Source organism: Streptomyces sp. NPDC026062 (assembly GCF_055568375.1).
Genome location: NZ_JBVHOQ010000015.1, coordinates 115343 through 173013 on the forward strand (window position 1 = coordinate 115343; position 57671 = coordinate 173013).

At 71.6% G+C, this 57671-nt stretch carries 42 protein-coding genes and 1 tRNA gene (2 of these 43 running past the window's edge); 29 read left to right on the plus strand and 14 right to left on the minus strand.

What is annotated here, in order from left to right:
* The 19 genes from ACZ4LX_RS16275 to ACZ4LX_RS16365 form a co-directional block, all read left to right on the plus strand.
* Positions 1-554: the 3' portion of a mechanosensitive ion channel family protein gene (locus tag ACZ4LX_RS16275; RefSeq protein WP_467644466.1), read on the plus strand. Its footprint begins 517 nt before the window's first position; only the last 554 of its 1071 coding nucleotides appear in the window; its start codon lies beyond the left edge, outside the window; the stop codon is at positions 552-554.
* Positions 555-869: 315 nt separating this feature from the next.
* On the plus strand, positions 870-2093 hold the full coding sequence (locus tag ACZ4LX_RS16280; protein ID WP_467644469.1) for an ROK family transcriptional regulator: 1224 nt from the start codon (positions 870-872) through the stop codon (positions 2091-2093).
* A 155-nt stretch (positions 2094-2248) separates the two neighbouring features.
* Positions 2249-3586 (plus strand): ABC transporter substrate-binding protein, encoded by a 1338-nt coding sequence (locus ACZ4LX_RS16285; RefSeq protein WP_467644472.1) that lies wholly within the window; start codon positions 2249-2251, stop codon positions 3584-3586.
* 10 nt (positions 3587-3596) lie between these two features.
* The gene (locus ACZ4LX_RS16290; protein ID WP_467644475.1) at positions 3597-4538 is read left to right on the plus strand and encodes a carbohydrate ABC transporter permease; all 942 of its coding nucleotides are present in this window, start codon (positions 3597-3599) and stop codon (positions 4536-4538) included.
* 1 nt (position 4539) lies between these two features.
* Positions 4540-5442, plus strand: coding sequence for a carbohydrate ABC transporter permease (locus ACZ4LX_RS16295; RefSeq protein WP_467644477.1), 903 nt, complete (start codon positions 4540-4542; stop codon positions 5440-5442).
* A 3-nt stretch (positions 5443-5445) separates the two neighbouring features.
* On the plus strand, positions 5446-6711 hold the full coding sequence (locus ACZ4LX_RS16300) for a 6-phospho-beta-glucosidase (RefSeq protein WP_467644479.1): 1266 nt from the start codon (positions 5446-5448) through the stop codon (positions 6709-6711).
* Positions 6702-7676, plus strand: a complete 975-nt coding sequence (locus ACZ4LX_RS16305; protein WP_467644482.1) for an N-acetylglucosamine kinase — start codon at positions 6702-6704, stop codon at positions 7674-7676. The genes ACZ4LX_RS16300 and ACZ4LX_RS16305 overlap by 10 nt, the downstream gene beginning before the upstream one ends.
* 374 nt (positions 7677-8050) lie before the next feature.
* Positions 8051-9451 (plus strand): hypothetical protein, encoded by a 1401-nt coding sequence (locus ACZ4LX_RS16310; RefSeq protein WP_467644485.1) that lies wholly within the window; start codon positions 8051-8053, stop codon positions 9449-9451.
* Positions 9452-9462: 11 nt separating this feature from the next.
* Positions 9463-10512: a glutamate ABC transporter substrate-binding protein gene (locus ACZ4LX_RS16315; RefSeq protein ID WP_467644488.1), complete on the plus strand. Its 1050-nt coding sequence runs from the start codon at positions 9463-9465 to the stop codon at positions 10510-10512.
* A 100-nt stretch (positions 10513-10612) separates the two neighbouring features.
* Positions 10613-11944, plus strand: coding sequence for a hypothetical protein (locus ACZ4LX_RS16320; RefSeq protein ID WP_467644491.1), 1332 nt, complete (start codon positions 10613-10615; stop codon positions 11942-11944).
* A gap of 94 nt (positions 11945-12038) precedes the next feature.
* Positions 12039-14816: a serine/threonine-protein kinase gene (locus tag ACZ4LX_RS16325; protein WP_467644493.1), complete on the plus strand. Its 2778-nt coding sequence runs from the start codon at positions 12039-12041 to the stop codon at positions 14814-14816.
* Complete coding sequence (locus ACZ4LX_RS16330; protein WP_467644496.1) at positions 14813-16156, plus strand: PP2C family protein-serine/threonine phosphatase; 1344 nt, start codon at positions 14813-14815, stop codon at positions 16154-16156. The genes ACZ4LX_RS16325 and ACZ4LX_RS16330 overlap by 4 nt, the downstream gene beginning before the upstream one ends.
* A gap of 89 nt (positions 16157-16245) precedes the next feature.
* Positions 16246-17598: a vWA domain-containing protein gene (locus ACZ4LX_RS16335; protein WP_467644501.1), complete on the plus strand. Its 1353-nt coding sequence runs from the start codon at positions 16246-16248 to the stop codon at positions 17596-17598.
* Between the two features lie 108 nt (positions 17599-17706).
* Positions 17707-19176, plus strand: coding sequence for an FHA domain-containing protein (locus tag ACZ4LX_RS16340; protein ID WP_467644504.1), 1470 nt, complete (start codon positions 17707-17709; stop codon positions 19174-19176).
* 213 nt (positions 19177-19389) lie between these two features.
* The gene (locus ACZ4LX_RS16345) at positions 19390-19794 is read left to right on the plus strand and encodes a globin (protein ID WP_467644507.1); all 405 of its coding nucleotides are present in this window, start codon (positions 19390-19392) and stop codon (positions 19792-19794) included.
* Positions 19795-19962: 168 nt separating this feature from the next.
* Positions 19963-23283: an FtsX-like permease family protein gene (locus ACZ4LX_RS16350; RefSeq protein ID WP_467644509.1), complete on the plus strand. Its 3321-nt coding sequence runs from the start codon at positions 19963-19965 to the stop codon at positions 23281-23283.
* A gap of 1 nt (position 23284) precedes the next feature.
* Positions 23285-26098, plus strand: a complete 2814-nt coding sequence (locus tag ACZ4LX_RS16355; RefSeq protein WP_467644513.1) for an ABC transporter permease — start codon at positions 23285-23287, stop codon at positions 26096-26098.
* Positions 26095-27063, plus strand: coding sequence for an ABC transporter ATP-binding protein (locus ACZ4LX_RS16360; protein WP_467644515.1), 969 nt, complete (start codon positions 26095-26097; stop codon positions 27061-27063). Before ACZ4LX_RS16355 ends, ACZ4LX_RS16360 begins: the two co-directional genes overlap by 4 nt.
* Before the next feature lie 98 nt (positions 27064-27161).
* Positions 27162-28211: a DUF2804 domain-containing protein gene (locus tag ACZ4LX_RS16365; RefSeq protein ID WP_467644517.1), complete on the plus strand. Its 1050-nt coding sequence runs from the start codon at positions 27162-27164 to the stop codon at positions 28209-28211.
* Between the two features lie 43 nt (positions 28212-28254).
* On the opposite strand, the gene ACZ4LX_RS16370 is transcribed toward ACZ4LX_RS16365, so the two are convergent.
* From ACZ4LX_RS16370 to ettA, 3 genes are read right to left on the minus strand one after another with little or no spacing between them, the layout of a single operon-like run.
* The gene (locus ACZ4LX_RS16370) at positions 28255-28938 is read right to left on the minus strand and encodes a DUF8010 domain-containing protein (protein ID WP_467644522.1); all 684 of its coding nucleotides are present in this window, start codon (positions 28936-28938) and stop codon (positions 28255-28257) included.
* Positions 28935-29357 carry an acyl-CoA thioesterase gene (locus tag ACZ4LX_RS16375; protein WP_207317066.1) on the minus strand — a complete coding sequence of 141 codons (423 nt, stop codon included), beginning with the start codon at positions 29355-29357 and terminating at the stop codon, positions 28935-28937. Before ACZ4LX_RS16375 ends, ACZ4LX_RS16370 begins: the two co-directional genes overlap by 4 nt.
* 5 nt (positions 29358-29362) lie before the next feature.
* A complete protein-coding gene (ettA, locus tag ACZ4LX_RS16380; RefSeq protein ID WP_467644528.1) occupies positions 29363-31027 on the minus strand; it encodes an energy-dependent translational throttle protein EttA in 1665 nt (554 codons plus the stop codon).
* A 224-nt stretch (positions 31028-31251) separates the two neighbouring features.
* On the opposite strand from ettA, the gene ACZ4LX_RS16385 reads away from it, so the two are divergent.
* A complete protein-coding gene (locus ACZ4LX_RS16385; RefSeq protein ID WP_467644530.1) occupies positions 31252-32088 on the plus strand; it encodes a hypothetical protein in 837 nt (278 codons plus the stop codon).
* Positions 32089-32341: 253 nt separating this feature from the next.
* Here ACZ4LX_RS16385 and ACZ4LX_RS16390 read toward each other — a convergent pair whose 3' ends face one another.
* The 4 genes from ACZ4LX_RS16390 to ACZ4LX_RS16405 form a co-directional block, all read right to left on the minus strand.
* Positions 32342-33793, minus strand: coding sequence for a Cys-Gln thioester bond-forming surface protein (locus ACZ4LX_RS16390; RefSeq protein ID WP_467644533.1), 1452 nt, complete (start codon positions 33791-33793; stop codon positions 32342-32344).
* A 234-nt stretch (positions 33794-34027) separates the two neighbouring features.
* Positions 34028-34606 (minus strand): single-stranded DNA-binding protein, encoded by a 579-nt coding sequence (locus tag ACZ4LX_RS16395; protein WP_467644535.1) that lies wholly within the window; start codon positions 34604-34606, stop codon positions 34028-34030.
* Positions 34607-34709: 103 nt separating this feature from the next.
* Entirely contained in the window at positions 34710-36881 is a 2172-nt protein-coding gene (locus tag ACZ4LX_RS16400) for a YfjP family GTPase (RefSeq protein ID WP_467644538.1), read from the minus strand.
* On the minus strand, positions 36878-38530 hold the full coding sequence (locus ACZ4LX_RS16405; RefSeq protein ID WP_467644615.1) for a dynamin family protein: 1653 nt from the start codon (positions 38528-38530) through the stop codon (positions 36878-36880). Before ACZ4LX_RS16405 ends, ACZ4LX_RS16400 begins: the two co-directional genes overlap by 4 nt.
* Positions 38531-38848: 318 nt before the next feature.
* On the opposite strand from ACZ4LX_RS16405, the gene ACZ4LX_RS16410 reads away from it, so the two are divergent.
* The 6 genes from ACZ4LX_RS16410 (at position 38849) to ACZ4LX_RS16435 (ending at position 46040) form a co-directional block, all read left to right on the plus strand.
* A tRNA-Arg gene (locus ACZ4LX_RS16410) sits at positions 38849-38924 on the plus strand.
* Between the two features lie 826 nt (positions 38925-39750).
* Positions 39751-40107, plus strand: a complete 357-nt coding sequence (locus tag ACZ4LX_RS16415; protein WP_467644540.1) for a hypothetical protein — start codon at positions 39751-39753, stop codon at positions 40105-40107.
* Positions 40108-40716: 609 nt separating this feature from the next.
* Complete coding sequence (locus ACZ4LX_RS16420) at positions 40717-43851, plus strand: AfsR/SARP family transcriptional regulator (RefSeq protein WP_467644544.1); 3135 nt, start codon at positions 40717-40719, stop codon at positions 43849-43851.
* A 430-nt stretch (positions 43852-44281) separates the two neighbouring features.
* The gene (locus ACZ4LX_RS16425; RefSeq protein ID WP_467644547.1) at positions 44282-44725 is read left to right on the plus strand and encodes a hypothetical protein; all 444 of its coding nucleotides are present in this window, start codon (positions 44282-44284) and stop codon (positions 44723-44725) included.
* A gap of 21 nt (positions 44726-44746) precedes the next feature.
* Entirely contained in the window at positions 44747-45169 is a 423-nt protein-coding gene (locus ACZ4LX_RS16430; RefSeq protein WP_467644550.1) for a hypothetical protein, read from the plus strand.
* 556 nt (positions 45170-45725) lie between these two features.
* Complete coding sequence (locus tag ACZ4LX_RS16435) at positions 45726-46040, plus strand: L-rhamnose mutarotase (protein ID WP_467644553.1); 315 nt, start codon at positions 45726-45728, stop codon at positions 46038-46040.
* Positions 46041-46101: 61 nt separating this feature from the next.
* Here the strand turns inward: ACZ4LX_RS16435 and ACZ4LX_RS16440 are convergent, their stop codons facing one another.
* From ACZ4LX_RS16440 to ACZ4LX_RS16460, 5 genes are all read right to left on the minus strand, one after another.
* A complete protein-coding gene (locus ACZ4LX_RS16440; protein WP_467644556.1) occupies positions 46102-46551 on the minus strand; it encodes an anthrone oxygenase family protein in 450 nt (149 codons plus the stop codon).
* A gap of 205 nt (positions 46552-46756) precedes the next feature.
* On the minus strand, positions 46757-48385 hold the full coding sequence (locus ACZ4LX_RS16445; protein WP_467644559.1) for a vWA domain-containing protein: 1629 nt from the start codon (positions 48383-48385) through the stop codon (positions 46757-46759).
* A gap of 141 nt (positions 48386-48526) precedes the next feature.
* Positions 48527-49405 carry an ABC transporter permease gene (locus tag ACZ4LX_RS16450; RefSeq protein ID WP_467644562.1) on the minus strand — a complete coding sequence of 293 codons (879 nt, stop codon included), beginning with the start codon at positions 49403-49405 and terminating at the stop codon, positions 48527-48529.
* Positions 49402-52062 (minus strand): alpha/beta fold hydrolase, encoded by a 2661-nt coding sequence (locus ACZ4LX_RS16455; RefSeq protein WP_467644565.1) that lies wholly within the window; start codon positions 52060-52062, stop codon positions 49402-49404. The genes ACZ4LX_RS16450 and ACZ4LX_RS16455 overlap by 4 nt, the downstream gene beginning before the upstream one ends.
* Positions 52063-52325: 263 nt before the next feature.
* Entirely contained in the window at positions 52326-53105 is a 780-nt protein-coding gene (locus ACZ4LX_RS16460; protein WP_467644568.1) for a hypothetical protein, read from the minus strand.
* 192 nt (positions 53106-53297) lie between these two features.
* Here ACZ4LX_RS16460 and ACZ4LX_RS16465 point away from each other — a divergent pair, with 192 nt between their 5' ends.
* Positions 53298-53930: a DUF2461 family protein gene (locus ACZ4LX_RS16465; RefSeq protein WP_467644571.1), complete on the plus strand. Its 633-nt coding sequence runs from the start codon at positions 53298-53300 to the stop codon at positions 53928-53930.
* A gap of 28 nt (positions 53931-53958) precedes the next feature.
* On the opposite strand, the gene ACZ4LX_RS16470 is transcribed toward ACZ4LX_RS16465, so the two are convergent.
* Positions 53959-55107, minus strand: coding sequence for a hypothetical protein (locus ACZ4LX_RS16470; protein ID WP_467644575.1), 1149 nt, complete (start codon positions 55105-55107; stop codon positions 53959-53961).
* 217 nt (positions 55108-55324) lie between these two features.
* On the opposite strand from ACZ4LX_RS16470, the gene ACZ4LX_RS16475 reads away from it, so the two are divergent.
* Positions 55325-55792 (plus strand): hypothetical protein, encoded by a 468-nt coding sequence (locus ACZ4LX_RS16475; RefSeq protein WP_467644579.1) that lies wholly within the window; start codon positions 55325-55327, stop codon positions 55790-55792.
* A gap of 19 nt (positions 55793-55811) precedes the next feature.
* Here ACZ4LX_RS16475 and ACZ4LX_RS16480 read toward each other — a convergent pair whose 3' ends face one another.
* Positions 55812-56444 carry a DUF4291 domain-containing protein gene (locus tag ACZ4LX_RS16480; protein WP_467644582.1) on the minus strand — a complete coding sequence of 211 codons (633 nt, stop codon included), beginning with the start codon at positions 56442-56444 and terminating at the stop codon, positions 55812-55814.
* A 652-nt stretch (positions 56445-57096) separates the two neighbouring features.
* Here ACZ4LX_RS16480 and ACZ4LX_RS16485 point away from each other — a divergent pair.
* On the plus strand, positions 57097-57671 hold the 5' portion of the coding sequence (locus tag ACZ4LX_RS16485; protein WP_467644584.1) for a sporulation protein. The gene runs 715 nt beyond the window's last position; 575 of the gene's 1290 nt are visible here — the first part of the coding sequence; the start codon lies at positions 57097-57099; the stop codon falls past the right edge of the window.

Consider the following 57671-nt stretch of genomic DNA (forward strand, 5'->3'; position numbering starts at 1 on the left):
ACGCGGGCGTCGCCTCGGGCGAGGTCATCGAGGTCGGCCTGCGGGTCACCAAGCTGCGCGGCGACAACGGCGAGATCTGGTACGTCCGCAACGGCGAGGTGAAGCGGATCGGCAACCTCAGCCAGGGCTGGTCCACCGCGGGCGTCGACGTACAGGTACGGCCCACGGAGGACCTCGGCCGGATCCGTACGGTCATCGACGGAGCCGCCCAGCTGATGGCCAAGGACGACCCCTGGACCGAGCGTCTGTGGGGCCCGGTGGAGATCCTGGGCCTGGACAGCGTGCTGCTGGACTCGATGACGATCCGGGTGACCGCGAAGACGATGCCGGGCAAGGCCCTGGGGGTGGAGCGCGAGCTGCGCTGGCGCATCAAGAACGCCCTGGACGAGGCGGGCATCCAGATGATCGGTGGCGTCCCGGCCCAGCCGGACGAGCCCTCGGCAGCCGACCCCACGGCCGCGATGGCCGCTCCCTCGGCCTACGCCTCGACCACCTCGCCCCAGTCCCTGGCGGCGACGCCGATACCTCCCGCGTCGCCGAACATCTCGAAGTAGCGGCCGTAGGGGTCACGACACGTGTGAGGGGCACCCCGTGAGGTCCGCGGGGTGCCCCTCACACGTGTCGTGCGCGTGTCCGGCCCGCGCCGGGTTCCGGACAACTCGGTCCACCGGAACTCCCCTTGGGCACGCACCGCCCCGTGGCGCCCGGGGGACGGCCCACCGGCCTCCGTGCCTCCGTGCCTCCGCCCGCCCGGCCAGGTAACACTTTGGTTGCCACCGCGGCGCAGACCATTGACGCCCTGGTGACACGCGCCCTAACGTCCTCTCACCGAATAGGAAACTTTCCTAACAGAGGCAGGTGCAGTGACCATGGCCGGAACCACGCCGGGTACCCCCCGCGTTCTGCGCGCCATGAACGACCGCGCCGCGCTCGATCTGCTGCTGGAGCACGGCCCCCTGTCGCGGACGCGGATCGGGAAGCTGACCGGGCTCTCCAAGCCCACCGCCTCCCAGCTGCTGGCCCGGCTGGAGGCCGCCGGGCTGGTCGTCGCCACCGGGACCGCGGCCGGACGGCCGGGACCCAACGCCCAGCTGTACGCCGTCAACGCCTCGGCCGCCCATGTCGCGGGGCTCGATGTGAACGCCCAGCGGATCGTCGCCGCCGTCGCCGATGTGACGGGCGAGACCGTCGGGGAGTTCGAGCTGCGGACCCCCGGACGGCGCGCCGACAGTGTGGTGCGCCAGGTGGCGGACGCGCTGGACGGGGCGGTCAAGGAGGCCGGGCTGACCCGGTCCCAGGTGCACCGCGTCGTCATCGGTACGCCGGGCGCGTTCGATCCGGGCACGGGCCGGCTGCGGTACGCCTCGCACCTGCCCGGCTGGCACTCCCCCACCCTGCTGGACGAACTGGCGGCCTTCCTGCCGATGCCGGTGGAGTACGAGAACGACGTGAACCTCGTCGCGGTGGCCGAACAGCGGCTCGGCGCGGCGCGGGGCCACGAGGACTTCATGCTGCTGTGGAACGAGGAGGGGCTCGGCGCCGCCCTCGTCATCAACGGCCGGCTCCACCGGGGCTTCACCGGCGGCGCCGGCGAGGTCGGCTTCCTGCCGGTGCCGGGCGCCCCGCTGGTCCGCCAGGTCACCAGGGCCAACGCGGGCGGCTTCCAGGAGCTGGCGGGCGCCCAGGTGCTCGCCCGGCTGGCCCGTGACCTCGGGATCGACGACGAGGCCCTGCGCGGCCCCGGCACCCATCACGAGATCGCGGCCGGGCTGGTGGGCCGGGCGGCCGCCGCCGAGGAGCGGGGCGAGGACGGACCGTACGGCCGGCTCCTCGACCTGTTCGCCACCGGCCTGGCCACCGGCCTCGCCTCCATGGTCGCCGTTCTGGACCCCGAGGTCATCGTGCTGTCCGGTGAGCTGATCTCGCGCGGCGGGGAACCGCTGCGCGGCCGGGTGGCGGCCGAACTCGCCGAGCTGGCGGCGTCCCGGCCGAGGCTGATCGCCGGTGAGGTCACCCGCCGGCCCGTACTGCGCGGCGCGCTGGAGAGCGCGCTCGCCACCACCCGCGACGAAGTGTTCGACACCTCCCGCTGAACCGCCTCTCCCCGACCCGCCGCCCCGCTTCCTCCTGACCCGTCTTCTTCCCGACGCGCCTCCTTCTGCCCCGTTCCTCCTGACCCGTTCTTCATCACCCCCGCTTCCCCGCGCCTCTCCTTCCCCGCCCCAACCCTTCATCGGGAGACACCACCATGTCCGGAAACCGCCGGAAGCCGGCCGTCGCGCTCGCCGCGACCGCCGCGATCGTCCTGTTCGCCTCCGCCTGTACCGGGCAGAGCAGTTCCGGTGCCAGTGATGACGCGTCCAAGGACACGACCCTCACCTTCTGGCACGGCTGGAGTGCCCCGGGCGAGGTCAAGGGCATCCAGGCCACCGTCGACGCCTTCGAGAAGGCGCACCCCAACATCCATGTGAAGGTCGTCGGCAACATGACCGACGACAAGATCAACCAGGCGCTGCGCGCGGGAGGTTCCAAGGCGCCGGACGTCGTCTCGTCGTTCACCACGAACAACGTCGGCAAGTTCTGCGCGTCGAAGGCCTTCGTCGACCTCAACCCGTTCCTGAAGAAGGACGGGATCGACGCGGACGCGACCTTCCCGAAGGCGATGAACGAGTACACGCAGTTCGACGGCGTGCGCTGCACCGTGCCGCTGCTGGGCGACGCGTACGGCCTCTACTACAACAAGGACGCGTTCAAGGCGGCCGGCATCACCGGCCCGCCGAAGACCTGGACCGAGTTCGCCGCCGACGCCAAGCTGCTGACGAAGACCAAGGGCGACTCGTACGAGCAGCTGGGCTTCATGCCGAACTACCACGGCTACGAGTCGACGACCGAGCACTACCTCGGCAGCTGGAACCCGACGTACTTCGACGCGGACGGCAAGTCGAACATCGCCAAGGACCCGGCGTTCGCCGCGATGCTCACCAGCCAGAAGAAGCTGGTCGACTCGCTCGGCGGGTACGAGAAACTGGAGAAGTTCCGCACCGGCTTCGGTGACGAGTGGGGGGCCAAGCACCCCTTCCACACCGGCCAGGTGGCCATGCAGATGGACGGCGAGTGGCGCCTGGGCATGGCCGAGGAGACCAAGCCGGGGTTCGAGATCGGCGTCGCCCCGATGCCCGTCGCGGACGACGAGGCGGACACCTACGGCAAGGGCTATCTGATCGGCACCATCGCCGGTATCGCCGCCACCTCCGAGAAGCAGAACGCCGCCTGGGAGCTGGTGAAGTTCATGACGACCGACACCGACGCGGTCGTGGACTTCGCCAACGCCATCCACAACGTGCCGTCCACGCTGGCCGCGCTCAAGTCGCCGAAGCTGAAGTACGACCCGCGCTTCAAGACCTTCCTGGACATCGCGGCGAACCCGCACTCCACCACCACTCCGCCGTCGGTGAACGGCGGCGCGTACCTGGTGTCGCTCCAGAACCTCGCCTTCGAGGTCGAGAAGGGCACCCAGAAGGACATCGGCGCGGGGCTGGAGAAGACCGCGAAGGAAATCGACGCGGCGATCGACCAGGCGAAGTAGAGCGGACGCGATGAGCACGTACACACTCCGTTCGAAGCGCCGCCGCTCGGCGCTTCGGACGGCGGCCTTCATGTCGCCGTGGCTGATCGGGTTCTGCGTCTTCTTCGCCTACCCGCTGATCTCCACGCTCTACTTCTCCTTCACCAGCTACGACGGTTTCACCGCACCCGAGTTCAGCGGGCTGAAGAACTGGTCGTACGTCTTCGACGACTACCCGCTGTTCTGGCCCGCCCTGCGCAACACGCTCTGGCTGGTCCTGGTCATGGTCACCTGCCGGGTGGTCTTCGGGCTCGGCGTCGGCCTGCTGATCACCAGGATCAAGACGGGTGCCGGAGTCTTCCGGACGCTGTTCTACCTGCCGTACCTGGCCCCGCCGGTCGCCGCCACGCTCGGCTTCGTCTTCCTGCTCAACCCGGGCACGGGGCCGGTCAACTCGATCCTCGGCGACCTCGGGATGGGCACACCCGGCTGGTTCACCGACGCCACCTGGTCCAAGCCCGCGCTGACCGCGCTCGCGGTGTGGGGGGTGGGCGACCTGATGGTGATCTTCATGGCCGCGCTCCTCGACGTACCGAAGGAGCAGTACGAGGCGGCGGAGCTGGACGGGGCGGGTCCCTGCCAGCGGTTCCGTTTCGTCACGCTGCCGAACATCTCGCCGATCATCATGTTCGCCGTGGTCACCGGCATCATCCAGACGATGCAGTACTACACCCAGCCCCTGGTGGCCGGGAAGGTCGCCTCGGGTGTCATGGGCGGCTCGGGGCAGCAGTTCGAGCCGGGATATCCCGACAAGTCGACACTCACGCTCCCGCAGCTGGTCTACAACCTCGGTTTCCAGCGCTTCGACTACGGCTCCGCCTGTGTGGTCGCGCTCGTCCTCTTCGTCCTCGCCATGGCGTTCACCGCACTGCTGATGCGGCGCCGCAGCGGACTGATCCAGGCAGGTGAGTGACGTGACGCAGGTTCTCGACACCCCGAAGGCCGCCGGTCCGGTGAGTGACCCCGTCACCCCGGCCGAGCGCGTGGCACGCCGCAAGGCGCTGCTGCACTGGATCGGGGTGCACTCGCTGGGCGTCGCGGCCGCGCTCTTCTTCGTGCTGCCGTTCGTCTTCCTCCTCCTCACCTCGCTGATGAGCGACCAGCAGGCGCTGACCCGTGATCTGTGGCCGCGCCCCTTCGCATGGGGCAACTACAAGGAGGTGTTCGACACCCCGGGCTTTCTGACCTGGTGGCGGAACACCCTGCTGTACGCGGGCCTGGGCACCGTCCTCACGGTGGTGTCCTCGCTGCCCGTGGCGTACGCGCTCGCCAAGTTCCGCTTCCGCGGCCGGCATCTGTCGCTGATGCTCGTCATCTCGATGATGATGCTGCCGCCGCAGGTCGTCGTCATCCCGATGTACCTGTTCTGGGCCAAGCAGCTGGACATGTCCGGCACACTCTGGCCGCTGATCATCCCGATGGCCTTCGGCGACGCGTTCTCCATCTTCCTGCTGCGGCAGTTCCTGCTGACCATCCCGAACGAGTACCTGGACGCGGCGAAGGTCGACGGCTGCGGCGAGTTCCGCACCCTGCTGCGCGTCGTGATCCCGATGGCCAGGCCGGGCATCGCCGCCGTCGCCCTCTTCCAGTTCTTCTACGCCTGGAACGACTACTTCGGCCCGCAGATCTACGCCTCCGAGAACCCGGGCGCCTGGACGCTGAGTTACGGACTGGAGTCCTTCAAGGGCGCACACCACACCGACTGGAACCTGACCATGGCCGCGACCGTTCTGGTCATGGCCCCTGTGATCGTCGTCTTCTTCTTCGCACAGAAGGCATTTGTCGAGGGCGTCACACTGACCGGAGTAAAGGGCTGATTCATGAAGCTCGCAGTAGTGGGTGGCGGATCCACCTACACACCTGAACTGATCGACGGTTTCGCGCGGCTGCGGGACACCCTGCCGGTCGAGGAGCTCGTGCTCGTCGACCCGGACGCCGGGCGGCTCGAACTCGTCGGCGGGCTCGCCCGGCGGATCTTCGCCAGGCAGGGCCACCCGGGGAGGATCGTCACCACCTCGGACATCGACGCGGGCGTCGCCGACGCCGACGCGGTCCTGCTCCAGCTGCGCGTGGGCGGCCAGGCCGCCCGCAACCAGGACGAGACCTGGCCGCTGGAGTGCGGCTGCGTCGGCCAGGAGACCACCGGGGCCGGCGGCCTCGCCAAGGCCCTGCGCACCGTCCCCGTCGTCCTGGACATCGCCGAGCGCGTCCGGCGCACCAACCCGGACGCCTGGATCATCGACTTCACCAACCCGGTGGGCATCGTCACCCGGGCGCTGCTCCGGGCCGGGCACAAGGCCGTCGGCCTGTGCAACGTGGCGATCGGCTTCCAGCGCAAGTTCGCCCGGCTGCTGGAGGTGACCCCTGGCGAGGTGCACCTGGACCACGTCGGGCTGAACCACCTGAGCTGGGAGCTCGGGGTGCGTCTCGGCGGCCCCGAGGGCGAGGACGTACTGCCCCGGCTGCTCGCCGGGCACGGCGACGCGATCGCCGACGACCTGCGCATGCCGCGCGCGGTCGTGGACCGGCTCGGCGTCGTCCCCTCGTACTACCTGCGTTACTTCTACGCGCACGACGAGGTCGTGCGGGAGCTCGGCACCAAGCCCTCGCGGGCGGCCGAGGTCGCCGCGATGGAGAAGGAACTGCTCGCCATGTACGGCGATCCGGCACTGGACGAGAAGCCCGCGCTGCTCGCCAAGCGCGGTGGCGCCTTCTACTCGGAGGCGGCCGTGGACCTGGCGGCCTCGCTGCTCGGCGGCGGGGGCTCCGCGGTGCAGGTGGTCAACACCTCCAACAGGGGGACGCTTCCGTTCCTGCCGGACGACGCGGTGATCGAGGTGCAGGCGAGGGTCGACGGGACGGGCGCGACACCGCTCGCCGTGCCGGAGCTGGACCCGCTGTACGCCGGTCTGATCGCCAACGTGACGGCCTACGAGGACCTGGCGCTCCAGGCCGCGCTCCGCGGCGGCCGCGACCGGGTGTTCAGGGCGCTGCTCGCCCATCCCCTGATCGGCCAGTTCGAGTACGCCGAGGCGCTCACCGACAAGCTGATCGCGCACAACCGGGAGCACCTGGCGTGGGCGTGAACGGATCGGTCCTCGCGATAGACGCGGGGAACAGCAAGACCGATGTGGCACTCATCGGTGAGGACGGCAGTGTGCTGTCCACGGCCCGCGGCGGCGGCTTCCAGCCTCCTGTGGTCGGTACGGACACGGCCGTGGACGTACTCGGCGCCGCGGTGGACCGGGTGCTGGCCTCGGCCGGTGCGGGTGCCGGGCCCGTCGCCCATGTGTCGGCGTGTCTGGCCAACGCCGATCTTCCGGTCGAGGAGGCGCAGTTGGGCGAGGCCCTGCGCGCCCGCGGCTGGGGTCGCACGGTGGAGGTGCGCAACGACACCTTCGCGATACTGCGCGCCGGGGCGGACGAGCCGCGCGGGGTGGCCGTCGTGTGCGGTGCGGGGATCAACTGTGTCGGCATGGTGCCGGACGGGCGGACCGCCCGCTTCCCCGCGATCGGCCGGATCTCCGGTGACTGGGGCGGCGGTTCGGGGCTCTCCGAGGAGGCGATGTGGTTCGCCGCGCGCGCCGAGGACGGCCGCGGCGAGCCGACCGAGCTGGCCCGTACGCTCCCCGCGCACTTCGGGCTCGGGTCGATGTACGCGCTGATCGAGGCGCTGCATCTGGGCCGGATCGAGTCCGGGCGGCGGCACGAGCTGTCGCCGGTGCTGTTCGCGACAGCCGCGGCCGGCGACGCGGTGGCGCGCGGGCTGGTGGACCGGCTGGCGGAAGAGGTGGTGGCGCTGTCCTCGGTCGCGCTGTCCCGGCTGGGCCTGCTCGACGAGGCGGCACCGGTGCTGCTGGGCGGCAGCGTGCTGGCCGCCCGGCACCCGCAGTTGGACGAACGGATCGCCGAACTCCTCGCCGTGCGCGCCCCCAAGGCGGTGGTGCGGGTGGTGCGGGAGTCCCCGGTGCTGGGTGCCGGACTGCTGGGCCTGGACCACACGGGAGCGGCGCCGGAGGTGCACGCCAGGCTGCGGGCCCAGTACGTCTGACGGACTGCCGCACCGGCGGATGTCGGAGGCGTCCCGTAGCCTTCGGGGTACGGGGCGTCTTCCGCGTACGGGAACCGATCGGCTGCCCAGGACGTGTTCCTGGTCGGGGGATCGGTCCGCTTCGGGGGAATGCGCAGGGGGATCGCTTCGGTATTGCTCAGGGGATTGCGCCGCCGTTCGCCTTGATCGACGGCGCGGACCTTGATCGAATGCTGTGTGACCGCGGCCGATCGCAGTCGGCCGTTTCAGGACCGGGGCAGAATCCGGGCGTTCGTCATGTGGACACCGGTACCTGCGGCCATACTTCTGGCCGGGTACCAGTCCCCCGATCGGCCGGGGGTCGGGCCACCGTCAGTGACCGAGGGGGAGGTCAAGTGACACACCCGCCGAATGTACGCCCGGCGCCGCAGCGAGCGCCGGAGCAGCGGCCTGCGTCGGCGGCCGCGCCCGCGCCGCCGCCGCACAGCGTCCGGGCCGTGGTGGCCGAGCGGCTGCGTGCCGCGGCGACCACCGAGCCTGGCCGGCTCCAGATCATCGGAGCCGTGCTGGCGCTGCTCGTCGTCGCGTTCGGGGCGGTGACGGCCTTCGAGATCAACGACCGCGCGGCGGCCGCGAACGACGTGGTGGAACGCAGCCAGCCGCTCAGCGCGGACGCGGCGGCCATCTACCGCTCGCTGGCCGATGCGGACGCGGCGGCCGCGAGCGGCTTCCTGGCCGGACCGCAGGAGCCTCGTGAGGTCCACGACCGGTATGTGACGGACATCGACGACGCCTCCCGGCTGCTGGTGAAGGCCGCCGCCAACACCGACGCGTCGACGACGTCCGGCCGTGAGATCACCACGCTCAACAAGGAACTCCCCCGCTACACCGGGCTGATCGAGCGCGCCCGCGCAAGCAACCGGCAGGGGCTGCCGCTGGGCGGCGCCTACCTCCGGTACGCGAACCAGAAGATGGCCACCGAGCTGCTGCCGGCCGCCGAGCGGCTCTACGTGTCGGAGACGGACCGGCTCGACCAGGACTACCGGTCCGCCCGGACCTGGCCATTCCTCTCCCTCGGGCTCGGAGTCGTCGCGCTGGCCGTGCTGTTCTGGGCGCAGCGGCGCAATTACCGCAGGACGAACCGGGTGTTCAACCACGGTCTGCTCGCGGCGACCGCGGCGGCGACCGTGGTGCTGCTGTGGCTGGCGGTGGGGCACACGGTGGCCCGGTCCGATCTGGCCCAGGCGAACACGCACGGGCAGCAGTCCCTCGACGTGCTCAACCGGGCGCGCATCGACTCGCTCAAGGCGCGCTCCAGCGAGAACCTCACCGTGGTCGCCCGCGGTGCGGTGCTCACCGCGGACGGCAGGAACGACAAGTACGAGACCGACTACGGCACCGCCATGAAGGCGCTCGGCGAAGAGCTGAGCAAGGCCGCGAAGCTCGCCGAGGACACCCACGACACCGAGGGCGGCAAGCCCGTGGCGGACGCCGTCTCGGCCGTCACCGAGTGGCAGGGCCGCCACCGGACCGCCCGCAGGACGGACGACAGCGGCGACTACGACACCGCGCTGGAGCAGATCATCGGGGCGCGTAACTCGACGGGGCAGTCCTTCAGCCAGGTGGACGACGCGCTGCGCAAGGCGCTCGCCCACGAGCAGAGTGACTTCACCCGGGCCGCCAAGGACGGGCGCGGGGCCCTGGGCGGGCTGCCGGTCGGCGCCGCGGCCCTCGCGGTGCTGGGCGCGGTGGCGGCGATCGTCGGCGTCAACCGCAGGCTCTCGGAGTTCCGGTGACAGGGGGAGCGATGACAGCGAAGGACCCGAGGACGGGTCGCGGGGGACGGCTGCGCGGCTGGGGCGGGGTGACCGCCATGGCCGCGGCCTGCGCGGTGACGGCGGCGCTGACCCTGCTGCCGCTGTCCCACGGCGGTCCGGGCGCCTTCGGCGCGGAGTGGACGGGGACCGGGACGGCCCACGCCGTTCAGACGCGGGCGGACGACTGCACGGACCCGGAGGCCAGCCTGCGGCCCGGGCTGCAGGACGGCGACGCGATCAAGCGGATCAAGGAGCGCGGCAAGCTGATCGCCGGCGTCGACCAGAACAGCTTCCAGTGGGGCTTCCGCAACCCGGAGTCCGGCAACCTCGAAGGCTTCGACATCGATCTGGTGCGGGCCATCGCCGAGGACATCCTCGGCAGCGCGGACAAGGTGATCTTCCGGGCGATCCCCACCAACCAGCGCATCGCGGCGCTGGAGAACGACAAGGTCGACGTCGTCGTCCGGACGATGACGATCAACTGCGCGCGACTGGACCAGGTGTCGTTCTCCACGGCCTACTTCCAGGCCGGTCAGCAGGTCCTCGCACCGAAGACGGACCCGCAGGAGAGCGGCGCGATCACCGGCTTCAACTCCTCGCTGGCCGGCAAGCGGGTCTGCACCGCCGAGGGCTCCACCGCGTACGAGGCGCTGGAGAAGGAGTCGTTCGGCTCCGTGTTCAAGGACAAGGGCGACGGCACCGCGGCCGACGACGACAAGCTCACCGTCCCCAACCAGCTGGACTGCCTGGTGCGGCTCCAGCTGGGTGAGGTCGACGCGATCGTCACGGACAACGCCCTCGCGGCCGGCCAGGCCGCGCAGGACCCCGCCGTGGAGCTCAAGGGCGATCCCTTCACCACCGAGTACTACGGCGTGGCCACGAAGAAGGGCGCCGACGACCTGGTGTCCCGCGTCAACAAGGTGCTGGTCGACTTCCGCGCCGGCGGTGCGGACAGCCCGTGGATGCAGTCGTACCGGAAGTGGCTGCGGGACGGGCTGCCCGGAGTGTCGGCGCCGCCGGCACCCAAGTACCGGAACTAGGACCTGGTTCCCGGCCGGCGAGCAACCCACGACCGGCCGGCGGTCGACAGCACTGACCCTGCCGGGCCCCCGCCCGGCAGGAGGAGCGGAGAGGTGATCGATGGGCGTCGCGGGCCCCTTCCCCAGCTACGCGGCCCGGCCCCCCGGCCCGGTCATGGACCGGGACGAGGCCGACCGTGCGCTGGCCCGGCTCGGTGCGGAGCACGAGGCGATCGAGACCTCGCTCCTCGCCCTGCAGGACCACGCCGGGCGCCGGCTGCTGGAGGGCGCCGACCTCACCGGTGTCACCAAGGAGCGCTGGAGCACCACCGAGCAGTCGATCACGCTGCTGTGGACCTATTTCGACGCGTACGCGGGAGCGCTGAACCGGGCACGCGAGGTGCGGGCCAGGCGGCGTCAGCCCAACCGCGAGGACCTGGTGGCCCTCACCGAGCTGCTGCGCGGCCAGGGGGTCACGGTGGCGCACGCCGCCGCCCACGATCCGTCGGTCAGCGGCCCGGCCCGGCTCTCGCAGCGCTTCACGCTGGAGGAGCTGGTCCAGCGGATGAACGAGCTGTACGCCCGCTCGCTCGACATGGTCGTGGCCTCCGACTCCGTGTGGTCGGCGATGCCCGCCCGGATAGATCTGCTCGCCGCCGAACTACGCCGCACCCACTCACTGGCGCACTCGGTCGGCGTACGGCCCGGGGAGCACCCGGCGGGCGACGACCTGGAGTCGATCGTCCAGGAGCTGACCACCCTGCGGGTGCAGGTGATCTCCGATCCGCTGGCGTTCTGGCTTCCGGGGCCCGGCAGTTCGGCGCCGGGCGGCGGCCGCCCGGACACCACGCGCTACGACCGGGCCGCACGGGGACTGGACGAGGTGCGGCGGGAGGTCGAGGCGGTGCTCGCGGTCCGGCAGGACGCCGAGCAGCGCCTCGTCCAGCTGCGCGATGTCCTGTCCCGGGCCGACCGCACCCTGGCCGAGGCGCGGTCGGCGCGCGGTGAGGTGCTGGCGAAGATCGCCGCGTCCGAGGTGCCCGCGGTCAGCGGTCCGCCGACCGTGCTCCAGGAGCGGCTCGCCGCTGCGTCGGAGTACCGCAGGCACGCCCAGTGGCACCGGCTCTCTCCGCTTCTGGAGTCCCTGGAGCAGCAGGCGGGCGAGGAGTTGCTGCGGGCCCGGGAGCAGCTGACGGCGGTCACGGCGCCGCTGGCCGTCCGGGCGGAGCTGCGTGGCCGGCTGGACGCGTACAAGGCGAAGGTGGCCCGGCACGGCCTGGCGGAGGACCCGGTCCTGATCGAGCGCTACGACGCGGCGCGCCGGATGCTGTGGAGCGCGCCGTGCGATCTGCGGGTCGCCGCGCTGGCGGTGCAGCGCTATCAGGACGCGGCGCTGGACATGCTGGCCGGGCGGGGTCCGTCGGGTCCCGAGGACCGGCGGGGGCGCCCATGAAAGGCCTGCGGATGACGGGGCACGGGGTGTGCGGGACGGGTAGTGACGGAGCATCGGGGCCGCCGCGGCGGCGGGGCGAACAGGGGGAATGACCATGAGTACGCAGTGCCAGCGCCCCGCGTGCGAGGGCAGTTACGAGGACATGGGCGGGGGTGAGCTGTACTGCGACACCTGCGGTCTCGCACCCGTCGTCTCGCCGACCGGGATGGTGAGTTCGCCGCCCACCGGCATCGCGGGGGGTGGCCGGAGCAGCAGGAGCAGCAACAGCTCCTCGACGCGGAGCGGTTCGCAGGCCTCGTCGAGGGCGTCCTCGCGCTCTTCGTCGCGTTCGTCGACCTCGCGGCGTTCGGTGTCGGGGCGGCTGTCGCGCGCACTGTCGGGGGGCGCGACCTCGCGGTCCGTCTCGGTGCGTTCGTCGGCCAGGTCGACCGGCGCGTCGGGCCGCAGCCGGCTGGGCGCCGGACTGGTGCAGGTACCGGACGTGCCGCGCCCCGATCCGCGTACCGCGGTGATGGAGAACCCGGAGGTGCCCGAACGCAAGCGGTTCTGCTCGCGTTCGGACTGCGGGGCGCCGGTGGGCCGGGCCAGGGGCCAGCGGCCGGGGCGTACGGAGGGGTTCTGCACCAAGTGCGGCCATCCGTACTCCTTCGTGCCCAAGCTCCAGGGCGGCGACATCGTCCACGGGCAGTACGAGGTCGCGGGCTGTCTGGCGCACGGCGGGCTCGGCTGGGTCTACCTCGCGGTGGACCGCGCGGTGTCCGACCGGTGGGTGGTGCTCAAGGGTCTCCTCGACACCGGTGACCAGGACGCCATGGCGGCGGCCATCTCGGAGCGCCGGTTCCTCGCCGAGATCGAGCACTCCAACATCGTCCGGATCTACAACTTTGTCGAGCATCTGGACCAGCGGACCGGGTCCCTGGACGGCTACATCGTCATGGAGTACGTCGGCGGCAAGGCGCTCAAGGAGATCGCCAACGAACGGCGCACCCCGTCCGGCAAGCGGGATCCGCTGCCGGTCGAGCAGGCGTGCGCGTTCGGCATCGAGGCCCTGGAGGCGCTGGGGCATCTGCACAGCCGCAACCTGCTGTACTGCGACTTCAAGGTCGACAACGCGATCCAGACCGAGGACCAGCTGAAGCTGATCGACATGGGCGCGGTCCGCAGGATGGACGACGAGGAGTCGGCCATCTACGGCACGGTGGGGTACCAGGCACCGGAGGTCGCGGAGGCCGGACCGTCGGTGGCCTCCGACCTGTACACGGTCGCGCGGACGCTCGCGGTGCTCACCTTCGACTTCCAGGGGTACACGAACGTCTTCGTGGACTCGCTGCCGGACCCGGACAACATCGAGGTGTTCCGGACCTACGAGTCGTTCTACCGGCTGCTGGTGCGGGCGACCGATCCCGATCCGGCGAGGCGTTTCGCCTCCGCCCCGGAGATGGCGGAGCAACTGACGGGAGTGCTGCGCGAGGTGGTGTCGCTCCAGACGGGGCGCCCGCGCCCGGCTCTGTCGACGCTGTTCGGTGCGGAACTGCGGGTCACCGACACGGAGCTCTTCAGCGCTCGGACCGGTGAGGTCTCGCGCCTGGGCGCCAGGTCGCCGGAGCCGGGCCGCTCCGGGCTCTTCGGGCGGCGCAGGGCCCCCGCGGCGCCGCCCGTGTCCCCGCCGGCCGCGGTGGCGCCGCCCGGCGGTGTGCCGGGCGCCCTGCCCGCAGGCCGGCCTCCCGGGTTCGCCGAGGGGGCCGGGCCGGTGCCCTCCGCCGCCACGCATGTGAGCGGCGGTGCCCCGGGCGGCGGGGGGAGCGGCTCCCCGCTCCCGTACGCGCGGCCGCAGGCCGTCATCCCGGCCCCCCGGGTCCCGGTGGCGGATCCCGGCTCCGTGCCGGGCCCGTCCCGAGGGAGCGGCCCCCGGCTGGCCGGGCTCGATGTGCGCGGCACCTCACTCGCGCTGCCGGTCCCCCGCGTCGACGCGAACGACCCCAACGCGGGTTTCCTGGCCGGGGTGATGGCGTCGGCGCCCGCCGAACTGATCGCCGCGCTGCAGGCCGTGCCGGCCGCCTCGCTGGAGACACGGCTGCGCGAGCTGCGGGCCGCCCTGGAGATGAACGACCTCGGCGGCGCGACGGAGACCCTGGCCGCGCTGGAGGCGCGGCACGCGGACGACTGGCGGGTGGTCTGGTACCGGGGGCTCACCTCGCTGGTGTCCGGTGACAAGGAGAACGCGGCGCTGTCCTTCGACGCGGTCTACGACGCGTTTCCCGGGGAGCCCGCGCCGAAACTGGCCCTCGGCATCTGCGCGGAGGTCCTGGGCCAGCTGGACAACGCCGCGGAGTACTACCGGCTGGTGTGGATGACCGACCCGAGCTTCGTGAGTGCGGCGTTCGGTCTGGCCCGGGTGCAGATCGCGGCCGGGGACCGGAGCGGTGCCGTCAGGACGCTGGAGTCGGTGCCGGAGGCGTCGATCCACTTCACGGCGGCCCGGGTCGCCGCGGTCCGTGCCCGGCTGCGCGAACGGTCCCCGGACGAGCCGCTGATCACCGACCTGATGGCGGCGTCCGCCCAGGTGTCGGGACTGGCCGGGCTCGGGCTGGACGCGGTGCGCCGCGAGCAGCTGTCGACCGAGGTGCTGGGCACGGCACTCGACTGGGTACTCTCCGGTAGTCCCGCGGCCCACCCCTCGGACCCGAAGTCCGCCCCGCACGCCGGGGCGCAGGGACCGAAGACGCTGCTCGGCAGTGAGCTGGACGAGCGGGGCCTGCGTTTCGGGCTGGAGCGCTCGTACCGAATGCTCGCCCGGCTCGCGGAGCCCGGTGCCGAGAGGATCGAACTGGTGGAGCGGGCAAACCGTTTCCGCCCCCGAACGTGGGTGTGAACATGTCGCAGAACCACCAGGAGACCGCCTTGTCGAGGTGTACCGGCTGCGAGGAGCCGCTGGAGCCGGGTGACCTGTTCTGCGGTGCGTGCGGGTACGACCTGTCGGCCGTGCCCGAGCCGCCGCAGGACAGTCCGACGATCGCCATCACCGTCCCGGCCGGGGAGTCCTCGCCGGGTGGCGGCTTCGGTCCGGCCCCCGGGGCCCCCGCGCCTGCCCCCGGGCGGGTGCCCGGCTCCGCGCCGGGCGCGGAGCGTCCGGTCCCGCCGCCGCCCGTCGGGGGCGCCGCGCCGGGGGCACGTTCCGGCGGCCCCGTCGCGTCGGGTGACTTCGAGCTGGCCGCGCCCTCGCCCGTGGGGGCGGCGCCCGATCCCCGTACCTCCCCCGACCCGGCGCCGGCCGCGCCGGCCGGCACCAAGGTGTGTGTGGCCTGCCGGGCCGGCCGGGTCGACCACGACGGCTACTGCGAGAACTGCGGCCACGCCCAGCCGCGTGAGCGCGACCACATGGAGCAGGAGCTGGGGTCGGTCGCCGCCGTCAGCGACCGCGGGCTGCGCCATCACCGCAACGAGGACTCCTTCGCGGTGTCGACGACCGCGTTGCCGGACGGCTCCCCGGCCGTCGTCGCGATCGTCTGCGACGGGGTGTCGTCGGCCAGCCGGCCCGACGAGGCCTCGGCCGCCGCCGCGCACGCCGCCAACGAGACGCTGCTGGAGTCACTGCCTCGTGGCACGCATCCGCAGCAGGCGATGCACGAGGCGATCGTCGCCGCCGGCGCGTCGGTCAACCGGCTGGCGCAGGAGCCCGGTCAGGGGCAGGAGCAGGATCCGCACCGCCACCAGAACGCCCCGGCGTGCACCCTGGTCGGCGCGATCATGGCGAACGGCCTGCTGGTCGTCGGCTGGGTCGGTGACAGCCGCGTGTACTGGGTGCCCCAGGACCGGAGCGGTCCGCCGGCCCGGCTCACCGAGGACGACTCCTGGGCCGCGCAGATGGTCGCGGCAGGCCTGATGAACGAGGCGGAGGCGTACGCGGACGAGCGCGCCCACGCCATCACCGGCTGGCTCGGTGCGGACTCCTACGAACTGGAGCCGCACACCGCGTCGTTCAAGCCGGACCGGCCGGGACTCGTGGTGGTCTGCACGGACGGTCTGTGGAACTACGCGGAGTCCGCGGCCGACATGGCCGCGGCGGTGCCCGAGGACGCGTACGAACGGCCGCTGCACGGAGCCCAGGTGCTGGTCGGTCACGCCCTGGACGGCGGGGGCCACGACAACGTAACAGTGGCGCTGGTGCCGTTCGCCGTGGCACCGCACGGGGCAGGATCCGCCAGCAGGTGAGTCGCTTTCCGTCCGCCCCTCGCACCTCCGATGCCTTTGTCCGTCACTCTGTCTTCATCTGACACGTGGAGCCTCAAGGAGCCGATCAGATGGCCAACTTCTCCAAGTCGAACGTGCCGCAGTTCTCCGTCGAGGTGTATCAGAACGAATATCTGCCCGAGGGCGGCCGTGAGGTCAACGGCATCGTCACGGTCACCTCGACCGGGGGCGGCACCACCGGTGGCGTGCCGCTGACGGGTGCGCAGCCCTCGCACCTGACGGGCGGCGCGGCGAACGCGGCCGTGGTGATCATGGTGGACTGCTCGGGTTCGATGGACTACCCGCCGACGAAGATGCGCAACGCGCGCGACGCGACGGCGGCGGCCATCGACACCTTGCGCGACGGCACGTCCTTCGCCGTCGTGGGCGGTACGCACGTGGCCAGGGAGGTCTACCCGGGCAACGGGCAGCTCGCCGTCGCCGACGCGCGGACCAGGACCCAGGCGAAGGAGGCCCTGCGCCGGCTCGGCGCGGGCGGCGGTACGGCGATCGGGACCTGGCTGCGGCTGGCCGACCGGCTGCTCGGCGCCGCCCAGGTGGAGATCCGGCACGGAATCCTGCTGACGGACGGGCGCAACGAGCACGAGGCCCCGGAGGATCTGCGGGCCGCGCTCGACGCGTGCGCGGGCCGGTTCACCTGTGACGCCCGAGGGGTGGGCACCGACTGGGAGGTGAAAGAGGTCACAGCGATCGCCTCCGCACTGCTCGGAACGGCCGATATCGTCGCCGATCCGTCGGGGCTGGCCGCGGACTTCACGCAGATGATGGAGAACGCGATGGGCAAGGAGGTCGCGGACGTCGCGCTGCGGCTCTGGACCCCGGTCGGTGTGGAGATCAAGTTCGTGAAGCAGGTCGCGCCGACGGTCGCCGACCTGACCGGCCGCCGCACCGAGGCGGGTCCGCGCGCCGGGGACTACCCCACCGGCTCCTGGGGCGACGAGTCCCGTGACTACCACGTGTGTGTGCAGGTGCCTGAGGCCGGAATCGGCCAGGAGATGCTGGCGGCCCGTGTCTCGCTGATCCTCCCCGACCCGGCGGGCGGGGCACCCCAGACCCTTTCGCAGGGGCTGGTGCGGGCGGTGTGGACGGACGACATGGCGGCGTCGACCTCGATCAATCCGCAGGTCGCGCACTACACGGGTCAGGCCGAACTGGCACAAGTCATCCAGCAGGGTCTCGATGCGCGCAAGTCGGGAGACTTCGACGGCGCGACGGCCAAACTCGGCCGGGCGGTGCAGTTGGCATCGGCGTCCGGGAACGAGGACACTGCGAAGCTGCTTTCGAAGGTGGTAGACGTCGTGGACGCCGCGACCGGTACTGTGCGACTGAAGGCGAAGGTCGCGGAAGCGGACGAGATGACACTCGAAACGCGGTCCACGAAGACGGTTCGCGTCAAGAAGTAACCACATATCCACACTGACGAGCCGCCCGACCGGCAAGGTCCGCCGGGCGGCCGCGCAAGAAAAAATGACGGCCCCCGGGGCCGGACGAGGAGAGGGGGAAGCGCCGACATGCCGACATGCCCGAACGGACACCAGTCGGGTTCCGAGGACTGGTGCGAGGTCTGCGGCCACCGCATGGCCGGGCCGGGCGCGCCCGCAGGCGCCGTTCCCCCGCCGCCTCCCCCGCCTCCGGCGGCCGGCTACGGATATCCGCAGGGCTCCGGCCCCGACGCGACCCAGCAGGCCGAGCTCTGCCCCCAGTGCCGCACCCCGCGGGAGTCCATGGCTCCGTTCTGCGAGGAGTGCCGCTGGAACTTCCTCACGAACACCGCGACGTCGTACACGCCGCTGGCACCGCAGCACGGCGTCCCGGGCGGTCCCGGCGGCCCGGTCCCCGGTCTCAATCTGCCGCCGGGCTTCCAGGTCCAGCCGCCGGGCCCGCCGCAGCCGCGCGAGCCCCACGATCCGTTCGAGTACCAGGGCTCGCGCCCCTCCCAGGTGAACCGCTCGGCCGAACCGCTCTCCACGGGCCCCGGCCAGGGCGGCCCTCCGGGACCGGGCCAGCAGCCCCCTCACCCGTTCCAGCAGCAGGGGCCTCCGCCGCCGTTCCAGCAGCAGGGCGGTCCTCCGGGTTTCCCGCAGGGCCAGCAGCACGCCCAGCAGGAGAACTCGCCGCAGGGCTCTCCCCCGCCGCCGTTCCAGCAACAGGGACATCAGGGGCCTCCGCCGCCTCCGTTCCAGCAGCAGGGCGGTCCGCAGGGACCTCCGCCGCCCCCGTTCCAGCAGCAGGGCAGTCCGCAGGGACCTCCGCCGCCCCCGTTCCAGCAGCAGGGCAGTCCGCAGGGGCCGCCCCCGCCCCCGTTCCAGCAGCAGGGCGCGCCGCCCGCGTTCCAGCAGACGGCGCCCCCGGTCGTCGAGCAGCCCGGACCGCCCGCCCCGCCGCGGGCGCCCAGGACCGGTGGTGGTGACGACTGGCTGCTGTCGCCGCCCTCGCAGGCCCAGGGTCCGCAGACGCCGCTGCGGCAGCCGCCGTATCCGGGCCAGGACCAGGGACAGGGCGAGGGCCAGGGACCCGGTCCGGTTCCGGGTCCCGGTCAGGGCCAGGGCCCCGGTCCGGGGCAGGCTGCGCAGTCCGTGAACTGGACCGCGGTCATCGCGCCCGACCGTGAGTACTTCCTGGCGATGATGCAGCGCAGCGGCCCCGAGGCCACCGGACTCAACCTCCCGGCGTACTCACCGGAGCAGCAGCTGCCGCTCGTCGGCAACCAGGTCACCATCGGCCGCCGCCGGCACAGCACGGGCGAGTCCCCCGACATCGACCTGTCGGTGCCGCCGGAGGACCCGGGCGTCTCGCACCAGCACGCGGTGCTGGTGCAGCAGCCGGACAGCAGCTGGGCCGTCGTCGACCAGAACTCGACGAACGGCACCACGCTCAACGGTGCCGAGGAACCGATCCAGCCCTACGTCCCCGTACCGCTCCAGGACGGCGACCAGGTGCACGTCGGGGCATGGACGACGATCACGATCCGCCGGGACTGACCGCACACAGCGGCCGGCTGCCGGGCCCGGTCGCGGAAGCGGCAGTCGTCGCATCCGCGACCGGGCCCGCCGGTTGTCGCACCCTCGGCCGGACACGGCGGTTGTCCGCCGGTCGCGCCCGCTCGCGGGCGCGACCGTCCGTGCCGGAGGGCGATGGCGCGATCCGTACCCCGGGCCCCCTCGTCCGGCCGGCGCGTCTGCGACCATGGACGGGTGACTGAGAACCCGCGCGACACGCTGCAGGAGCAGACCTTCTACGAGCTGGTCGGCGGCGAGGAGACCTTCCGGCGCCTGGTCCACCGCTTCTACCAGGGCGTGGCCGGGGACCCGCTGCTGAGGCCGATGTACCCGGAGGAGGATCTGGGTCCGGCCGAGGACCGGTTCGCGCTGTTCCTGATGCAGTACTGGGGTGGTCCCCGCACCTACAGCGACGAGCGCGGACACCCCCGGCTGCGGATGCGGCACGCACCGTTCCGGGTGGACCGCGCGGCGCACGACGCCTGGCTGAGCCATATGCGGGTGGCGCTGGACGAACTCGGGCTGGCCCCGGAGCACGACCGGCAGCTGTGGGACTACCTCACCTACGCGGCTGCCTCGATGGTGAACACCGAGGGCTGATCTCCGATCGGATGTGTGTCGATATCCGGCACTCCCTGGCCGGATATCGATCACAATCCCATCAAGGTGTACCCCTAACCGGTATCCAGCAGCAGTTGCCTTCTGAAAGCATCCGAAACGGCGTGCCGGGGGCGATGAGCGCGCCGCGAGAGGTGACTAGGGGGCCAGGTGACGGGGTTCGTCCTTCTGCGGGTGAGGGCTCACCGGCTCCTTCTCGCCGCAGCCGTCCTGGCCGTCCTTCTGACCACCTCGGTCCTGGCCGCCCTCACCGCCTTCTCCGGGTCCATCGGTGATGCCGCGCTGCGTCACACCCTGACCCACCGGTCCGCCGCACCCGCCTCTCTCGTCATGTCCGCGCAGGTGGAGCGCGACCGGCGGGCCGCCGCCGACGCGTCGGCGCGCCGGACCGCCCACGACACGTTCGACGGGCTCCCGGTGACCGTACGGAAACTGGAGTCGTCCGGGCCGTACGCGCTGCCGCGCAGCCTTCAGGATCCCGCCGCCCGCCGGGGCGATCCCGACCTCACCCACTTCGCCTCCCTGGACCGCGGCCGGATCCGGCTCACCGAGGGCCGCCCGCCCGTCGCCGGCGCGGGCAAGGCCGGAGCCCCCGTCCAGGTCGCCCTCCCCACCACGGCCGCCGACACCCTCGGGCTGAAGCCCGGGGCCCGGCTGAAGCTCACCGACCGGCTCGGCGGCGCGCCCGTACAGATCCTGGTCACCGGCCTCTACCGGGCCGCTGACCAGTCCGATCCGTACTGGCAGCTGGACGCGCTCGCGGGGCGCGGCGTCCGCAAGGTCGTCTTCACGACGTACGGCCCGCTGCTCACCGACCCGGCCGTGCTCGGCTCCGGCCGGATCAGTTCCGGCGAGATGTCCTGGCTGGCCAGCGCCGACTTCCGTACGGTCACCACGGACCGCATGGCCGCACTGCACGACGCGGCGACCACCGGGCCCAAGGCCCTGCTCGCGACCGCGGAGTTCAAGGACGGGGCCACCGCGCAGACCTCGCTGCCCACCGTGCTCGGACAGATCGACCGGGCTCTGCTGGTCTCGCGCTCGACGCTGACGATCGTGGCGGTGCAGCTGGTCCTGCTCGCCGGGTACGCCCTGCTCCTGGTGGCACGGCTGCTCAGCAGCGAGCGCGGCGGCGAGACCGAACTGCTGCGGGCACGCGGCGGATCGCGTGCCCGGATCACCTCGCTCGCGGCCGTCGAGGCGCTGCTGCTCGCCCTGCCGGCCGCCGTCGTCGCCCCGCTGCTCTCCGGACCGCTGACCCGGCTCCTGGCGGACCGCAGCGAACTCTCCCGGATCGGGCTGCGGCTCGACGACGGTGTCACCGGCCAGGTGTGGCTGATCGCGGGCGTCACCGCGCTGGCCTGCGCGCTCGCGGTCGTGGCCCCGGCGCTGGCCGCCAGCGCCGGAGGCCGGCGCTCCACCCGTTCCGCCGCGCTGCCCGCACCGGTGCGGGCGGGCGCGGACCTCGCTCTGCTGGTGATCGCGGCGGTCGCGTACTGGCAGCTGGACCGGCAGACGCAGGGCTCGGGCGGCGGCGCGCTCAGCGGCGACCGCGAGGGCGAACTCGGTATCGACCCGCTGCTGGTGGCCGCGCCCGCGCTGGCCCTGCTCGCCGGAACCGTACTGACGCTGCGTCTGCTGCCGCCCGCCGCCAGGCTCGCGGAACGCCGGGCGGCGGGCGGCCGGGGACTGGCGACGGCGCTGGCGGGCTGGCAGTTCAGCCGCCGCCCGCTGCGCGGGGCCGGCCCGGTGCTGCTGCTGGTGCTCGCGGTGGCGATGGGGATGCTGGCGATCGGGCAGAGCGCGTCCTGGAACCGTTCGCAGCACGATCAGGCCGACTTCAGGTCCGGTGCGTCGGTACGCATGACGGGCGCGGTCAACGCGGACCCGGCGAGGTCCGGCGCGTTCGTGAAACTGCCCGGCGTACGGGACGCGGCGCCCGCCTTCCGCGCGTCGGTGGACCTCTCCGACGAACGCACCGCCGAGGTACTGGCGCTGGACACCGCCCACGCCGACGAGCGGCTGCTGATGCGCGACGACCTCGGCGACGGGGCCGTGGACGGGCTGTTCGACACGCTCGCCCCGCCGAGGACGGCCCGCGCCGGACTGCAGCTGCCCAAGAACAGCACGCGGCTCCGCTTCGACGTACGGATCTCCGCACCGGCCGCGCCCGGCAAGGCCTCGCCGTCCGGTATGGGGCCGCTGGTCACCGTGGGTCTCGAGGACCGCTACGGCATCCCGTACCAGGTCGTCGTGGGCTCCGTGCCCGTCGACGGCAAGGCGCACCCGGTCTCGGTCGACGTGGCCGCCGCCGGTGAGCTGGCCGTCACCGGGATCGAGCTGGACGGCAAGCAGCCCGTCGGCCGGAGCGAGTCGCACCGGCTCGCCGTGACCGGCCTGCGGACTGTCGGGCCGGGCGGCGCCGAACAGCCGGTCCCGGTCCCGGACGGCTTCCGCTGGCAGGCTGCGGTCACCGCGGACGCCTTCGGTGAGGTGCGACCCGGGGCGGACGTCCGTCCGACCGCCTCGGCCGCGACCCCGCTGGGCCTCGACTACGCCACGGGATCCGTCACGGCCGAGGACGCGGTGTGGTCGGTGCCGGAACTCAACGTGCGGATCACCGCGGCCCGCGCCAAGGCACCGGCCCTGAACGCCGTGGCCACGGACGCCTATCTGAAGGCGACCGGGGCGAAGCGGGGGCAGGACATCGACGTCACGCTGGCCGGCGAGACGGTCCGGGTGAGGATCGCCCGGACCGTGCACCGGCTGCCGACCACCGGACCCGGCTCCGGCTCCTCCGCCTCCACCGGGGAATCGCAGCGGGCGCGGGACGGCGGGGCGCTGCTCCTCGATCTCCGCTCCCTGGCCCAGGTCTTCGCCGAACGCCCGAACGCCCGGCTCACCGCCACCGAGTGGTGGCTCAGCACCGAACCGGGCCGGGCCCCCGAGGTCGCCGCCGCGCTCCGCGCACGGCCCGACACCGACCCCGTGCAGGTCCAGGTCCGCGACGAGGTCGCCGAGGACCTGATCAGCGACCCGCTGGGGGCCGGTCCGCAGTCCGCGCTGCTCGCGGTGGCGGTCATCGCCGCCGCGCTGGCCGCGGTCGGCTTCGCGGTGGCCTCGGTCGGCTCGCAGCGCGAGCGTTCCGCCGAGTTCGCCGTACTTCGGGCCCTGGGCACCCCCCACCGCAGGCTCGCCCGGATGACCGCCGCCGAACAGGGCGTACTGATCACGATCGGGCTGCTGGCCGGGGCCGTGCTCGGAGCCCTGCTCACCCGGGCCGTCGTGCCGCTGATCGTGCTGACCGGACAGGCCGCCCAGCCGGTGCCGCCGGTGCTGGTACAGCTCCCGGCCGGACAGGTGGCCGCGCTGCTGGCCGGAGTGGCGGCGCTGCCGCTGCTCATCGTCGCGGCCCTCACACTGCGCCGCGCCGACCCGGCGATCTCGCTGCGCACCCAGGGGGACAACTGACATGAGCCCGGATACGAGAACCCCCCGCGCCGCGACCGCCTGCGCCCCCTGGGTACGCACCCGGCTGCGGACCGCCCCCGGCGCCGCCTGCGCGTTCGCCCTCCTCGTGGTGATGACGGCCTTCCTCGCCGCGGCCTTCCCCCGGGCCGTCGACAACTACGAGAACAAGGGGCTGCGCCACGACCTCGGCCATGTCGAACCCACCCGCAGCGTCCTGGAACTGAGCGGTCCCCAGCCCGGCCTGGAACTGCCCGTGGCCGCCCGCGAGTCCGCGGTGCGCGAGGCCACCATGGCCTCCGTGCAGCGCGGCATCCTGGCCGGACTCCCCGATCCGGTGCGTGCCGACACCTCCCAGTCCGCGTACGGGGTCCGCACCTCGGAGCCGGTCCGGGCGACCGAACCGTGGTTCCCCCGCCCGTACGGCCTCGACCCCGCGCTGACATACGTCACCCAGTCCGCGCTGCCCGGCCACTCCACCCTGCGCGCGGGCAAGTGGCCCGCCGTCCGGGGCGAGGTGTCCCTCACGACCCGCGAGGTAGAGGCCGCCGTCACCGAGGAGACCGCGAAGGCCCTGCGGATCAAGCCCGGTGCGACCGTCGCGGTACCGACGCGTGGCGGTGAGCGGCTGACGGTACGGATCACCGGCATCGTCACCCCGCGGGACCCCGAGGGCTCCTACTGGTCGGCCGAAACCCTGCTCCGTACCCCGTCCCTGGTCGCCCAGCCCACCAAGGAGACGCCGCGCTACTACTGGATCGCCGCGCTGCTGCTCCCGCCGGACGCCGCGCCCGCCCTGCTCGCCACCACCGGCCAGCCCGAGCTGTACTGGCGGATCGCGCCGGACGGAACGCGGCTCACCGCGCTCGACGTGCCCCGGCTGCGGACCGCGGTGGCCTCCCTGGAGGGCGGCCCGGAGCTGCTGAAGATGCGCCAGGTCGCCGGTGCCACGGCCACGGTGACGACCGACCTGGACGAGGTGCTGGCGGGCTTCGACGGTATGCGTTCCGCGATCCAGCCGGTCGTCACGGTCGCCGCCGTCGGCATCGGGGCCGTCGCCGCCATCGTGCTGCTGATGACGGGCGGCCTGATGGCGGGCCGCCGCCACGCCGAACTGGCCCTGCTGCGGGCGCGCGGCGGGTCCCTCCCCGGGATCGGGGGCCGGCTGCTGGCCGAGACCGCGGTGACCGCCGTGCCGGCCGGGGCGCTGGGCCTGCTGCTCGCGGTCCTGGCGGTCGGTGAGGCGAGGCTGTGGCCCGCCGCGGCCGGTGCCGCCGCCGTCGTCGTCCTCGTCTGCGCCGCGCTCCCGCTGCGCACGGCGCTGCTGCACCGCACCCCGCAACTGCACGGCGGCCGCGACGACCTGGTGTCCGCCCGCCCGTCCCGGCGGCGTACCGTCGCCGAACTCACCCTGCTGGTCCTGGCCGTCGGCGCCGTCACCGCGCTGCGCCGACGTGGTACGGACGGTGCCGGCGGCACCGACCTGCTGATCAGCGCGGCCCCCGTGCTGGTCGGGCTGATCGCCGCCGTGATCCTCGTCCGGCTCTACCCGCTGCCGCTGCGGCTCGCCCTGCGCTCCGTGTCCCGGCTGCGCGGCGCGGTCGGCTTCCTCTCGCTGGCCCGCGCCGGGCGCACATCCGCCGCCGGCACGCTGCCGCTGCTCGCCCTGCTGGTCGCGCTGACGACGGCGGCGTTCGGCGGTTCGGTGCTCGCCGGGGTCGCGGACGCCCGGGACGGAGCGGCGGTGCGCGCCGTCGGCGCCGACGCCCGCGTCAGCGGCCGGGCCGATTCCGTACCCCTGCCGGACCGTCTGGTCCGCGCGGTGCGGGAGACGGACGGGGTACGGGACGTGGCGCAGGTCCAGATCGAATACGGGGTCGCCCTGCCGGCGCCCGAGAGCGGATCCGAGGACGCCAAGGGGGCCACCCTGATCGGTGTCGCCCCGGTCACCTACGCCCGGCTGTCCCGCTCCACCGGCATCGGCGCCTTCTCCGCCGACCGGCTGAAGGCGACCGGGCCCGCGACACCCGAGGGCACGCTGCCGTCGAAGGACCGGGTGCTGCCGGTCCTCGTCTCGCCGTCCGTCGCCGAACGGCTCGGCGAGCGGCCGCGCGATCTCCAGTCACTGGCCGGAGACTTCAAGATCCGGGTGGCGGGCACGGTCACCGGTACCCCGGCCGTGGACACCACCTCGTTCATCATCGTGAACTCCGCCTCGCTCACCCACCGGCAGACGACCGCGCTGCTGCTCACCGGCGACCGGCTCGACGCGGACGCGCTGCGCACGGCGGCCGGGCACACGGGCGAGGAGATCAGCGTGCAGACGCGCGCCGAGGAGCGTGCCACGTACATCGACACCCCCATGCAGTCGGGAGCCGAGCGGATCTACCTGGCGGCGATCGCGGCCGGGGCCGGGTACGCCCTGCTCGCCGTCCTCCTCTCGCTGCTGCAGACCGCCCCGGAACGCGCCACCCTGCTGGCACGGCTGCGCACCATGGGCCTCACCTCGCGGCAGGGCGGCCGCCTCCTCGGCTTCGAGGCGATGCCGCAGGCGCTGCTTGCTGCCGGGGGCGGGCTCCTCGTCGGCTGGGCGACCATCGCGCTGCTGTCACCGGGCATCGATCTGGTACGCCTCGCACTCGCGGCCGGCTCCGGCTCCGGCCTGCTGGACACCGCACCGCTGCGGACCGATCCGTGGTCGCTGGCCCTGCCGGCGGTGGGCGTGATCGTCCTCACCGCGCTGGTGGCCGGTGCGCAGGCCTGGTGGGCAGGCCGCCGTGGATCGATCACCGAACTCAGGGCAGGAGACTCCCGATGACGACGCCGTCGACCGATTCCACACTGGCGGAGCTCGAACAGCGGGCCACCGCCCGCCGGGACCGGCCCTCCTACGGGCATGACGCACTGATCGCCTGCGACCGGCTGGTGCGGATCTTCACCACGGACGGAGTGGAGGTGCAGGCCCTTCAGGGCCTCGATCTCCTGGTCGCCGAGGGCGAGTTGCTGGCCCTGGTCGGCGCGTCCGGCAGCGGCAAGTCGACGCTGATGAACATCCTGGCGGGCCTGGACGAACCCACGGCGGGGGCGGCGAAGGTGGCGGGCTGCGACCTGCTCTCCATGGGGCAGAAGGAACGGCTCCGCTACCGCCGGGACGTCGTCGGCTTCGTCTGGCAGCAGACCTCCCGCAACCTGCTCCCCTATCTGACCGCGATCCAGAACGTCACCCTGCCGATGCAGCTGCGCGGCCGGGGCCGCAATCGCGAACGCGTCGCGCGCGCCGAGTCGTTGCTGAAGATGCTGGAGGTGGCCGACTGCCGCGACCGGCGCCCACGGCAGATGTCGGGCGGTCAGCAGCAGCGGGTGGCGATCGCGGTCTCGCTGGCCAACTCGCCCTCGGTGCTGCTCGCCGACGAACCCACCGGGGAGCTGGACTCGGCCACCGGTGAACAGGTCTTCGCCGCCTTCCGCCGCGCGAACGAGGAGCTCGGCACGACGATCGTGATCGTCACGCACGACCAGGCGGTCGCGGACGAGGTCCGCCGCACGGTGGCCATCCGCGACGGCCGCACCTCCTTCGAGGTGCTGCGCCGCACCGAGGTCGACGCGGCGACGGGCCAGGAGTCCCAGGTGGCCCGCGAGTACGCGATGCTCGACCGGGCGGGCCGGCTCCAGCTGCCCTCGGACTACACGGAGGCGCTGGGCATGGAGCACCGCGTGATGCTGGAGCTGGAGCAGGACCACATCGGCGTGTGGCCGGACGGGCAGGAGCCCAAGCCCGAGTAGACGGCGGCCGGGTCCGCCGAAGGTCCCCAGGTCAGCCCCCAGCCCCGTACCCGTACCGGCCCCAGCCCCGGACTCGGCCCCGGTCATAGGATCGCCGCATGACGACGCCCGAACGCGAGATCACCGAACCGGTCGACCTCTGCCTGCCCGACGGCAGTCTGAACCCGGCCTCGGTCGGCTGGTCGCGGACACCGCTCCACCGCGCCAATCTGCGCGGCTGGGGCCGTACCAAGCGCTGGGAGTACTGGTGCGTCACGACGCCCACCCACCTGGTGGCACTGACCGTCAGTGACCTCGACTTCCTCGCCCTGAACACCGTCTACCTGCTCGAATACGCACCGGGCGGCCTCGAACTCGAACGTACCGCGATCATCCCCGGGGGCTTCGGCGTCGAGCTCCCCGACACCGTCGCGGGCGCGCCCGGCTCCAGTGACGTGGTGGTCGGGCCCGAGCGTCCGTCGAGCGGCAAGGTGCGCGTCGAGATCCGCGACGAGAACGCCGGAACCCGGCTGAGGGCCCGCTGCCTGACCCCGGACCGGATTCCGCTGGAGGTCGATCTGCTGGTCGCCCGGCCTCCGGAGCACGAGTCGCTGTCGGTCGTCGTCCCGTGGAGCGGGCGGCGCTTCCAGTACACCTCCAAGCACACCGCGCTCCCCGCGTCCGGCCGGGTCAGGATCGGCGGCGAGTTCCTCGATTTCGACGGGCCCGACACCTGGGCCGTCCTGGACCACGGCCGGGGCCGCTGGCCGCGCACGGTCGACTGGAACTGGGGCGCCGCCTCCGGACGCACCGACGGCCACACCGTGGGCCTCCAGTTCGGCGGACGCTGGACGGCGGGCACCGGCTCGACGGAGAACGGGCTCTGTGTGGACGGCCGGCTCACCAAGATCGGGGAGGAGCTGGACTGGCGGTGGTCGACGACCGACTTCCTCGCGCCCTGGACCATCCGTACGCCCTCGTCCGACCAGGTCGACCTGACGTTCACCCCGTTCCACAACCGGTCGACCCGCACGGAGACCGGCCTGATCGACAACCGCACGGACCAGTGCTTCGGGTACTACGACGGGCGGGTCCGTACGGACGACGGCACGGAGATCGTGGTGGAACGCCTGCTGGGCTGGGCCGAGGACGTCCACATGCGCTGGTGACGCGCCTTCTTGGGGGCGCCGCCTGCTTACTGCTTGAGGGGCCCTACCCGCTCACGGAGACGGCGAGCGTCCCTAGGCCGCCCGCCGCACCCGCCCGCCGCAGGGCGATGGCCCCGTAGGGGGTACGCAGCCGCAGCCACGCACCCGTGGCCAGCAGGGCCACGGGGAAGTCCGGCGCCGCCCGCAGGAAACCGAGAGCCTGCGCCGCGTGCACGGCGCGCAGCGGAAGCTCCGTGGTGCCGACGGTCCGCGACCAGATGTCACGCCCGATGAGATCCCGCTCCGCCCGCGTACGCCGGTCCTCGGGCAGGGCGGCGTCGCGGGCACGGAACTCGGCGACGGCCTCGGTCAGCGCCGCGCGCAAGGCGACGGGTCCGGGCAGCCCCGGCCGCTCCTGCCAGCCGCCGCGCGGCGGCAGCACACCGGTCCAGGGCGGGCCCGTGACCGGTGCGGGGACGGCACCGCTGCCGGTCGACTCCTCCAGGGTCTCCAGGAGTTCGCCGGCCGACACCGTGGCATCGAAGGCGTACGGATCCGCCAGCCGCACGGCCCGGATCGCCAGGACCTCGAACGACGGCGGCCGTCCGAACACGGCGAGCGCACCGCCGCCGGCCTGCAACCGGACGGCCGCGGCACGGTCGTAGTGGAGCAGCCGGCCGAGGAAGGCCGCGAGATCCGCGGCCTCCCTGGCGTCGGCGAACTGCAAGGACTGCACGGGCACGGTCATGCCGCCGCGGGCTCCTCGGCCAGGTACTTCTGGAGGAAGAGCTTCTCCTCCGCGGAGATCCGCCGGGGGCGCTCCTCGGCCAGGTCGTACGGGACGACGATGGTCGACGCCCGTACGTACACCTGCTCCGGGTCCTTGATCTCGTACGCGATCGTGAGCGACGCGGCACCGATCTTCGTGACCCACGACTCGACGGTCACCGGTGAGTGCCGGTGGACCAGCGGGCGCACGTAGTCGATCTCGTGCCGGGCCACGACGGAACCGCCCGCGAAGGACGGCGAGCCGTCCCCCGGCGCCAGCCGGAACATGAAGTCGATGCGCGCCTCCTCCAGGTAGCGGAGGAAGACCACGTTGTTGACGTGGCCGAAGGCATCCATGTCCGACCAGCGCAGCGGGCAGCTGTAGATGTGACGTGCCAAGACGATCAGCCTCGCGTGAGCTTCTTGTACGTGGCACGGTGCGGGCGGGCCGCGTCCGCGCCGAGACGCTCGACCTTGTTCTTCTCGTACGACTCGAAGTTGCCCTCGAACCAGTACCACTTGGACTCGCCCTCGTACGCGAGGATGTGCGTGGCGACTCGGTCCAGGAACCAGCGGTCGTGGGAGATGACCACGGCCGCACCGGGGAACTCCAGCAGCGCGTTCTCGAGCGAGGACAGGGTCTCGACGTCGAGGTCGTTGGTGGGCTCGTCGAGGAGCAGCAGGTTGCCGCCCTCCTTCAGCGTCAGCGCCAGGTTGAGGCGGTTGCGCTCACCACCGGAGAGCACGCCGGCCGGCTTCTGCTGGTCCGGGCCCTTGAAGCCGAACGCGGAGACGTACGCCCGCGACGGCATCTCGACCTGGCCGACGTTGATGTAGTCCAGCTCGTCCGAGACGACCGCCCACAGGGTCTTCTTCGGGTCGATGTTGGCGCGGGACTGGTCGACGTAACTGATCTTGACCGTGTCGCCGACCTTGATGGTGCCGGCGTCCGGCGTCTCCAGGCCCTGGATCATCTTGAACAGCGTGGTCTTGCCCGCGCCGTTCGGACCGATGATGCCGACGATGCCGTTGCGCGGCAGCGTGAACGACAGGTCGTCGATGAGGACCTTGTCGCCGAAGGCCTTCGAGAGGTGCTCGACCTCGACGACGATGGAACCGAGCCGCGGGCCCGGCGGAATCTGGATCTCCTCGAAGTCCAGCTTCCGCATCTTGTCCGCCTCGGCCGCCATCTCCTCGTACCGGGCGAGACGCGCCTTGGACTTGGTCTGGCGCCCCTTGGCGTTCGACCGCACCCACTCCAGCTCTTCCTTGAGCCGCTTCTGCCGCTTCTCGTCCTTGCGGCCCTCGACCTTGAGGCGGGTGGCCTTCTTCTCCAGGTACGTGGAGTAGTTACCCTCGTAGGGGATGGCGCGGCCCCGGTCGAGTTCGAGGATCCACTCGGCGACGTTGTTCAGGAAGTACCGGTCGTGGGTGACGGCGACCACGGCGCCCGCGTACTTCGAGAGGTGCTGCTCCAGCCAGTTCACCGACTCGGCGTCGAGGTGGTTGGTGGGCTCGTCGAGGAGCAGCAGATCGGGCGCCTCGATGAGGAGCTTGCAGAGCGCGACGCGGCGCTTCTCACCACCGGACAGGTTGACGACGGGCCAGTCGCCGGGCGGGCAGCCCAGCGCGTCCATGGCCTGCTCCAGCTGAGCGTCCAGGTCCCACGCGTTGGCGTGGTCCAGGTCCTCCTGGAGCTTGCCCATCTCGTCCATGAGGGCGTCCGAGTAGTCGGTCGCCATGAGCTCGGCGACCTCGTTGAAGCGCTTGAGCTTGCCCATGATCTCGGCGGCGCCGTCCTGGACGTTCTCCAGAACGGTCTTCGACTCGTCGAGGTGGGGCTCCTGCATGAGGATGCCGACGCTGAACCCGGGAGACAGGAAGGCATCGCCGTTGGACGGCTGCTCCAGGCCGGCCATGATCTTCAGCACCGTGGACTTACCGGCACCGTTGGGACCCACCACACCGATCTTCGCGCCGGGCAGGAAGCTCAGCGTCACGTCGTCAAGGATGACCTTGTCGCCGTGTGCCTTGCGCGTCTTGCGCATCGTGTAGATGTACTCAGCCAAGAGAAACCGTCCGGCAATCGATGAGTGGGCAGATACACCCCATCTTGCCTGACGTCCATCCCCGGATGGAAACCCGTACCGGTGCGTGGGCCTGAGCTGGGGATTCCGGCCGGCCCCGGTTGTCGCAGGCGACGCCGAGCACGAACGTCCGCCCCTTCGCGGCCCTGCGGGCGAGATCGAGTCGCATAAGGGGTAAATAGCCACCAAAGGGCTAGGGTCGCGAAGTGAGCCGAATCGAGAGGACCGCCGAGGGTGCGGGGCCGTTCACCACACGGCTGACCTGGCGTCTCAGCGATGGGGGCACCGCGGTCTGGGAGTCGCGGCGGGCCCGTAAGCGCGGACTGCTCGCCGTGCGGGCCGCAGGCGAGTCCGAACTCCGCTCCCGGAAGGCGGACAGCACGTCGGTCGGGCGTCTTCGCAGACTGAATGCCGTCGCGGCGGGTGCGTTCACGGTCGGTGGAGGTCTGTTCGCCGCCGGGGCCTCGGTGGCTCAGTTCGGTACGGGGCAGGCGACGGGGGCCTGGATCTACTTCGCCGGCGGCCTGTTCTTCAACACGGGCGGCTACGCGTCACTGCTCCAAGCGGTCAACGCCCCACGCCAGGACAGCGGAACCGGGGCTCTCGCCACTCGGCGCTGGAGATGGTGGAGCTACGAGCCCGGCCGGATCGACTGGCTGAGCACCTTCGTCCTGTTCGTCGGCACGCTTGTATTCGGCATCGACCTGCTGAGCTCCCTGTTGCAGGGGCTTTCTGCGCGGCAGGCGAACACGCTGGTCTGGGCTCCGGACATGGTCGGGTGCGTCCTGTTTCTCATCTCGGGGCATCTCGCCCTGGTCGAGGTCTGCCACGGCCGCCCGGGGATCCGTGCACATGATCTCGGCTGGTGGATCGTCGCCGTCAGCCAACTCGGGTCCGCCCTCTTCCTGGGAGCCGCACTGGCCGACTTCACCCGCCCCGCGACAGGAAGCCCGGTGAACATCGACATCGCCAACTGGGGCACCCTCACCGGAGCACTCTGCTTCGCCGTCGGAGGACTGCTCCAGTACTTCGAGCGCCCTTGATTCCCGTCTCGCGCTTCCGTCGCGCGGCTTCCGTCGCGCGGGCAGCGCGCTCCCGGTCGACAGGGGCGCGAAGCCCCGGATCGGCGAGGGCACCGGGCCCCGGGCCCCGGATCGGCGGTGCGCGAAAGGTCCCGGCCCGCAGCACGCGAAGGCCCCGGTACGGGCGAAATCGTACCGGGGCCTTGTTCAACGCGTCGTGACCGTGCTCAGCGCGTGGTGACCGTGCGCCTGTTGTTCGTCACTCGGCCGTGCGTCACTCGCTTGCGGACTGGCCCTTGCGCCGGCGGAGGAAGAAGACCGAGCCGCCGCCGATGACGACCAGGGCGATCGCGATGCCCGCGATGACCGGGGTGGCGCTGGAGCTGCCGGTCTCGGCCAGGTTGCCCTCGGCGCCGGACGCGCTGCCGCCCGCCGTTGCGGTGGCCGGGGTGGGCTGCTCGGCGTCCTGCGTGGTGAGGCCGTCGTCGCCGCCGCTGCCCGTGGTCAGGCAGTCCAGCACGCCCTTGAACGTGCGGGTGAAGCCGTCGGGGCCGGTGACCGTGAAGTCGTACGCCTGGTCCTCGGCGACCGGCACGGTCACCGTCTCGGACTTCCCGGGCTCGACGGTGTGCTCCGCCCCGGCCAGGTCGAAGGTGAACGCCTCGTCGCCCTTGTTGCTCGCGGTGACGTCCACGCCGCCCTTGGCGCAGTTCTTCTTCGCGGTGACCGCCGGGATCGCACCCTTGCCGGCCCAGGTCGCGGTGGCACTCGCGGAGACCGTCGACTCACTGGAGCCGGCCAGGATCTGGGTCTGGCTCTTGGTGGCACCGGCGAAGGCCCGGCCGACGGGGACCGAGGTGGTGGCCTGGACGGTCAGGGCGGCGGAGCCGTCGGCGGCGCCTGCCGGGATGTCGAAGTAGAGCTGGGAGCCGTTGACGGCCGTGGTGACGGCCTTGCCGTCCTTGTCCGTGATCTTGATGCCGCTGGCGGAGTCGGCGGGCGGGGCCACGGAGACCTGTCCGGCGTTGGTACGGACGGTCACGGGACCGACGCGCTCACCGGAGCGGCCGGACACCGCGACCGGGTCCAGGGCGAGGGACGCACTGGGTTCGGCGGTGTCGGTCGCGGACTTCTGCAGCCAGTCGGCGAGCTTCTCCGCCTGGTCGTCGGACGCGGTCACATCGGCGTTGTCCGAGTAGCGCCAGATCGCGACCTGGGTTCCGGCCGCCGCGGTCCGCTCGGTCAGCGGGCCCGTGCCGGCTTCCTCGGCAAGCGCCTGGAGGTTGTTGATCTTCGGGTAGGAGTGCTCCAGGATCCAGCGGATCTTGCCGGCGTTCTTGTTCGTGCCGAGCGAGGTCTGGTTCCAGGGGGTCTCCAGGTACTTCGCCTGGTCCTGGGTGGGGTTGTGGATGTCGATGCAGTACGTCTGGAACTTGCCGCCGCCGTCGACCGTCATCTCGAAGAGGCCGGCAGGCAGCTTCTGATTCTTGCCGTTCGCGCGGAGGACCGCGGTGTCGAACGTCTTCAGCCCGTCCAGCGTCGCGGTCGCTCCCCCCTGATGCAGGGGCGCCTCGTCAGCGGCTGCGCCGCCCGCGCCGGTGAGGACGCCGGCGACGACCAGGCCGGATGCCACCACCGCGGCAGCCAGCCGGGCTATACCGCGGGTTCGTCGAGAATTGGCCGCCGTCATGGATGACGAGGCGGTCGCTGAAGAAGCAGAAAACACAGAATTCCCCTCCGGGCGAGACCCTCGCGTCCGTTACGCGTGTGGGGAATGTCCCGCCAGCCGACTCAAGTGCCCTGTGAGTACTGGGGAATCCTAAGTACCGAGCGAAGCAGAGTCCCCCGTCATACCGTCCGACAACCATTCCGAATCGGAATCGTTATCCCCGGTAACGTCCCGACGGTGGGAAGGACTCGGGCCGGAATGCGCTCATCACCACCTCCGACGGGTGGGCCGTCAGGGCACCGACGCCAGTTCCGGATCAGCCTTCTGACGCACCGTCCGCCGCCTGGTGACGGGGCGTTGCGGCCGTTCGGACGCTTTCGGAACACGTTCCGCATCCCGTGGTTCCGCGCGGTCCGCAGGCTGCTCCCGCTCCGCCGGGCGGTCCCGCACGGCCCACCGGTCCGGCTCACCCGCCTCCCGGCCGCCGGTTCGCGCGACCAGCCCCGGATCTCCCCTGACCACGCGCCGGAACGCCGAAGTCCCCCGGGTCAGGTCGTGTCCCACCGCCACCGCCTCGATGTCCACGAACGTCCGGCGCTGCCCCTCCCGTTCCTCCTCGCGCACCTTGAGCCTGCCGTGCACCACCAAAGGCTCGCCCACCGCCACCGAACCCGACAGGTTCGACGCGAGGCCGCGCCAGGCCCACACGGTGTAGAAGCTGGTGTGCCCGTCCGCCCAGAGCTGCTTCTCCCGGTCCCACCGCCGCGGTGTCACCGCGAACCGGAATCGCGCCATTCCCCCGCTCGCGGTCTCCCGGAACTCCACACCGGTCGCCGCGTTCCCCACCAGCGTCACCAAGGTCTCGTTCATGACTCCGCCTCCCCTTCGGTCCGGATTTCAGTGACCGCGCTATGACGCCCGGTCACTGATCCCATACTGAAGGGGAAGCGGAATTCCTGCTGAGGCCTGTGGACTAACGGCCCGTTGTGGAAAACTCCGTCACCGCCACGAAGCGCTCCCGCACCTCCCGGTAGCGCACCAGCTCCGCCGCCACCGGATCGAGCACCCGCGCCCGCCCGCATGCGGCCGCTGCCTCGCGCAGCCGTCGCTCGGCCTCCTGGCCATACCGTCGCGCGGGCCCCCTGGCCGCCGCCGCGCACGACCACTCCACCAACGGGCCGCCGATGATGCCCGCCAGCATCACCAGCGCGGGCGTCAGCAACCCCGGTTGCAGTACGCCGATGATCTGGCCCGCCAGCCACAGACCGCCAAAGATCTGAAGCAGTGTCATCGCCACCTGTGCCAGCACGGCGGCCGGCCACCAGGCCGGCCGCGGGGGCTTCACGCTCCCTCGCCCGCCGCGCTCCTGGCCCGCGCCACCCCGCGCACCACCCACACCGCCCCGCACGCCGGCCGCACCGCCCGCACCATCGCCCACGTTCGCGCCCCGGCCCCGCGCCTCCGCGCCCCGGCCCCGCGTCTCCGCGCCCCGGCCCTGCTCATCCGCGTCCCGGCCCCGCGCCTCCGCGTCCCGGCCCCGCGTCTCCGAGGCGGCCCGGCCCTCCGCATCCGTGGCCCGTCCGGCCAGCTCGTCGAGCGCCTCGGGCAGCCCCTGCGCTCCGTGCACCGCGGCCTCGCGCACTGCCTGCGCCCAGGGTGCGGGCAGCCCGTCGGCGGCGCCGTCGGCCACCGTGCGCACCGCCTGCTCGACCCGTTGGCGCGCGGTGAGGTTTTCCTCGGGCGGCGCGGCGAGTGCGCCCCGGTCCGCGCCGCCGGGCTGCCGAGTGGACTCGTACCAGCGCCACAGCCGCAGCCACGGCGTGCCGCACGCCCGTCCGGCGTTGCGGCGCCATTCACGTTCGGCGGCCTGTCCGGCGGCGGCGGCGCCCACGGCCTCCGCGAGCCGGTCGGCGAACTCCTCCCGGGCCCGCTCCCCCAGTCCCGGCCGCCCCTCGGCGACGTACACCGGGCGGAGCCTGGCCGCGGCGGCGTCCACATCAGCCGAGAGCCGGCGGGTGGCGGCCGTGCGGTCCTGGACGAAGCGGCCGAGCAGTTCACGCAGCTCGCCGACCCCTTCCCCGGTGAGCGCGGACAGGGGCAGGACGGTGGCACCGGGTTCGCCGTGTTCGCCCAGCGCCATGCCGTCCTCGTCCAGGAGCCTGCGCAGATCGTCCAGCACCTGGTCGGCGGCGTCTCCGGGCAGCCGGTCGACCTGGTTGAGAACCACGAAGGTGACCTCCGCGTGCCCGGCAAGGGGGCGCAGATAGCGCTCGTGCAGCGCAGCGTCGGCGTACTTCTCCGGGTCCACCACCCAGATCACCGCGTCAACCAGCGCGAGCACCCGGTCCACCTGGTCGCGGTGGCCGCGCGCCGCCGAGTCGTGGTCGGGCAGGTCGACCAGGACCAGGCCCTGGAGCGCTTCCTCCGCCGCAGCGGCGCCAACCTGTGGCCTGCGCCGGAGCCGCCCGGGGATCGCGAGCCGGTCGAGCAGCCCCGCGGCCCCGTCCGTCCAGGAACAGGCGAGAGGGGCGGAGGTGGTGGGCCTGCGGAGTCCGGTCTCGGAGATCTGCGCACCCGCGAGGGAGTTGAAGAGCGTCGACTTGCCGCTGCCACTCGCTCCGGCGATGGCGACGACGGTATGGCGGGAGGAGAGCCGCTGCCTGGCCGCTGCCTCGTCGAGTACGCGCCCCGCCTCGGCGAGGGCGGTCCGGTCGAGCCGGGCCCGGGAGAGGCCGACGAGTTCGCGCAGCGCGTCCAGGCGTGGACCGAGCGGGCTGCCGGAGGGGACGTACGCCTCGACCTGGGGCCGTCCGTCGTCCTCAGCCTCCGCATCCGCCACCGGAAGAGAGCCGGGCGCGGCCTTGCCGATGGCGGTGCCGGTGGCCGACCGACGGGCGATGAGCCCGTCGTCCCATTCGCGGGACGGCCTGTCCCGGTCATGACCTGGGTTCTCACCGGGGACGGCTTCGCCCTCCGGGCTCCGCTCGGGTGCCGGATCGGGGGCACGGGTCCGTCCCTGGCTCCGCCCCTGTCCCTGGCTCCGTCCCCGGTTCTCCCCCTGGTTCTGCCCCCGGTCCCCTGGCCGGTCCTCTCCCTGGTCCTGCCCCCGGCCCTGTCCCGGACCCTCGTCAGTGACGGCAGTCATCGCTGCCACCTCTCCTTCTGCAGTACGGACAGCGCGGCGATCAGTTCGGCCTGCGGTTCGGGGGCCACATCGAGCGCGTCCAGCGGGGCGAGCCGGCGGTCGCGTTCACCACCGAGCACCTGTTCGAGATAGGTGGTGAGCAGCGCGCCCCCCTTGTCGCGCAGCCGCAGGGCCCCCTGGACGCCGATGCGTTCGGCCAGTTGCTCTCCTGCGGTACGGGCCCGGCGTCCGCCGAGGAGCGCGGCGGCGAGGAGCGCGGTGACGGTCTCGGTGTCGGGCGCGGTGTTGCGCTCCATGAGCCGCGTCTCTTCCTCGGCAAGCTCCTCCAGGACCCGGCGCCACCGCCGTACGGTCATGGCGATCCGGCCGCCGATGTCCTCGGCGGGCCCCCAGCCGCCCGCCTCCCGGCCCGGCGCCTCGAAGCCGAGGACGGCCGCCGCGGGCTCGCGCCGCCAGGTCGAGCGGATCTGTTCGTCGGCGGCGGCCACCGCGCATTCCAGGAGCGCGGCGAGGGAGTCCACGAGTGCGTCGAGGACCTCCTGCGCGGTGCTGTAGAGCGGATAGCCGCGCCACCGGGTCCGGGCGTCGCCGGCGAGCGCCCCGCCGTTGCGGAGCCGCTTGCGGACCCGGGTGCCCTCCTTCCCGTACGCGTCCTCCACCACACCGGTCAGCCGGACGGCGGCGGCGTACTGCGCGGCGACGGCTCCGGCCAGGGCGGGCATCCGGACATCGAGGGAGTCGATGACTCCGGCCGCCGTCCGCCCGACCGCCTGCTGACGGGCCGCCGGGTCCTGCGCACGGTGGGTGAGCCAGGCGCGCAGCGGCGCGACGGCGGTGGTGGGCAGCAGTCCGCTGCCACCGCCGGCCGATTCGGGCAGTTCGGGGATGGTGAAGCGCGGCACTTCGCCGAGTCCGGCCTTGGTGAGCAAAGCGCCGTACTGCCGCGACACTTCGGTGATCACCTGGTGCGGTACCCGGTCGAGGACGGTGACGAGGGAGGCGTCGTACTCCTTGGCCGTACGCAGCAGATGCCACGGCACGGCGTCGGCGTAGCGGGACGCGGTGGTCACCATGACCCAGACGTCCGCCGCGCAGATGAGCTCGGCGGCCAGGACCCGGTTGCGTACGACGAGCGAGTCGATGTCGGGGGCGTCCAGCAGGGCGAGGCCCCTGGGCAGCCCTGCTGCGGTTTCGACGCGCAGCGCGGTCCCTTCCTCGGCCGCGTTCCCGTCGAGTCCTTCGAGGTCGTCGCACTGGCCGGGGTCGGCGGACTCCTCGGGCGGCAGCCAGACCCGGGTGAGCTGCGGCAGCACCCGGATTCCGGCGAACCAGTGGTGATCATCCGGATGGCAGACGAGCACCGGTGTGCGTGTGGTCGGCCGCAGCACCCCGGCCTCGCTGACCCGCCGTCCGACGAGCGAGTTGACGAGCGTCGACTTGCCCGCGCCGGTGGAACCTCCGATGACCGCGAGCAGGGGGGCCTCTGGGTCCTTGAGCCGGGGCAGCAGGTAGTCGTCGAGCTGGGCGAGCAGCTCGATCCTGGTCTGCCGGGCGCGCGGAGCTCCTGGGAGCGGGAGTGGGAGACGCACGGCAGCGACACGGTCGCGCAGGGCGGAAAGTGCGTCGATGAGCTGAGGCCGTACGTCCAAGGTCACCACATGTGAAGAATGCCCAATTTTGGCGCCTTTTTGAAGCGTATAGCCACCTCTGCGCGCCGGTTCCCCCGTCCGGACAGAGGGGACGAGTGGGGCGCAGGCATAACGAGTGCACAACACCCGGGGCGCGATGCGTCAAAAGCGGTGCATGAATCGCACCTACCTGCGATTATCGTCTCGCTTCACTGAACCTCCACATCGTGCCACGCAGGTGAAGCAACCGGGCGGAGACAATCGGAGCCCTATCCTTGTCCCGGCAAGGTCACGGACCGCCCGGGTCCCAGGGCTCCAGGCCACCGAGGTCACCATCCGGCCCCCGTAGCTCAGTGGATAGAGCAGGCGCCTTCTAAGCGCTTGGCCGCAGGTTCGAGTCCTGCCGGGGGCGCCACCGAGAGTCCTCCTCACCGGGAGGGCTTTTCGCAGTTCAGGGCATGTTTCGGTGGACACGGCGAAGCCCCGGACAGTCTCCTGACGATCAAGGGAAAGTCCGGGGCCGTACGGCTGTCACCGGGGTTTCGCGGGTGGCCGCGCCGAATACGTGCCGAAGTCCGCCGTCCCGTCAGCCTGCGGGCGGCGGTTCCGGGAGGTCTCCGGCGGCTTCGAGCCGCCTCTTGAGATCGGGAAGCTGTCCTTCCACGCACCGTGCGTAGGTGGCCAGAAGCACCGGGACGCTGTCGCCCGCCCAGCCCGCGACCCGGGCCGCTCACATACGGAGAGTTACGATTGCTTGGCTTCAGAGGAGCTGACGTGAGCTCGGCTCTGCCGTCCATCGAATTGGGGACCGCCTGCAAAGCTGGCGGATTCAGTCAATCCACCCTGGAGACAGGCGGCCGGCCAACCGCCCTCCAGCCGACCCGGCACGGATACCCACGCCATCGGCGCTCGCACATCAGGCTGGATGACAGCCCTGCTGTTCCGACACGCAGGCCCGTCGCATGCCCGTCCGGTCGGGGACTGACGGGGAAACATGGGGACAAGTAGCACGATCGTCATTGGATCGCAGGTCACAAGCGTGCAGGTCAGACCCCATCCACATACGGGGTCTTCCGGACTGGTGCGACGTAGCCGATAAGGTCGGCCCATGACGTCACATCAGGCGGATGCCGCGTAGGTCCCCGCGCGCGTTGAGGGCGACCGTGCCCGACAGGGAAAGCGGTGGTGCGGTGAGCACACTGCTCATCAGCGCGTGTCCTGGACTGCCGGCGTGTACTGCCGTGCATACGTACCTCTTCATCGATGGCCTCGACGTGGTCGCGCGCAGCGATGGCAGAATGGCCGGCCTCGATCCGAGGCAACTGCTCCGCCCAGGCGGACCGCTCTATCCGACGGATTCACCGTGCACGGTGGATCTGGCAGCCCAGGAGCAGCCCGAGCCTGGTTCGGGCAGGCTGACCATCCGGGTCCGGCTCCGGGGCGGGATGGTTATCTGGTCCGACCTGATGTACCCGGGCCTCGAAGGGGAGGTCATCGAGGAGGTTCGCTTTCGCTTGGAGCAGTACCTGGGCGAAGTCGAGCGCGCATACGCGGCGTTGAGGGATCAGCCGGTGATCCCACCCAGCGAACCTGAGTGAGCGCCCAACTGCGTGACAACGCTGACGAACACCGGCGGACGTCCGCGAACGTCTGTGAACCATCGGCGCAGGAAAGAACCACGCCAGCCCAAGGCGCCACTCCCGCCCAACTCGCTTCGGAACGAACGGGTCATCACGCAAATTCGGGACGGCCACGGCTGAGGCGGAGCCCCGGACCCACCGGCCGCCGGAGGGGCGACCCCCTTCTCGAATCCGAAACGCCGGCGCGGACCCGCCTGCCGGAGAGCGCCCGCGCGGGCGCCCTGCGGCGCGGCCGTCCCGCACCGCACGCACCCACCGACGAACGCCGCTTCCCGGCCAGGAGGACGGCAGTGCCGCCCACCGCAAGGTGCGGTCGAGGGTGGGGCGCATGAACGGCCGCATGACGAACGACGAGGCGGGCGCTCGCTGTGACTGTTCCCCTATTCGCACTGGTTGGCGGTCGGGTCCGCGCTAAGTTGGCGCAGTGATCCACCAGAGCACTGGCTGCGGCCGACGACACGACGCCGCGTACACGTACGCCCGTGACCGTCGCCTTCAAGCCGTTGTCATCACTGGCTCAGTAGCATGGGGGGCATGCCACCCACGACCATCGGTGGGTGACGTGCTGTGAGATTTCAACTGCTCGGCCCCGTTGCCGCATCGTGTGGTGACCGCCCGATCCCCCTGGGCTCGCCCAAACAGCGCTGCGTCCTGGCCGCGCTTCTGTTGGCGCCAGGAAAGACCCTCTCCACCGAGCAGCTGATCGAGTGCGTCTGGGGAGACTTCCCGCCCGCCACCGCGCGCAGCACGCTGCACAGCTACGTGGCGCGGCTGCGCAGTTCCCTGCGTCAGCAGGACAGTACGGTGGCGATAGTGCGCCGGGCCGGCAGCTATGCGTTCACCGTCCCGGCCGACGACGTCGATCTGCATCGATTCCGGGAGTTGTCGGCAGAGGCCCGCGCTGCCGGAAACAGCACCGAGTCCGAGCGGATCCTGGACGAGGCACTGGGGCTCTGGCACGGTGAACCGCTCTCCGGCATCGCCGGGGACTGGGCCGAAGCGATGCGTACCCGTCTGCGGCAGGAGCGGCTGGCGGCGATGCTGGACCGTATCGACCAGAGGCTCTCCGCGGGGGAAGCCGGCGGTCTGACGGCTGAGCTGCGCGACCTCGCGGCCGAGAATCCGTGGGACGAGCGACTCGTTGCCCAGCTCATGACCGTGTTGTTCCGCTGCGGACGGCAGGTCGAGGCACTCGACCACTTCGACGCGTTCCGGCGAAACCTGGCCGAGAAGTTCGGTGTTGACCCCGGCGCCGCACTGCGGGGACTGCACGAGGCAATCCTGCGTGACGATCCGGAGCTGAGCGCCTTCCCGGCCCCCGCACAGTCCCCGGCCCCCGCGCAGTTCCCCGCCCCCGCACAGTCCGCGTCCCCGGCCCCGGCGCCCGCCCCGGCTCCACCCCGGTCCCCGGCTCCGGCACCGGCTTCCCCCGTCCAGGCTGCCGCAGTGGCCGGTGCTCGGCCGGACTGGATCGTGCAATGCCGACTCCCGCCCGCGGGTCCGGGTTTCGTCGGCCGGAAGGAACAGATGCGGGAACTGGAGGATCTGCTGACGGGAGCGGCCCGGGGCACTCCCGTCGGTCCCGTCGTCATCACCGGCTCGCCCGGCGTGGGGAAGACAACGTTGGCAGTGCACCTCGGCCACCGGCTGCGGGCGGTCTTCCCGGACGGGCAGTGGTACGTGCAGCTGCCCGCCACGGGTGAACGGCCACGGGATCCCTCCGAGATCCTGACGTCGCTCATGCACGCCTCCGGCATGGAAATGGCCGCGCCCTCCGGGACCCTGGACGACCAGGCGGCGGACTTCCGCAGTCGGCTGGCCGACCGGCGCGTGCTCATCGTGCTCGACAACGTCGCGGACGCGGAGCAGGTCCGGCCCCTGCTCCCCGGCACCGCGGGGGCAGCCGTACTGATCACCAGCCGGACGGAGTTGCGCGGTCTCAGCGTCAGCCACGCCGCCCACGTCGTTCAGCTGCAGGTCCTGGAACCGGTCGAGGCACGCGCCCTGCTGTCCGGCGTCCTGGGCGAGCAGCGGGTGGCTTCGGAGCCGGAAGCGGCGGGACGGCTGGCCGAGCAGTGTGCCCGGCTTCCGCTGGCTCTGCGCATCGCCGCCGCCAATCTCGCGGCCCGGCCCGGAAGGTCGTTGGCGACCTACACCGCCGAGCTTGCCGATGGCGCGCGACTCACGAAGCTGTCCATCGTCGGCGACCGCCAGGCCGTCCGTACCGCCTTCGATCACTCGTACGCGGAGCTGGAGCCTTCTGCGGCACGTCTGTTCGCCCTGCTGGGGCTGCACCCCGGACCGGAGTTCAGCACGGAGGCGGCAGCCGCGCTGCTGGGGGCCGGGCCCAACGTGGCCGAGGAGTTGCTGGATGTACTGGCCGGCGCGAGCCTGATCCAACGCACCGCGACCGACCGTTTCCGGTTCCAGGACCTGCTGCGGCTGTACGCGGCCGAGCATGCCGCGGAGGACCCCCTGCACGAAGCGGCGTGGGAGCGGTTGTGCGACTGGTACCTCGCCGCCGCCGATGCCGCAACAGCCTTCGAGTACACCGGTATCGCACAGCTGCCCCGGCAGCGCGCCGTTTCCGACAGGTTCGCCGACCGGCAACAGGCTCTGGAATGGCTGGATCAGGAGCTCGCGAACATGACCGCCGTGGCCGGACACGCCGCCTCGGCAGGACCGCACCACATCGCCTGGCAGCTGGCCGACCAGCTGCGCATGTACCTCTACGCCCGGCTCCACCGGGTCGAGTGGAAGAGGATGGCCACCGCCGGTCTGCACGCCGCCGAAGCCTCGGGCGACATCCTCGCCCGAGCGGCGATGCTCCAGAGCCTCGGCGTGCTGGGCCACCACATCGAGGACCAGGGCCACAACCTGGATCACCTCCTCGGAGCCCTGGAGGGATTCCGGGCCGGCGGCTTCGTCCCCGGCCAGGCTGCCGCGTTGAGCAACCTGTCGGTCTACTACGGGCGTCGGGGTGAGATGCGTCAGGCCGAGGAATGGCAGAAGCGCTCCCTGGCGCTGGTCCGCGATCTCGACCGCCCGGTGATGCTGGGCGTCGCGCTCGACGTCATGGGGCTGATCCACTCCTATCTCGGCCAGTCGGAGCAGGCGATCGAGTCCACGACTGAGGCGATCGATCTAGCCCTGCGCCACGGGCAGCCGCTGGAGACCATCAGCCCGCTGGTCAACCGGGCCATCGCCCATCACGGCCGGGGGGACTACGAGGCGGCGCTGGCCGACGGCACCGAGGCACTGCGGCTGTCCAGGAAGCACCGGGAGCGCCGAAACGAGGCGGATGCCCTGGAGATTCTCGCGCGCACGTACCGCGACACCGGCCGCCTCGACCTCGCCCGCCCACTCGCCGAGAAGGCGCTGGCATACGCCCGCGATCACGCCGACCCCAGCGCACTGAGCGACTACCTGATCAACCTCGGTGAACTGCTCTGTCTCAGCGATGAGTTCCCGCAGGCAGTGGCGTACCTGGAGGAGGCGTTGGAGATCACCACCCGGTGCGGCTTCCGCCACCAGGAGGCGGGGGCCCGCATCGGCCTCGCCCGCGTCCGGTGCGCGGAGGGGAACGTTCGGGAGGCCGCGGAGCAGGCGGAAGCAGCCCTGGCCGCAGCCGAGGAACTATGCCTGCGCCCGGCCGAGCGACGCGCCCGCGTCATCCTGGCCGAACTCGGCCAGGCGGGGTAGCCCTTCGGCGGCACCCGGTGGCGGCACTTCTCCCATGCCTCCGGTGCGGTGGTTCATTCCTCCGGTGCGGTGGTTCTTCCACGCCTTCCATCGACGTGGTTCTTCCAGGCTTCCCGCCAAGATGATTCCTCCATTTCTCTTTCTCAGGTCGCGGGTGCCGCCACGGATCATTCAAAGCGCCGTACCCGCCCAAAACGCCTTACCGACCTGAAGATGTACGAACCCAAAGCCGTACCGACCCAAAGCCGTACCAACTCAAGCCGCACGGACCCAAAAGCCGCCCCGGCCCAATAAGTCGCGAAACACCCTGGTGTCGACCGTGGGCGGGATCATGCGACAAGCGCTCTGCAACCCGTCTGCAGCCGCCTTGCAATAGGCACGTGGCACTCTCCAGCATGTGGCGCACCCCATCCACAGCAAGGAAGTCACCATGCGCAAAATCACGCGTTCATCCATCGGTGTCGCAGCCGCCCTCGTCGCTATCGCTTTCTCGACCGGGGCAGCCCCGTCGCAGGCCGACTCGGGTCAGCCGCGACTGCTTGATGCGAACCCCACCTCGTACTACTACATAGATCCACCCCTCGTCCCGGCCGCGAAGGTCGACTGGTGGGACTTCCATCCGGACACGCTCGACGATCTGGACGAGTTCTTCATCTACGACATCTCGAAGGACGGATACGGCGTCTACGCTTCGTTCGCCCACCCGAACGGAAAGACCTATTCGGCAACGAACACCAATGGCGCGAACGCCGGCGGAGTGGCGCTGAACATCGCCAACCTCAAGGACAACACAACGGGCAAGCTCAAGATCTGCCTGACGCAGAACGGGAAGCCCATCTCTTCCATGTGCCAGTCGTGGAACATCACCGAATAATTACAGAAGGAAATGATCAGCGTGAACAACTTCACCAGGGCCACCGTCGTGGCGGTCGCAGGCATTGCCCTCGCCGTGGGCTCGCAGGGTTTCGCCTCTGCCCAAGTGGGCGTGGACACACCCAATGAGACCGAGTACTACCCGGCGAACGCGCAGACAGGGGTGGCGGTCTGGAATGACTACTACAAGCCTGAGCCGACCAGCGATGCGGACAGTTTCTATGTCGCCGACACCCGCAAGGACGGACATGGAGTCTTCCTGAGGATCGACCACCCCAACGGGCAGACCTACTTCAAGGCATTCAATCAGGGCTATGGCGGCGGCGCCCGTGAATTCAAGCCCCCGAACCTCCCGAACGGGCACACCGAGTGGATCACGCTCTGTCTCAGCGAGAAGAGCAAGCCCATCGAAAATACGTGCACCATATCAAGCATTACTGAGTGACTGAACCCACCACGGAAGGAAGGGAAGAGCGTCGGGCCGGTTGCCGGTGCCCCTTTTCCCGCCTTACGTTGACGCGTGGTGAAGGGCGGGGACGACCTTCACCACGCCGGTGATTCGATTGGTGCCGCAGCGGGGATTTCGCGAGGGCGCCATCCATCGAGGCCGGTAACTCCCCCTCACCGGGACAGCGGATCTCGGCGTGGATGGCGTTCTCTCGGCGTATCCATCGCTTGAAGCGCTGATCCCGGAACAACACCCGGGCGATCCCTCCGCCGCGTTCGGCACCGGGAGAACGCGGGCGGGCAACAGCGCTCCGGGGCCGCCGACGGTGCACACGACACGGTGCGCGCCCGGAGCGCCGCGCGGCCGACTGGGCCGACTGGGCCGACCGCCACTCACGCACGCTGACGCGCCAACTCACGACCGACTCGGTCCATTGACCGCACCCCCGTTGCCCGTCTAGCTTGCGAGGACACATTGAAACCTTTCAGTGGACCTTCAGTCCGTGCGCCCCGCAGCCTCGCAACGGCGCGCCCACCGCCCAGGAGTCCCGAACATGCAGCGCGTCTGCTTTCTGCTGAACGTACGCAAGGACCGCATCGACGAATACCGCGAGCGTCATGCCGCCGTCTGGCCGGACATGCTCGCCGCGCTCTCCGGTGCGGGCTGGCGCAACTACTCGCTCTTCCTGCGTGAGGACGGGCTGCTCGTCGGCTATCTGGAGACCGACGACTTCGACGCGGCCCGCGAGGCGATGGCCGCGACCGAGGTCAACGAACGGTGGCAGCGCGACATGGCGGACTTCTTCGAGCAGCCCGAGGCGGCGGACGAGGCGATGGTGCCGCTCACCGAGGTGTTCCACCTGGCCTGATACGCGCCCGGCGGCCCATCAGGCCACGGCGCCCAGCAGGACCAAGGCGTCCGGCGGCCCCTCAGACGGCGGCCACCGCCAGCAGGACGAACGCGGCCAGCGAGAGCACGGTGCGGAAGCGGTGCAGTGCGTTCCAGCGGGCTTCGAAGGCGGTACGCGCCGCGCTGTCGTCGCCGCCCTCGGACGCCGCGAGCGCGTTGTTCAGCGGGATGTTGCCGGCGATCGTCACGAGGTGCGAGGCGAGGGCGCAGACGAGCGCCACGATCACCAGCGGCCACCCGTCCTCGCCGTGCTCGGTGAAGACCGCGACGGCAGGAAGAGCGATCACCGTCAGGAAGAGTACGAGGAAGACGGGTCCGGGCACCTTCTCGTTGAAGCGGCGCATGGCCGTGGTGAAGCCCTCGTCCGACAGCACGGCGAGACCGGGCATGATCGCGATGAGGAACGTCAGCATGAAGCCGGCGTAGAGACCGGTCGTGAGCACGGCGAGAGTCAGGAACAGGGAGTCCATGGGCTCATCATGGCGCGGCGGCGCCCGTCGTACGGTCTGAATCCACAGGCCTGCGCGACGAGTTCGTGCCGCCACCGTCCGCCGGCACGCCACCGCTCAGCGCCTCCGCCCTCCCGTCCTCACGCCGTCGCTCCTCCCGTCCTCACGCGCCGCCCCACCTTGCCCCACCCCAGCCCCTCCCGGCCCCGCCCGGCCCGCAAGGCGCTCAGTCCATCTCGCCCTCTCCCGTCCCGGTGCCGGTGTCATCGAGGCCGCTCCTGAGCCGGTCCGCCCGGCCGATCATCGTGGCCAGCTTCGCCACCGAGTCGTCCTCGGTACGGGCGGCCAGCGTCCGGGCCCTGGCGGAGAGTTCGCCGAGCGAGGGGGTTCCCGGGAGCGAGCCGCCGCGCAGGCTGTCGGCGAAGTAGGCAGCCACCGCCGTCACCTGGAGCCGGGTGCTCCCGCCGCCCCACAGCGCTCCGTCGACCGCACCGGTCCCCACCGATCCGGTCCGCTCGTACGCCTTGCGGGACTTGGGATCCAGCCAGCGCACGGTCGCCGTCGCGACATGGCCCGAGGCGCCGTCCCGCAGCCGCACGGCGTAGAGCGCCGTCACGGTGTGACCGGGGCCGACCTCGCCGCCGTCGACCCGGTCGTTACGGAAGTCCTCGTCGGCGACCTTGCGGTTCTCGTAGCCGATGAGCTTGAACTTCTCCACGGTCTTCGGGTCGAAGGCCACCTGCGCCTTGGCATCGCGTGCCGTCAGTTCGATGTGCGCGGGCAGCTGGTCGACGAAGACCTTGCGGGCCTGCTCCTCGTCGGCGATGTACGTGGTGTGGCCGTCGCCCTTGTTGGTGAGCCGTTCCATCAGGGCATCGCCGTAGTCGCTGCCGACGCCGACCCCGAAGAGCGTGATGCCGTACTCACTACGGGCCGAGCCGATCCGCTCCAGGATCGCGTCGGCGTCGGTCTCGCCGGTGTTGGCCAGTGCGTCGGAGAGCAGCACCACTCGGTTGTTGGCGCCCTTGCGCCGGCCTTCGACGGCCTCCTCGTAGCCGCGCGTGACACCCGCCGCCACGTTGGTGGAGTCGGACGGTTCCAGGGAGTCGACCGCGTCGTGGATCTTCCCCCGGTGGTCGCGCAGCCGGGTCATCGGCAGGACGGTCGCCGCCTCGTCGCTGAAGGTCACCAGCGAGACCGAGTCGTCGTCGCGCAGCTCGTCGGTGAGGATGCCCAGCGAGGTCTTCACCAGGCCGAGGCGGTCGGGCGAGGCCATGGAGCCGGAGATGTCGACGACGAAGGTGAGGGCGGCGGGCGGCCGTTCGGTGCTGCTCGGGGCCGCTCTGGTGGCCAGGCCGACCCGGACCAGGGACCAGTCGCCGCTCTCACCACCAGCCCGTGCCCCGTCGACGGAGACGGTGAAGCCGTTTCCGGCCGGGCGCCGGTAGCCCTGGCGGAAGCTGTTGACGAACTCCTCGGGCCGTACCGTCTCCGGTCCCGGCAGACGGCCGTCGGCGAGGGTGCGGCGTGCGTATCCGTACGAGGCGGTGTCGACGTCCAGCGCGAAGGTGGAGAGGTAGTCGGGCGGGGCGGACTCCGTCAGCCCCTCCGCCTTCTCCCGGCTGTCCGCCCCTTTCGCTCCGTCCTTCGCCGCACCGTTGGCGGCGCCGTTCGCTGTGTCCCCGGCCGATCCGCCGGTGGCGGCCGGTGCGGGCGCGTCCGCCCGTTTGCGGCTCTCGGACGAGTTCCTGTCACCGGCCGAGCCGCCCGAGCCGTCCGAGCAGCCCGTCAGCAGTACGCCCCCGGCGAGGAGCAGTCCCACTGCCCCCCGGTACATCCGTATCCGGCGTTCCATCCCCAACCCCCAGTGTCGTTGGCGTCGTTGTGCCACCACGTGTGCATGTGACGTACGCACCGGGGCCGCGGACCCCGCGAGGACGTTGCGGAAAGATCTCGATGCGGCAACGACTGAGGGTGACCGGGCGGAAGGCCAAGGTCAGGACACGATGTCCTTACGGCTGAACCCCCGGAAGGCGAAGGCGAAAAGAATCAGGGCATACGTCACCGAGATGGCCGCACCCTTCGCCATACCGGCCCACTCCAGGTCGGGCTGGAGCGCGTCGGCCCACGCGAACTGCCAGTGGGCGGGCAGGAAGTCGCGCCAGGAGCCGAGCGCGGTGACCGCGTCCAGCACATTGCCGACGATGGTCAGCCCGACCGCGCCGCCGACCGCGCCGAGCGGGGCGTCCGTCTTGGTCGACAGCCAGAACGCCAGCCCTGCGGTGACGAGTTGGGACACGAAGATGAAGGCGACGACGAGCGCGAGCCTGGGCACCGTGTCCCCGGTCGCCAGCGCGCCGCCGGTGGGCAGTTCGAGCGGACCCCAGCCGTACGCGGCGGCTCCGGCGGCCAGTGCGACGAGCGGCAGCAGCACCATCGCGGCGAGGCTGAAGCCGAGCGCCACGACGAGCTTGCTCCACAGCAGCCTGGCCCGGGGCACCGGCGCCGCGAGCAGATAGCGCAGCGAGGACCAACTGGCCTCGGACGCCACGGTGTCGCCGCAGAACAGCGCCACCGGGACCACCAGCAGGAAGCCCGCCGAGACGAACAGGCAGGTCGCCGCGAAGTTCGCGGCGGACGCGGTGGCGGTGTCCATCAGGGTGAGCCGGTCGCCGCCCCCGGGCCCGCCGTCCGGGGTGCCGCCGATCGCGAAGGCGATGATCAGGATGAACGGCAGCGCGGCCAGCACCCCGCCCATGAGCAGGGTGCGCCGCCTGCGCAGCTGGCGCACCGCCTCCACGCGCAGCGGAAGGGTGCGGCCGGCTCGGTATCCGGGGGCCTCGGGGGCCTCGGCGACTTCGGATGCGGTACTCACGCGGAGCCTCCGGAGATCAGAGTGAGGAACGCGTCCTCCAGGCGGCGGTGCGGTCCGACACCGGTCAACGGAATGTCCAGACGCACCAGTTCGGTGACGAGCTGTGGCGAGGTGGCGCCGTCGAGCCGGACCAGCAGCCCGTGCGCGTCGTCGGTACGGACGGCGGAGCCGATCCCCGCGAGTGCGGCGATCTTCTCGACGAGCGGTTCGGTGATCTCCTCGGCGGAGGTGACCAGCATCATGTCGCCCGAGCCGGTGATCTCGGCGACGGGCCCGGCCTGGACCAGCCGGCCCCGGTCCATGACCACGAGGTGGGTGCAGGACTGCTCGACCTCGGACAGCAGGTGGCTGGAGACGATGACCGTACGGCCACCGGCCGCGTACCGGATCATCACGTCCCGCATCTCGCGGATCTGGGGCGGGTCGAGTCCGTTGGTCGGCTCGTCGAGGATGAGGAGGTCGGGCATGCCGAGCATGGCCTGGGCGATGGCGAGGCGTTGCCGCATCCCCTGCGAGTACGTACGAACCGCCCTGGCCAGGGCGTCGCCGAGCCCGGCGATCTCCAGGGCCTCCTCCATGTGCGCGTCCTCGGCGGGCCGCCCGGTGGCCTGCCAGTACAGCTCCAGGTTGGCGCGGCCGGACAGATGCGGCAGGAACCCCGCCCCTTCGACGAAGGACCCGACGCGGGACAGCACGGGCGCGCCGGGCCGGACGGCCCGCCCGAAGACGCGGATCTCGCCGTCGTCGGGCGTGATGAGCCCCATGAGCATGCGCAGGGTGGTGGTCTTGCCCGCGCCGTTGGGTCCGAGGAGCCCGAGGACCTGCCCCTTCTCCACACGGAAGGACAGCTCCTTGACCGCGTACCGGTCAGAGGACTTGGCGTACTTCTTCGACAGCCCGGTGATCTGAAGCGGTACGTCGGTCAGCGCGGGGTCCGGGGCGGGGCCGGCGGTACGGCGCCGCATGGTGAGCAGCAGGGCCGCCGCGATCACCGCTGCGGCGACCGGCAGCCCCCAGGTCCACCAGGGCAGCGCGGCGGCAGCGGTCTTCAGACCGGGTGCGGTGGGAATGGTCAGCGGGCCGTCGAGGGAGACGGTGTACATGGTCGGCTCGGCCGGGGACGCGTAGCCGAGGTCGGTGGCGGCCAGCACGAGCCGGAGCCGGTGTCCGGAGTCGAGTTCGTGGTCGACGGCGGGCAGCGTCAGGTCGACCGGCCCGCCCTGCTGATCGGGGGTGATCCGGTAGGGGGCGACGAGCTGGGAGGGCAGCACCTGCTGCTTGCCGTCCGGCGAGACGTCGTACACCTTGCCGAACAGCACCGCGTCGCCGTGCCCGGCCTTGACGTTCACCCGGACGGTCGGTGAGCCGGTGATGCGGCGCGAGGTCGCCAGGGGCGCGGAGTCGAAGCGGGCGTACTGGCCGGGGAAGTCGATGGAGAGCCCCACGCCGAACGTGGAGAGCTGGGCGAGGCCGCCGCCGACGCCGGGTACGGCGGAGATGGCGGGCGGGTTGGCTCCGGCGGGGTTGCTGAACTTCTGCTCGTGGCCCCGTAGTTCCACGTTCTCCGGGCCGCTGTTCAGCCCGGAGTAGGTGGCACCGCTCGCGCCTCGGGTGAGGGCGGCGCCGTCGGTGGAGTCGATGCCGCCGGTCCGGGTGACACGGAAGGCGGGGCCGGTGGCGGCGCCCTCGTCCCCCTTCAGATAGCGGTCGAACCAGGCCCCTACCCGTTGCCGCACCCGGCCGGTCTCCAGGTCGCCGCCGTCGTGCCCGCCGGCGATCCAGTCGACGGCGACGGGCGCGCCGTTCGCCTTGATGGCCTTGGCCATGGCGTCCGCCTGCCCGAGCGGGAAGAGCGAGTCGGTCTGGCCCTGGACGATCAGAGCGGGGACCTTGATGCGGTCGGCGACGGCGCTCGGGGACCGGTCGGCGAGCAGGGCGCGCGCGGCGGCGTCCGGCTTCCCGCTGACGGCGACCCGCTCGTACATGTCACAGAGCTGCTTCTCGAAGTTCCCGCAGCCGCCGCCGGTGGTGACGAAGATGCCTGCCCAGAGCTTCTTGAACACCCCGTCGGGAAAGAGGGATTCGGAGAGGTTCCAGTAGGTGATCTCGGGGGCGACGGCGTCCACGCGCTTGTCGTGTCCGGCGGCCAGGAGCGATACGGCTCCGCCGTAGGAGGCCCCGGTGATGCCGACGCGGGGGTCGCCCTCGGCGTCGAGCAGCACCTCGGGGCGGCCGGCGAGCCAGTCGATCAGCCGGGAGACGTCCTTGACCTCACGGTCGGGTGCGTTGAGCCCGATCCTGCCGCCGGACTTCCCGAAGCCGCGCGCGGACCACGTCATGACGGCGTATCCGTCGGCGGCCAGCTGCTCGGCCTGCTCCCGGGTCTCGGCCTTGCTGCCGCCGAAGCCGTGGCCGATCAGCACGGCGGGCCTGCGCCCGGTGCCGCCGGCGGTGAAGTACGAGGTGTCCAGGGACACCCCGTCGACGCGCATCATCCGGTCCTGGCGGTGCACGGCCGGCGCGCTGTCGTCGGCGACGGCGGTCCAGGTGCCCGCACCGGCCAGCACCGCGAGCACGGCGATGCCCGCGGCCCACCGGCCTCGGGAACGGGGCAGCAGCCGCCGCCACCGGAGCGTACGCGCAAGAGGAGTGTCCATGCGTCGACCCTAAGCGGCCCACCGCCCCGCCCGGCCTGCCGTCAGGCTGAGGTACCCGGCCTCCTCAAGGCGTACGGCGCCGCCCCGCGTACTCCGGACGCGGTATGCCGTTGCCTCGCGGGCGGGCTCGACGCCGGGTGGCGCGAGACCCACCGACGCTCCCCATGACCGGGCCCGCCTCGGCCGGACACGGACAGCCCCGGCAGTCGCGGCTCTGCTCCTGAGCGAGGTCATCAGGTACGGACACCCCCGGCAGTCGCGGCTCAGCTCTTGAGCGAGGTCATCAGGTCGCGCATGTCGCTGATCAGGGCCGGCTGGTAGGCGGACAGATCCGGGGCCTTCGGCTCGTCGACGGTGAGGCGCGCGACGTCGTCGCCGCCGTCGCCGCCGGGGTCGTGGTAGACGAAGAACTGCGAGAGGCGCAGGGAGAGCACCGCGCCGCCGTCCAGGACCCGGAGTTCGGTCTCGCCATCGGCCAGGGACAGCAGATACGCCTTGTCGCCGAGGTCGGGAACGATCTCCACTCTGGTCCCGGGGTCGACGCCGAGGTCCGTCTCGTTCCGCCTCGCCTCGAACTCGGCGCGCGGGTCGGTCTTCTTGTGGAGAGCGATCGTGACGGCGACCGAGTAACGATCGGCGCCGTCCGCGTCCGGGCGGCTCCCGCCCTTCCCCTCCGCGAGAGTGATGGAGCACCGCACCCGGTCGAGCGCCTCGTGGCGCAGCATGCCCGGACCCAACGAGCCCGCGGGCTCCCTCGGCCCGATCGCCGCGCCGATCGACTTGAGCCGCACCTCCGGGCAGGGATCCTTGTCCAGCCGGTATCCGCGCAGGTCCGGCGTCCGGTCGGCCGGTTCGTACACCATCAGGGCCGTTGCCCACAGGGCCGACGCGACCAGGGCCCCGCCCACCGCCCACAGCCGGCGGCTCCGCGTTCCCGGGAGCCGAGGCTCCCGGGGGCGCGCGGGTGGCGGGGCACTCAGGTCCAGCACGCCGGAAGCGCCCGGCCCCTCCAGCTCCCCCGCCATCTCCGGCTCGGAAATCATCCCGCTCCCCCTCCGCCGCCCGCCTCGCCCCCCTGCCTCGGCCCATGATCCCCCATGCCCGTCCGGCCGGGGCCGTTCCAGGCCAACCGCCGGTGCCGGGGGTGCGGGCCGTTCGGCACCGCCTCCGCAGCGGGTACGGTGTGCGGCCGTCGGACCGGGCGATGCCGATCACGGGTGACTTACCCTCGGCGTATGTGTGGACAGTTCACCGGCTGGCCGAAGCAGGCCCTCGACGTGTTGTGGCAGCTCCAGGGCGAACCGTCCCCCGCGACCCGCGAGCGCTGCCGGGCGGACCGCGAACGCCTGGTGCGGCAGCCGATGATCGCCTTGCTCAACGAGCTCGCGGACGCGGACCCCCGGTACGAGGACTTCTCCGTCTGGCACTACCGCACCAACTCCTGGTGGTGGCAGAACCAGAGCGCGGTGATCCGGCTCGGCCGCAAGATCGAGATCGGTCTCCGGTTCGGCCTGGACGGCCTGCGGATCCAGGGCGCCTGGTGGTATCCCGATCCGGGGCAGGTGGAGATGTTCCGCCGAGCCGTGGCCTCCGAGGGGAGCGGCCGTGAACTGTCCGCCGTCGTCGAGGAGCTGCGGAGGAAGGGCTACGACATCTCCGGGGACGTCATGAAGCGCCCGCCCCGCGGCTGTCCGGCGGACCATCCCCGTACGGATCTGCTGCGCCACCGTTCGCTGATCGCCGCACGCTCCTTCGGCTGCGAGGAGTGGCTGCACACCCCGGAGGCGGTCGTCCAGGTCGCGCGGGCCGCCGCCGACCTGGACGCCCTGCTGATGTGGCTGGTACGCCACGTGAAGCGCGCCGCCTGACGCCGCCTCGGCCGGGGGCCGCGCCGGCTCAGAGCCGGGTGGTCAGCACATACGGCTCGGGTACGGCGGCGTCCGCCTGGACATGGCCGCCGAGGACGGTGAGGGTGTCGTGCGAGGCGACGGCGGAGACGAGCCAGAAGGTGGCACCGTCGGGCACGGACGGGAGCGGCAGGGAGGTCCACCGGCCGGCGGCCCACCGAAGCACCGTGGTGTCACCGACCGCCGTGATGCCGCCGGGGGTGGCGGCGAACCCGTAGAGACGGCCGGCCTGCGCGGGAACGCGGACCTGGCGCCAGACGCCACCGATCCGGCGCAGCACGAGGGCATGACCGGGGTCGTCAGGAGTGAGGATCGTGCGCCCGGTGGCCCACAGCGCCCCTTCGCCGTCCGTGCCCAACTGGTTCGCCTCCCCGTACAGTCCGGTGGCGGGCAGGGCGGCCGGCTTCCAGTCCTGCCCGTCGTAGTGCAGGATCAGCGGCTGGTCGTCGCCACTGTGGCCACTGAGCCACACGTCCTGCGGGCCGAGGACGGCTACGGACGTGGGGTTGACGTCGGCTGCGCCGGGGACGGCCACCTGATGCCAGGCCGACCCGTCCCAGTGCTCGACCAGCGCTTCGAAGTGCGACACCACTGTGGTGCCGCCCGGTTTGCCGGGTGTCGGGGTCTCGCTGTCGGTTATCTCGGCCCAGCCGACCGCCCAGACGTCGTCCGCCGCCCTGGCCGAGACCGACAGCAGTCCGCCGCCGCGCGCGGCGTCCGGCAGCGGTGCGGTGACGATCTGCCAGGAGGAGCCGTCCCAGTGCTCGGTGAGGACCCCGCCGAGCGAGTCGACTTCGTCACCGACGAGCCAGCCGTCATCGGGATCGCCCCGGACGACGGCCGCCGCGTTGATACGGCTGTCGCCGTCGAAGGCCGGCAGCGGTGTCTCGCGCCAGCCCCGTCTGTCGCCGCTGAGGAGCAGCGGGGTGGTCGTCTCCTTGTTGTCGTCGACCCTCGTGATCTTTACCCCGTAGGCCCAGGCGGTGTGCGGTCCGACGCTCACACCGCCCAGCAGGGTGCCGTCCACGGGCGGGAGCGGGACCGAGGAGAAGCCGGAGCCGCTCGCCTGCGCGGTTCCGCTGCCGAGCAGCAGGAGCGGGATCGCCACTGCCCTTGCCAGTCCACTGCGCCATCGCATAAGTGCTTCTCCGTCTGTCTGTGGAATGCCGTCAGACGTGTAGTGCGGCGGCCCGGCCGGGAGGTTGCACCTGGGGCGGTGATGTCCTGCCGCCGCACCGGCGAGATCAATTGAACGGCTTGGTGCCACACCCTTGTGGGAAGCGCACGTCCACCAAGCCCGAAGGCTGTCCGCGCCAACCAAGTGCCTTCCTTTGAAGGCGTGTTGGAATAATTTTATGGTCACTTCCACTGACGGAACCACGCGCCTGGGCCCGCTCGGTCCCGCTCACCGCCTGCGTGCCGAGATCGAGCGGATGAGAGACGAGGCAGCGAACCAGAGGAAACTCGCCCACCGCCGGGCCGAGTTCTGGGCCAGGATGGACATCCTCCTCGGATTCCCCGCGGCCCTGCTCGCGGGCACGGCGGGAGCGGCCGGACTGGCCTCGGCGGACGTGCGCGTTCCCACCGCCCTCATCGCTCTGGCCTCTGCCGGATTCGCGGCGGGTGCGGGCTTCCTGCGCAGCGACACCAGGCGCCGTGCCAACAAGCGCGCCCGGCACGCATGGGCCTCGGTCGAGGCCAGGGCCATGGTGGCACTGGCCCAGGAGCACGTGTCCCACGAGAGCCTCGACGGCCTCCTGGAATGCCGCCAGGCGGCCCTGGCCGCCTACGACGGCGAGGATCCCCAGCTCGGGCCGTCGTGATCCGCGACACGCGAACGGCTCATCCCGTCCCCGGAGTCGCCGCCGGAGCCGGGTAGGGCCGCTCGTCCGGCAGGAGCCGGGCCGCCTCGTCGTTCCGGCCGGCCCGGGCCAGTTCGTGGATCTCCCGGGCGAGCGGCGTGACATCGCGGATCGCCACCGTCCACTCGTCGGCGTACCGCCGCGACGCCTCCCCTGCCAGGCCGAGCTGGAGGGAGCGGTACGGAAGCCGGTTCAGGTGCAGGTCGCGCTCGGGGTCCCACTGGACACGGGCCGGGGCCTGGCGGAGTTGTCGCTTCCACGTGGCGAGGTCGGGGTGCACGCCCCGTTCGTAGTGCGAGAGTTCGGCGTGGGACAGCGCCCAGTCGAAGCCCTCGCGGGTGATCTCGACCGCCAGGACCGTCTCCTGGCCCTCCTTGGCCGCCCAGCCGCAGCGATACATCATCCACAGGAAACTCGGCTTGATCCAGGTCATGCGGTCGCGCTTCCAGGCGGGCGGAAAGCGGCCGTCGCGGGCGGCGGGGAGGCCGAGGACCGGGGAGTACGCCTGATAGACGGTGACGGTCGCGCCGGTGTGGAGCGCGCGGATCTCGTGCTGCGGGAACTGCAAGTGCTGCGGGGACTCCGGGTGCTGCGGGTGCTGCGGTGCGGTCATGACACCATCCCAGCACCGCAGCCCCCGTCCGGCGAGCGAATTCCACGGCCGCAGCGTCTGCGGCACACCGCCCGGAGCCGCCCCCGGGCACGCGAGCCCGGCGTGATCCGAACGGGAGACTTCAAGGGGCGTCCCGCACCCCGTTCCCGTCGGGCGCCTCCACACGGTGGAATTACTTCCGGGAGGAGCGCGAGAAGATCAGATAGAGAATGAATCCCATCGGAAGGTGAACTTCCAGCGTCGCCGCAGGAGAGAGAACCACCGATAACTCGATCAGGTCAAACATTTTTCTGACCTCCGCCTCTGAATGCTCCGACGCCCTATAGGCGTTCCGGTCATCTCCATCGACTTCGCGGCCTCTTCGGCCTGCGGTCCGGTCGGCTCGGATCCCTCGGCCTGTACGGCGTTCACAGTCTCGACGGCCCGTACGGGGCTTGATGTCCCCATGACAGCGCGGGAGCGCGGCAGCGCGCAGGGCTCACAAGGGGGCTCACAACTCGCCGGACCTGCCCACGGGACCGATGGCGTCGGTACGCTGCGAGAGAAAGGAGGCGGAATGACGGAAACCCGGATAGGTGAACGCCAGGGAAATCGACGCTTTGAGGAGATGGTTGCCTCATCGGGTGCGAGCCATAAGCGACTTGCTCACCGGGTGAACGAACTCGCTTCCCGAGAAGGACAGTCCACGCAGTACACGCACACGTCCGTGGCGAACTGGTGCCGTCGCGGCATGGTCCCGAAGTGGCCGGCCCCACGGCTCATCTGCATCGCCCTGTCCGAACTGCTGGGCAGGCCGGTGTCCCTCGCAGACATCGGGATGCCGGGCGCAGAGCGTGACACGAGCCGGCTGGGCCTGGAGTTCGCCCGTCACCAGGACGACGCAGTGACCGAAGCATCGGCCTATTGGAGCGCTGTGAACCGCCGTCAGTTCCTCACCAGCCAGACGTTCGCCATCTCCGCCTTCACCACCCCGTTCACCCGTTGGCTCATCGACCCCGCGGATCCTCCCCAGGCACGCGCCGCGGGGCCCTCCGTCGACCGGGAGCACATCGCCGAACTCAGGGAAGCCGCCGGCAGCGCCCGGCTGTGGGACTCACGGTTCGGCGGGGCGAACAGGAAGTCGGCATCCCTCACGGAGTACCTGTACGAGCGCGTCGCACCGCTGCTCCGGGGCAGTTACTCGGCGCCGGTGGGGCGTGACCTGTTCCGGGTCACGGCGGAAATGGC

Bases quoted from the DNA above. Each gene is read 5' to 3' on its own strand.
- ACZ4LX_RS16280 (WP_467644469.1), top strand. From the start codon at position 870: ATGGCCGGAACCACGCCGGGTACCCCCCGCGTTCTGCGCGCCATGAAC.
- ACZ4LX_RS16340 (WP_467644504.1), top strand. From the start codon at position 17,707: ATGCCGACATGCCCGAACGGACACCAGTCGGGTTCCGAGGACTGGTGC.
- ACZ4LX_RS16440 (WP_467644556.1), bottom strand. From the start codon at position 46,551: ATGGACTCCCTGTTCCTGACTCTCGCCGTGCTCACGACCGGTCTCTAC.
- ACZ4LX_RS16370 (WP_467644522.1), bottom strand. From the start codon at position 28,938: ATGACCGTGCCCGTGCAGTCCTTGCAGTTCGCCGACGCCAGGGAGGCC.
- ACZ4LX_RS16470 (WP_467644575.1), bottom strand. From the start codon at position 55,107: ATGCGATGGCGCAGTGGACTGGCAAGGGCAGTGGCGATCCCGCTCCTG.
- ACZ4LX_RS16365 (WP_467644517.1), top strand. From the start codon at position 27,162: ATGACGACGCCCGAACGCGAGATCACCGAACCGGTCGACCTCTGCCTG.
- ACZ4LX_RS16455 (WP_467644565.1), bottom strand. From the start codon at position 52,062: ATGGACACTCCTCTTGCGCGTACGCTCCGGTGGCGGCGGCTGCTGCCC.
- ACZ4LX_RS16480 (WP_467644582.1), bottom strand. From the start codon at position 56,444: ATGACCGCACCGCAGCACCCGCAGCACCCGGAGTCCCCGCAGCACTTG.
- ACZ4LX_RS16315 (WP_467644488.1), top strand. From the start codon at position 9,463: ATGACAGCGAAGGACCCGAGGACGGGTCGCGGGGGACGGCTGCGCGGC.
- ACZ4LX_RS16360 (WP_467644515.1), top strand. From the start codon at position 26,095: ATGACGACGCCGTCGACCGATTCCACACTGGCGGAGCTCGAACAGCGG.
- ACZ4LX_RS16400 (WP_467644538.1), bottom strand. From the start codon at position 36,881: ATGACTGCCGTCACTGACGAGGGTCCGGGACAGGGCCGGGGGCAGGAC.
- ACZ4LX_RS16335 (WP_467644501.1), top strand. From the start codon at position 16,246: ATGGCCAACTTCTCCAAGTCGAACGTGCCGCAGTTCTCCGTCGAGGTG.
- ACZ4LX_RS16395 (WP_467644535.1), bottom strand. From the start codon at position 34,606: ATGAACGAGACCTTGGTGACGCTGGTGGGGAACGCGGCGACCGGTGTG.
- ACZ4LX_RS16445 (WP_467644559.1), bottom strand. From the start codon at position 48,385: ATGGAACGCCGGATACGGATGTACCGGGGGGCAGTGGGACTGCTCCTC.
- ACZ4LX_RS16435 (WP_467644553.1), top strand. From the start codon at position 45,726: ATGCAGCGCGTCTGCTTTCTGCTGAACGTACGCAAGGACCGCATCGAC.
- ACZ4LX_RS16460 (WP_467644568.1), bottom strand. From the start codon at position 53,105: ATGATTTCCGAGCCGGAGATGGCGGGGGAGCTGGAGGGGCCGGGCGCT.
- ACZ4LX_RS16325 (WP_467644493.1), top strand. From the start codon at position 12,039: ATGAGTACGCAGTGCCAGCGCCCCGCGTGCGAGGGCAGTTACGAGGAC.
- ACZ4LX_RS16475 (WP_467644579.1), top strand. From the start codon at position 55,325: ATGGTCACTTCCACTGACGGAACCACGCGCCTGGGCCCGCTCGGTCCC.
- ACZ4LX_RS16320 (WP_467644491.1), top strand. From the start codon at position 10,613: ATGGGCGTCGCGGGCCCCTTCCCCAGCTACGCGGCCCGGCCCCCCGGC.
- ACZ4LX_RS16300 (WP_467644479.1), top strand. From the start codon at position 5,446: ATGAAGCTCGCAGTAGTGGGTGGCGGATCCACCTACACACCTGAACTG.
- ACZ4LX_RS16465 (WP_467644571.1), top strand. From the start codon at position 53,298: ATGTGTGGACAGTTCACCGGCTGGCCGAAGCAGGCCCTCGACGTGTTG.
- ACZ4LX_RS16290 (WP_467644475.1), top strand. From the start codon at position 3,597: ATGAGCACGTACACACTCCGTTCGAAGCGCCGCCGCTCGGCGCTTCGG.
- ACZ4LX_RS16425 (WP_467644547.1), top strand. From the start codon at position 44,282: ATGCGCAAAATCACGCGTTCATCCATCGGTGTCGCAGCCGCCCTCGTC.
- ACZ4LX_RS16355 (WP_467644513.1), top strand. From the start codon at position 23,285: ATGAGCCCGGATACGAGAACCCCCCGCGCCGCGACCGCCTGCGCCCCC.
- ACZ4LX_RS16285 (WP_467644472.1), top strand. From the start codon at position 2,249: ATGTCCGGAAACCGCCGGAAGCCGGCCGTCGCGCTCGCCGCGACCGCC.